This is a genomic window from Microcoleus sp. S28C3, from assembly GCF_036700785.1.
GTDB lineage: Bacteria > Cyanobacteriota > Cyanobacteriia > Cyanobacteriales > Microcoleaceae > Microcoleus > Microcoleus asticus.
Genome location: NZ_JAUBPO010000007.1, coordinates 55,972 through 105,125, shown reverse-complemented (window position 1 = coordinate 105,125; position 49,154 = coordinate 55,972). Strand labels below are relative to the sequence as shown.

Genomic DNA, 49,154 nt, shown 5'->3' with positions numbered 1-49,154 from the left:
TGATTTTAAATCACCCTAACCTTCCTTCAGTCTTGTCTTATGGTACTCTGGCTGCTTAAAAACTGTCCGAACTATTGATTTGAGAGGAGATATTTAAATTGAGAATCAATAGTATTTTGCCAAAAACAGGCTACAATAACTAAAGAGTTTGAGGAATGTCATCGGAAAATAAACTGCCAAGGAAGTATTGATTTAACAGCAGATGAGTTAACAATAATTATGTCGCATCGCCGTGATATAACTAATATTAATTGTTAAAAGTTATACCACAGTAGTTAGGGCCGATCAAATATAATCCCATCCGGTTATAGATGAAGAGTGTTTCTGTTCAAACTTCGGCTGTTCTGGATTTGTGGTGGTGGAAACGGTAGTGTGAGCGTCTGGCTCAAGCGGGCTTTCCTCCCCGCATTACAAGAATTTTTATTATTGTTATCACCTCAAGTTAAGTATTAATTTAAGTTAGTCTCTCATCTCCAAATCTTTGAGTTTCCCAAGCTTTTTAGCTGCGGCTGTTTCTTTCGACTGATTGAGGGTTGCTATAGTGAGTCTAGATTGTTAAAAATATCTCAGCGAGAGAAAGGTTAAGGACACCTAGTGATGATAATGAGTGTGAGTGGAGGCAACGGCGGGCTAAGTGGGGAAATAGTTACGGGTAGGATTTTGCGGTGGCGGCAGTTGAAAGCACACAAGCTAACCGCCAGTTCGATCGGGGGAATTGTTGCTGGCTTACTGAGTTTTGCCCTGCCAGTGCAAGCTTTGCAGGTAGTTGTAACACCGGCAAATCCCGAACTTGGAGATACCCTGTCAGTCATGATTCAGGTTGACGGTAACGGCGGGGAAACTCCCAAAGTGTCTCTACAGCAAAAAAACTACCCCGCATTTCCCATTGGCAACGGACGCTTTCGGGCCCTGCTGCCGACGACGCCTGCTGAGAAACCCGGTGCCCGCCTTGTTCAAGTCGCAGGTGACGGACAAGTGCAGAAGTTAAGCGTGCAAGTGCGCGATCGAGATTTTCCCACTCAATCCATCTGGCTACCGCCTGGGAAAGATGAGGAAGGTACAGATGCGGAGTTCGATCGCGTAGACGCATTTAAAGCACTCGTGACACCCGAAAAATTTTGGGACGGCAAATTGTTGCGCCCCAACTCCGGCGAAATTACTACTATTTACGGAGTTCGCCGATACTATAATGGGGTATTTGCTCAGGACTACTACCACCGCGGCGTCGATTACGCAGGTGCTTACGGTTCGCCTGTAGTCGCACCAGCAGCAGGTCGGGTGTCTCTAGTGGGACGCGAATCTCAAGGGTTCAAAATCCACGGGAATGTCGTTGGTCTCGACCACGGTCAGGGGGTAGCAAGTATTTTGATGCACCTCAGCCGGATTGATGTCAAGGAAGGCGATGTCGTGAAAGCCGGTCAAGTAATTGGTGCTCTGGGGTCAACGGGGGCTTCCACAGGCCCTCACCTGCATTGGGGACTTTACGTGCACGGGCAGTCCGTCGATCCCGTACCTTGGCGGCTTCAGGGAATTGAGTAGGAATTTTTACGGGTTTGGACGAATAAAGCCGTCAATTATGGGGTAAGTTTGTGGCTAGGGTGTGCAGATAACTGTTATGGGTTATCAGTATTGAGTTAGGATTTGTATAAAAATTCTCAACTCAACTCTCAAAACTCGAATCTCAAGACGCTAACAATCGCGTCTTCACAAAACTTTATTGATGATGCCGTTGAGCGGGGACGCATATATGAGTATTGAAAAAATTGTTGAACAAGCTTTGCAGGATGGCTATTTAACGCCCTCTATGGAAGCTGAGGTCGGACGGATCTGCAATACGGCTTCGGAATTGTCCATCGAAGAGTACATGGCTCTCGATCGTCTGATGGGCTCTTTGTTGACTGGCGAAGTTGTGGTTCTGCCACGCAAACAGTTCATCAACGTGATGGAAGAGTTGGTGCTCAGCGATGCGATCGCTAGGGTGGCCGAAATTGAGGCAACGAGCGACCTGAGTCTGGATGTGGGAGATATTGCAGCTTATGCTTTAAATAGGCTGCCGCCTCTGTACGCTACGACGGAAGAGGGAGCTCACTTTCAAAGGGCTAGGGCTAAAGAGCAACTTCACGATTTGATTTCCAAAGAAGTCAACGCAGCGATCGCCCGCAACTTAGACAGGCCCGACACCCCAAACCCCACAGCTTTGGGCAAGTCTTCGGGAAACGAAGTTCTTTCACAGCTAAGCACTTGGCTGCAAGCTAACGCCACTAATTTTGAGCCGCAGCCTTAGTACCACCCCAAAAGCTCTATTTTAGTTAAGTCGATCCCGCTCAATTCAGAAAGCGGGATTTCTAGTTTCTGAGCAACCAACATCTCAAGGCACAAGACCGAAGCCAGAATTCAAGAAAAAAATTAAAATTTAAGAGTTTTTATTTGATGTAAAAAATAAAAAACTCCCTCTTCCTTCTTCCTTGTTCCTGACATCCGTTACATCCGTTATAAAATCCGTTGCCGAACTTCCTTCTTCTTTCAAACAATTAATTGTTGCTGTCAGAAGAGTCACCCAAGGGGCCGACGGTAACTTTTGTCTCTCGTTTTTCGCGTTTTTTTCGTTCCGCTTGGATGACATCTTGAAGCACTATTCGCGCTTGGGCCATTTTTTCCAAATTGCTGCGGTACAAATCTAAATCTTTGCTAACTTTGTCTTCTGGGAGGTGCAATGCCGCACAGACTTTGGCGATCGCGCCGTTTCGCGTTTCTTGATCTTTTACTAAGTTAGGGTCAGCTTTTTCTAACAGCGAGAACAAACCGATCGCGAACAAGCGGCTGTACTTAAATTGAGGGTTGCTGGCGATCGCCCCTAAAGATGCTTGCAAATCCGCTGTATCTTCAAAGCTGGTCGAGCGATCTAGCCACGAGAGCAACTCTTGCCCGGAAAGTCGCTCCGCCAAGCTTTCCAATCTCTGAGCGTCTTGTTTGTAGCGATCGGGATCGTCTTCTAGGGACTTGCACAAAGCGTTAAAAATCGAAACTCTGTCTGCTTCTGGGGCGTACCCGAGCATGAATCGATCGAAAGCTGTCACCACACCCAAAGCATAAATCGGGTCGTATTGAAAATCGGCATTTGCCGAAAGCAAGTGCATTTCTACCATCAACTCTTCCACCACTCGACGGTAAATTGAGTTGATCGGTCGAGTGTGAATCGTATAGAAACTTCGCTTAGTATCTGAAACAGTACGGTTATTGTTCACCTGAGTCTTATAGATAAATAATTTTGCCGTAGCGGGCGTGCCAGCGCGGCGTGAGTAAAGTCGGGGGAGTCTTTGTGCGATCTGGCTGACAAAAATTGCCAGTTTTTTAAGCGTTGCCGCCTCCTTGCGAGACAAAATTTTATCAAAAAGATTTTACGCCCGATCGGCAGCAACAATTAATCTGTCGCACTACGAGAGCCAAACCCCAGTATCTTTACAATCATAGCTCTTCTGGGATCGCTCATAAATCTAATCTTCTGACTTGCCCAGCCCAGGTTTCGCAACCTATATCACAATAAGTTTTTTCTGTCAAGCCATGAACCTGAAAAATCAAACAAACATGACAATTTCTCCTGAATTAAGAGCTTTAGCCCAGTACATGGCGGGCGAATTTGACAACCGGGAACAAGCGCTAGCAGACCCGGCTTGGTACGTCCACCTTCGTTTGTGGCAAAGACCCGTACCCGTTCCTCTTTTTTCCGAACCCAGCATTACTCTGTTTGCCGAACAAGCCAACATTCTGGAATTAGACAAGCCATACCGCCCCCGCATCGTGCAACTGAGGCACTCACAGGTAGCGCCGGGACTTATAGAAGCTCAGTATTATATGTTCCACGACATTGAAGCCGTCAAAGGAGCCGGTTGCAACCCCGACTTGCTTGGAAAGCTAACGAAGGAGCAAATCCAACTCCTCCCCGGCTGCACCCTCTCGGTTGCGGTGCAAAATTTAGCCTCAAACGGCTATCGGTTTCGGGCATCTTTGCCGGAGGGTACTCGCTGCGGCTTTGCCTACGGGGGGCAAAAGTACCAAGTAGACTTGGGGTTTGAAGCTGCAGGCGAGGAATTTCTCAGCTACGACAAAGGAATCAGCCCCACGACAGGCAAGGCTATCTGGGGAGCCTTAATGGGCCCTTTTAGATTTGTCAAGTGTCAGGATTTTGCTGCTGATATATTGGGTTGAACCACAAAGCAACAAGAAAGAAGGAAGAAAGATTTAGTTATCTAGGAGAGAAGGCAAGACTTTACCTTGACATATTCTTCTACTTTAGTGTTTTGGTGAATGTTTCAACCTTTCAAGAAAGGAATAAGGCAGAAGGAAGCAGGCAAAAATTTACCTGCTTCCTGTTCTTCTGCTGGGTTTCTGCGCGCTTCTGAGTCTCAAGCTTAAATTACCCGCGACACTGCAACCGATGCCAGCAGGAGTGCTCAACTTGCGCGCGGCACCCCCTCTAGAGCTTCTTCTTCCGTTTCAAAGATTTCAAACACAGAATCCATCATGGTGACTTCAAACACCAGTTTGGCTTCTGGATGAACATTGCAAATGCGGAAACTTCCCTTAACTTTATCCGCATCCCGCATACCTGCTACAAGTGAGGTCAGGCCAGAACTATCGATAAAGTTAACCTGACCAAGATTCACTACGACATGGCGGCTGAGTTTGGAAATACACTCTTGCAACTTGAGGCGGAATTGCCAAGCTGTAGTGATGTCCAACCGTCCTGTCGGTGCTAAGACGATAACTGTTGTACCGTCTTGAAGCGTGTGGGTTTTTTGATCAATATGAATCACTGACCCTTCCCTCAAATTTATTATCTATCGCGGTGGTTACTGTCCCAGTAGTTTAACTCAGGTCGGTGACTGCTGAGGTATCCAATTCGCCCAATCTTGCGGTTTTAAGAACTTGGAGTAGAGTTCGGCTTCTGGAGAGTTGGGTTCTGGCTCATAGCAGTATTCCCAGCGTACCAAAGGCGGCAGGGACATCAGAATCGATTCGGTGCGTCCGTTGGTTTGCAAGCCAAAGGTCGTGCCTCGATCGTACACTAAGTTAAATTCAACGTAACGGCCGCGGCGGTAAAGTTGGAAATTACGCTCGCGATCGCCGTATTCTTTCGATCGGTGCTTTTCAATTATGGGGGTGTAAGCCGGCAAAAATGCCCGGCCGCAGTCCTGTACAAAAGCGAACAGCGACTCCCAACTCCTAGGTTCCGGCACCCCTATGTTGTTGCTGCACTCAGCAGCCTTCCCTTTGACATTATGGTCGCGGTAAAGCGCGCCTTGAGCGCTTTGGTAGTCAAAAAACAGGCCGCCCACGCCGCGGGTTTCTTGGCGGTGGGGGAGGTAGAAATATTCGTCGCACCAGAGTTTAAAGGTCGGATAATATCCGGGATGGTGGCGATCGCAAGCTGCTTTCAATGTTTTGTGAAAATGAGCTGCATCCTCAGCCAACGGGTAATAAGGAGTCAAATCGACACCGCCGCCAAACCACCAAATCGGCCCAGCCTCAAAATAGCGGTAATTCAGGTGAACCGTAGGCAAGTAGGGATTGCGGGGGTGCAGCACCATCGAAGTGCCAGTTGCATAGAAATCGTGACCGGCAGCTTCTGGGTGCTTTGCCAGAATCAAAGCCGGCAAACTTTCGCCCCAGACTTGGGAAAAATTGACTCCCCCCTGTTCAAAAACATTGCCTTCCCGCATGACGCGAGAACGTCCGCCGCCGCCTTCAGAGCGTTCCCAAGAGTCCTCCTTAAATTTGCCAACGCCATCGACCTGTTCGAGGGATTGACAAATTTCGTCTTGTAGGCTTTTCATAAATTGGCTGACTCTAGCTCTAGAGTCAGCGGGCGGCAAAAACGGGGAAGTGGCGGTTTTAAGTGTGGTAGAAACTGTCATCCGATTTTAGATTTTAGATTTTAGATTTTAGATTTTAGATTTGCGACCACGGCTCAATTCGCCTATTGTGACAAAATTGCTTTCGGTCGTAGAAATTCTTGCCGATCGCATTTGAGTTTGAGATTGACCGTGAGTCCCAAATCCTGTCGTCATGTAATTATGCCACCGCAGGTCTGCAAATGATCGCTATGAAGTTACATTAAAAAATAGCAATAAAAATATACTTAAACCTGCGATCGAAAATTCGCTAACCCAATTGCAGAGCTATGGTGGAGAACACAATGCCCAATACACTCGATGTTAGTTCAGTCTTAGAAATCCTGCGACCCGTGCAAGACCCCGAACTTCAAAAGAGTTTGGTGGAATTGAACATGATTCGTAACATCAAAATTGACGGCGGTGTCGTCAGCTTTACTTTAGTGCTGACAACGCCTGCTTGCCCGCTGCGAGAATTTATTGTCGAAGATTGCCAAAAAGCGGTCAAACAGTTGCCAGGAGTCGAAAAAGTGGCGGTGGAGGTGACAGCCGAGACGCCGCAGCAAAAGGGAGTGGTCGATCGCCAAGGCATTGAAGGAGTGAAAAATATTATCGCAATTTCCAGCGGCAAAGGCGGCGTCGGCAAAAGCACGGTGGCGGTAAATGTGGCAGTAGCACTGGCACAAACAGGTGCTAGGGTGGGTTTGCTGGATGCGGATATCTATGGGCCCAACGACCCCAATATGTTGGGTTTGGGGGACGCAAAAGTGATGGTTAGGGACGGAAAAAGCGGGGAAAGCTTGGAACCCGCTTTCAACTACGGCGTCAAATTGGTGTCGATGGCGTTTTTAATTGACAAAGACCAGCCCGTGATTTGGCGCGGCCCGATGTTGAACGGGATCATTCGGCAGTTCCTCTATCAGGTGAATTGGGGCGATTTAGACTATTTGATTGTCGATATGCCTCCCGGTACTGGAGACGCGCAGTTGACAATGGCGCAAGCGGTGCCGATGGCTGGTGTTGTGATCGTGACGACGCCGCAGACAGTGGCTTTGTTGGACTCCCGCAAGGGTTTAAAGATGTTCCAGCAGTTGGGTGTGTCGGTGTTGGGAATTGTGGAAAACATGAGCTATTTTGTGCCGCCGGATATGCCCGACAAGCAATACGATATTTTCGGTTCCGGCGGCGGGGAAAAGACTGCTGCTGAGTTGGGAGTGCCGCTGTTAGGCCGCATTCCGCTGGAAATTCCGTTGCGGGAAGGTGGCGATTCTGGGGTGCCGATCGTGGTGGGGCAACCGGGTTCTGCTTCAGCTAGGGAGTTGCGGGCGATCGCGGGTCGCATTGCCGGTAAAGTTTCCGTAGCAGCCTTAGCCTAACAAACTCTCGTTTCAGGGCTTTGCCTCGCGTCTTCCTGTTGACGAAGATTTGCCTAGTTCTCAGGCTCTGCTTGGGAACTAGAAACGAGAAACGGTAAGCTATAAAGAGCCAACTTAACATTCCAAGAATTATGATTTTTCCAGGTTCGGCAGTTCGAGTTAAAGATAAGGGTGAGATTTACTACACCTTTCAAGGACAAGTCCAGCGAGTTAGCGACGGGAAAGTTGCGGTACTGTTTGAAGGCGGGAATTGGGACAAGCTGATTACGTTCCGCCTATCGCAGTTGGAACTTGTCGATGCTACGGCTGGTCGCGCGAAATAGTCAGTTGGTTGTTGACAGTTGACAGTTGACAGTTGTCAGTTGTAATTAGTTATTAGTTATTGTTTATTAGTACCCACTTACAAATAATAACCAACTGCCAACTGCCAATAACCAACTGCCAACTGCCAATAACCAACAACCAACTGCCAACTGACTAATATGCGTTTACCTTTACCCCAATTTGCTACAAAAGAGCGCCATCCCGATCGCATTGCTGAGGTGATCGAGACGGCAACTTCTGAGTTTTTGGCTCAATGTTTGGAACCGGAAGACTTAAGCTTTCCCGTGATGCCGCCTTTTGGGAGTTGGGTGAAGGCCGAGGATGAAGAGTCGAAAAATCAAATCTACGGCGTGGTTTATTACGCTACGACTAGCCCGATCGACTCGGTGCACAGAGCTCGCGCTTTGGGTTTGTCGCTGGAAGAGTTGCGGGAGGAACAACCGCAGATTTTTGCGATGCTAAAAACCGAGTTTCGAGTGGCGATTGTCGGGTTTGAGGCTGCGCCGGAAAGGTTGAACGGTCACGGCCCATCGAGGGGTAAAATTTATCAGTATTTGCCGCCGCGCCCGCCGCAAATTCACCAGGCGGTTTATCGCTGCGAACCGGATGAGGTGATTGATTTTACGGTGCAGTTGGATTTTTTGAGGACGCTGCTGGGGGTGACTAATGCGCCGGTGGATGCGCTGACGGCGGCGGCGATTCGTGAGATTTATCAGTTGCGGATGCGCGATCGATCTTGGTTGGTGGAAGCGGGGAGGAGTTTGAGTGTTTTGCTGAAGGATGATTACGACAGGTTGCGGGTGATTTTGAGTCAGATTCATCCGTAGGGTAAAGGTTAAGAATCAGAATAATAAACAGTGACATATCCGTCGATCCAGTGGTCTTTATCCAAGGGATAACAGCTTATATCAAAGCCTTCTGGAGCATCAATAAAACCGGGTTGGGAGAGCATTCTTGCCTTAGCAGCTTCGGCTAATGTTTTAGTCGAATAAATACCGATAATTTTTACGTCTTCGCGGTCGTCTCCGAATTCATGAACGTGCTGAAGAATAAAGACATTAACCATATTCTTAAAATTATTCAAGCATTGCTCTCAAGCATAACTGGCACGGGAGACAATCGCCCGATCGCCCATATTATTACTCTTCGAGTTTTTCCTCCAAATCATCTAAATACAAACGAATGAAATCTGCTGATGCCTGCGGATTAATTTGCGATAGTGCTTTCCGAATGTCCAACACTGCCTCTGCTACAGGATCTCTACTTTCATTGACCCACCGGTGAATGTTGGAACGTCCTACCCCCATTGTCACAGCCAAGCGATTTTGGCTGATGTCGTAAGTTTCCAGCACTTGCTTGAGTGCTTTGCCTGCTTTTCCCATGCCTCAGATTGTCTCAGAGGCCGATCGTTTCGTAAATGTTGCCTATAGGTAACATTCAGGATAGAATGATTTTGTTGCCTATAGGTAACATCAACCGCAAAAACACAAAACGCTGATGCCGAAAAACTTCCTTGCCAATCCCCCAGCAACCGATACTGCTACAGCGACAGTACCTGTAGCAGAGCCTCCGCCACCCGATCGAGAACCCGTCAAAATCCTGCTGATAGGTTCTCCCAAAGCGGTGAGGAGCATCATTCACATCCTTTACTGTTTGGGTTTTGCCTCTGTCAGCGAGTGGAGCCCGCTGCAACCTGCTCAAAAGCCCGGTGAAGTTATGAGCATTCTCATGCGTTACCTGCGGCTGTAGGGGTGATATAACATTCTTTGCGGGCGTGAATTACCGCCAACAGCTTGTACAGTCTATTCAGACTTTAAGAGGTGTTGGCGTTAGAATTAGACCGCGATCGCTCGTTGTTCACTATGCCTTTCGGGCGATCGCCCATTAGTTTGCAATCATTTATTTAAACCGAGAAAGATTATATGTGGGTAGAGATAACAGGGCTGAATCAAGTTCCCGAATGGGATATTTTGAAGGTAAAAGTTGAGGGTAATTCGCTGATTTTGAATCGTCAAGGCATGAATGTTACTTGTTACCGTAATGCTTGCACTCATTTAGAATATCCGATCGACATGGGTAAGGTAAGCGGCGGTATCATTACCTGTCCGTTCCATAAGTATCAGTACAAGTTAGATAGCGGTAAATGTTTGAATGCACCCGCCGATTCCCTGGAATCTTATCCGGTAAAGATTGAGGGCGAGCGCGTTTTTGTGGAGATAGATGAGTCATGATTCATCAGTCATTTACTCGTTACCAAGCTGGAAGCTGTAAGTTAAAATTCTGAAAGATAGCGGTAAATATAGATTGTACGCGATCGTCTGTAGGGACACGGCAATGCCGTGTCCGGCCCGGGGATCTGCGACTTTTAATACTTTCAACCTACCGCTTTCGCGCGCCGCTGGCGGAGGAAAACCGCCAAAAGCCCGATCGCGCCTACCACCAACAGCAGCCATTCTTCCGGTTCAGGAACCCCCGAAACATTCAGAGGATTATTCGGCTTAGTTAACTCCTCTTTACCCGATTCTACTTCTCTGTCAAATCGATCGTTCTTAGCTTCCGCTGCTTTTAGCTGCTGCCTTTGCGCGTCATTAACTAACACAATCATCGAAGAATACGGCGTCACCACTTTGAAATTTTTAGCTACTGCGTGCATCGCATCCAGTTGCGTCAATTGATTGGAACTTTTCTGCTTGCTAAGTGCAGTTATCAACTGCCGCGCAGCTATCGGTTTAAAGCCTTCATTTTCGGCATTTTTTGACTCTGCAACTGCCGCCGATTTGGCGGTTTTTTTCGACTGCGAGGTTTTGGCATAACTCCAAACATAGCCGTCAACAACGCTAACTGTAGATTTGCCTGACGCGGCTGTCGTCGCCACTCGCTGCATCGCCTCTTTCATATCCGTAGCAACTCCGCCGCCACTATCTTGAATAGCCTTTAAAGTTGCGTCGTCGTAGCCGGGGGGCAAACCTCCCAAATGCACTGTCCACAGCGGTGCAGAGATGGAAAGTTTAGGTTTGCGATCGTCTGACAATTCGTAACTGTGGCGATCGCTCACCACAAATACAGTATCGTAACTTTTATCGCCACGCAACTGTGCAAATTGTTGCAGCATATCTTTGAGCTGGATTGTACCGTAAAACGTCACCTTTGCCGCATCGAAATTGCGTACATCTTCCACCAACTTAGGCTGCATTCCCGCAGCGCTGGCGACATACAAATCAACAGCATTTTTGCCTGCTGCATTAGCTTTCAACCATTCAAAAGTATCTTTTACTTCATTATTTTCCGCCGCCATGCTGCGGGAAGTATCGAGAATCACTGCAAACTTTTTGCCTTGCGGTAGCGAGTAATTTGCATCAGTCAGCGGCTTAGCAGAAATGATATTTCCTCCCGGTAGAATCGCCTGCTGCGCTGTTAGCGGTTGCTGTGCGGCTGCGGGCAAAAAGGGTGGCAGCCAAGTTTCTCTTGCTTCTTTCCCGCTGTATTTGACCTCTTTTCCGGCGATCGTGCGGCGAGTATTTTGGTTCCAAAAAATGTTGCGTTTTTCAGCCAAAACAGGCATAGCCCAACCCTGCGGCTGTCGCATGACTTTATAAGTAAGCCACAGGTTCATCTCCGTTGGCGCGTCAGTTTGTGTTCCCGAAAACTCTCGTTTAACCGGAATTGGAAAAGCCCGCAAGCGGTATTGTTTCGGGCCAATTTGTTCTAGCAAAGCCGGATCTACCCTTTCCACTACTTGCTGGTTGTAAATTTGCTGGGCGGCACCGCGAGGCGATACAGTAAATGCAAAACGCTTTTTCAAATCCCCAGTATCTCCCAGCCAAATTCCTGTCACTGAGGCGCTTTCCGGCAAGGAAAAGTAGTAGAATACTTCTTGCAAGTTTGTTGTTTGATTTTTGTAAACTTCGTAGAGTTGAACATCAGCCCAATCGCCGTTTTCTTTGACTGTAACTTCTTGCGACTGCAACCATACTTTTTCCTCATTGACATTCAGCAAACCAGCTTTAGCTTCTTCTCGGTTAAATGTTGACTGCACCGCGTGTTTTACTGCTTCTGTGTCGCCTTTTTGAAGTTCCGTATCGAAGAATTCGCCGTAGAGTTTTTCAGCTTTTTTAACATCTGCACTAGAACCTTTATACAAAAACGGCGACATTAAAAAATTATAGCTATTCTGCACTGTCTGAGCGGCTGCGTCAGGAAAATTCAAAGTATTTTTGTATATCTCATAAATGTGGTTGTTTTCTCCCACAGTGCTGAGGTAGCGGTAAGGGGACAAATAAGCATTGACTAAGCCCGATCGAATCATATCAGACTTGGCTAATAAAGTTTGGCGAACCGTGTCATTGGCGGGCGGAGTCGCCAGCATTTTCAGTGCAGCAACTTGCGGCTGCTGCTGCAAAGCGGCGAAAATAGCCAGCCAAGCTGCTATGACTCCCAAACTTCCGATTATCGCCTGATTTTTCCCGTATTGTGCAGCAAAACTCTGCCATATTTTCCGCCCGGAATGAATGTAGAGAAAGCCGTACAGCGAAGGCATGACAACAAACAAGCTACAGGTTAAACCAAAAAAGATAAAGGATAGCGGTATCCAAATTAAAGCCGATGCCCACGCCCCGTATTTAAACATCTCCAGAAATGGTGATACCCATGTAAATTTGAAAAATTCAATGACTAAAGTGAAAAATCCCGCAACTGTAAATAATCCTACTGGTAGAGCGTAAAACATCAGCAAGGTTGCCGCCCAAATACCAACTACTAGCATTAAACTGTGGCAGCCTAGTTGCAGCCATACACTTCGCTTTTCTCCAATTAAGCTTAAAAAACGAGGCTGTTTATTTTGGGAAGTTTGGGAATCTGAAATGTTTTGAACATTTTCTATTTTCCCTAGATATCCGTACAGCATTTCCACTAAAAATGCTGCAATGCACAAAGCAAGAGTAGCGATGATTTGAGAACTAGCTGGGGTGAGTTCTCGCAGCAGAAACAACCGAAGTAAGCAAAGCAAAAATAAGGGCGTTTCTACTCCGTAAAACAATCGCATTAGCTGCAATGGTTGCTTCCTAAAAGTCCTGAATCCGATTGCGGTAGATATTGTCGGTATTGCTATCAGTGCTGTTAGGGTTAAGAAAAACTCAAGGGGAATAATTCCATCTATTGTGGCTTGAATTAATGGAATTCCTACATAGGGCAAAATTCCGAGATAAACGATTGATAAAAATGTCAGGTTCCACAGCCAAAAAATTGACTGAAAAATTATATTAAATACCAGTTTTAATCTTTTCATTTTTGCCTCTTTTTAAGCTATCATTTACGGCATTGTGTACAGTATTAGCGAAGTTTTGTATTTCAGAATTTGCGGGATTTACAGAACTATCAAATAGAATAGAAACTAGCACCCAAGTATGATTTTTATGGGTAATGTCGCTGCCGATGCGCGACAAGAAGTTATCGGTAGTTTGCTGCGCCGATTGCAGCCAGTAGGCAGCAGATAGTTGGTTGTCTTTGAGAGAGAGCCAGCGCGCAGTTACGGCAGGAGTTAGCTGTTTTTTTTCTATTCGATTGACGGGAATCCCGCTGGCTATAAAACACAGCTCTGGTGCGTGATAAGTTTGCCAAGATGTGCTCGCTACTGTGAGCATGGAACCGCGCAAGTTGCCTGAGACAAATCTCTTTTTTTCTGTTTGGGTGCCTGGGTAATTGCCAAAGAATTTTTGTTCGCTGGCATTCAGCGGGATTGATTCGGATACAATTTGTTCGGGAAATTTCAGGGGGGCGATCGCTAATTTTTCACTTTCTACATGATACAATTGAGAAATTGCACCCAAAACCGCCACCGCCACAATTAGTCCGAGCTTAGCCAGAGGTTGATTTTTGAGTATTTGTAAATCTCGTTGCGAGTTAAAATCAATTTCTTTTGTTTCTTGAAATTTCGGAACTTTTTGCAGCATCAACCAACTTAAGAAGCAAGCGCAGATTAAACCCACAATTCCCAGGGGGACGTGCAGAATTTCTGCATAAGTTTGCTGTTGGAAAACTTGGGCAACCAGCACGAGCACGGCAACCCGTAAAGCGTTAGCAGACACTAACATTAAGAAATTAGCAGCGCATACTGCCAGCCATTTTAAACTCAATTGCCGGCATTCTAACCAGGTAGCAGTTAGCAAAAAGAGCGTACCCACTAAGAGTGTTTTAATGCCGCTGCAAGGCACGTCAACGTGAGCGATGCCGTTTTCCAAAACGATGATATCGTAAGAAGAAATAGCCCCAACGTGCAGCATTGAGAGCAATTGTTCTACTACCTGAGCAGTCAGCACTCGCGCCGGCAAACCTAATCCGTTATTCAACTGAGTGTTGAACGGTAAAATACAAGCCAGCAAGCCCGCAACTGGCAAGTTTTTTCGCCAAAAGTTCGGCTCCACCAATAAGCCGCACAGCCCGTAAGTTCCGAGGATAAATAGCAGGACAGTAATTTGTTTGATATCAATTATGCACTGAAGGGCGATCGAGCAAATACCCGCACCCAACATCAACAGCAGCGGATATCGCCTCAAAACGAAATTTGGCGAAAATCCCGGCGGGCGATCCTCTTCGAGGGCTGCGCTAACGGAGTTCCCAGTCGATCGCACTACTAATGCTACAATCAAAAAAGCAATTACTATCTTGTACAGTGTGGGTATCTCAACAAGCGAGGATAACAGCCACTTAACTGCCGAGATATTAGCCCAAAACCAAGCAAGCGCTAACAAAAAAGGAGCCAGCCAAACCAAATTAACCCCTGAATTGGGACTGACAGCATCTGGAAGGTCAGAATTGGGAATATTGGTGCGCTGCATGATACCGCTTGACATTCACGTTGGTGACATCTTAGCTCAGCAAAATTGGTAATGCCTAGACCGATTATTTAAGTTTTGTCAAGTTTCGATTTTCTCTACAGAGGAGCTAGCGTTATAATAATTAATTTTAGCGGAGGTAAAAATGAGCGAAAAAAGCCCAGGATACAAAATTGTTAGCGATAACCGACAAGCGCGCCATCTATATGAAATTATAGAGACATATCAGGTAGGCATCGAGTTGAAGGGAACCGAAGTCAAATCAATTCGGGAAGGAAAAGCTAATTTGCGGGACGGATATGGCTTAGTTCGGAATGGCGAACTGTGGCTGATCAACGTTCACATTTCGCCCTGGAGAAGTGCTAGCAACTATTTTAATCACGAGCCTCGCCGCACCCGTAAATTGCTGATGCACAAGCAGGAAATCCGCAAATTAATCGGCAAAGTCGAAGAAAAAGGTTTGACTTTAGTGCCGTTAAAAATGTATTTGAAAGGCGGCTGGGTAAAACTTGATATCGGTTTGGGAAAAGGGAAAAAACTGTACGACAAGCGCGAAGATTTGAAGAAACGCGAAGACAAGCGGGATATGGAAAGAGCCATGAAGCAATTTTAGTCATTAGTCATTACTCATTAGACATCTCCGGAAAAGAAACTAAAACCTTTGCTACTATAAGGTTTTAGTTTTATTTTTGGAGATGTTTATTAGTCAGGAGTCATTAGTGATTAATGATTGGTGATTGCTGATTAGTGATTGATTATTTTAAATCGAGTTCGGTTAATTACTCATCATAAAATTGTTCGATATCCCCGTTGAGAATTTTGAGGACTTCCGTCGTCACTATCAACTTAATTAGAGTTATTTCACCGAAGTCCATCTTACAGCAGATTGCAAGTTGATGAAATACACCCCCATCGAGCAATCCCTCTAGGATCAAAGTATTGCCGTGTCACTACTGTACTTCATAAACCTGCGTGCTGTATCTCCTAATACAGTCGCATACTGTCGATCGACAGACCGCTGCCTAAGTATTATTACTTAGGAAAGGGGAACAGTTCTACCTTCTTCCTGCTTCCCCCTGCTTTTTTTCTGAAAATATCCGGATAGCTTGTGGAGCATCATGAAAGATTAACCTATGCTCGAATACATCTAGGTAGTGGGAGCATTACCCAAGCATTCGGCTGTGGACTTGCAAACTCTTATGAGAAATGGGCTCAAGCCTGAGTCCTTTCCTAAGATTATGATGCCATTAGGGTGGCAATTAAATCTGGCAAACAAAATATAGCCCAACTCTCAGGTTAAAATATGCTAAAAATGAGACCATTAGCTAACATTTTCAATGTTATGAAAGAGCCAGCAAAAAAGCATCACACCTCGAAGTGGGGAGCCTTCTTGGTGATGCTAGCAGTAGGCTTTGGTGGCTGGCAAATTGGGTTGCCCGAATTGGCATCATTTTTTAATAATATTGCCTTTGAAAACTACAAAGCCAATCGATTGGCTGATACTCAACAAGCCTATGAGTTAGCACTTTCTGTAGATCCCAAAAGCCGCACAGCTCTTTACAATTTGGGATGGCTTTGCGAAGAAGTGCAAGATTTACAGTGCGCTCGAGGAAAATATTTGCAAGCTGCAAAACTCGGTCTGCCAGCAGCTTACAGCAATCTAGCTCGCTTGTATATAATCGATCAAAAAAACTCTGCTGCTGCCGTTCACTTGCTGTGGCAAGGTTTGAAATTAGCTGAGGACGATCAAGTTAAATATTCTTTACTCAAAAACTTGGGATGGGCGCGCCTCGAACAGGGTCGATATTCAGAGGCATTGCAACATCTGGATGCAGCGATTAAACTTGATACTGAAAGACCAGCAACTTACTGCTTAAAAGCGCAAGTCCTAGAAAAGATGAAAAACACGAAGGAAGCGCTACCGCAGTGGAAAATTTGTCTAAAGTATGCGGATTCTCAAGAATTCGATGAGGATATATGGATAGGAATGGCACGTCAACGATTAAACGAGGAAAAAACAAATAAATGAAACGCACAGTTTTGTTTTCATCAACCATACTGGCAATTATAACGGTACTGGAGCTAAGTCAAGCCTCAACAGCACTGCCAACTCCTTCGACTGTTAAAATTACAGTTAATGAATCAGTCGAAACGCCGTTCGACTTCAATCAATCGACGTGGCGGCGGTGCAGAGATAGAGATGGTGGAAAGTATCCGTGCCCAAGATTCGTCATGCCTTCGGATAGCGCAGAATAAGAGTTATTTTCAATAAATTTTGTAGAGTGTACCCTGAGCGCTTTACAGCAACAGGTATGTAGTATGTAGTAGTATGGACGGTGCGCAGTGCGCACCTGATAGCATTTGAGATTTGAGATTAAATAATTGAAGAATTGGAAACAACTTAATGACTATAATGGTTTGCAGCTTGCATAAAGCTGCATTCTTTTTTTGAACTGGTATAACTATTAATAATTGCTGTGTCCGCTGTTGCTGGAATCCGCACCGGGCGGGGAGAAAACCCCGCCAGCAATTCTATCTACTCGCCCTCCGTCAAAACTGAATCAGGCTGCTGCTGCGAGTTGCTGTAAAAACTAGCAATAATCGCCACCATCAACCACCAAAGCATATTAACTTCCGGTCGGTACCAAACTGTATCGACAAAACCGTGGGCCATCATGCCTGCTAAAGTTGCGATCGCCCCAATCAACCAAAACCCCTGACTCGATTTTAGATTTTGGATTTTAGATTTTGGATTTCGGGATTCTTCCTCTAAATTAGAAATCTTAAATTGTGAATCCCGCAGATTTTTTATCTGCAACAAACCTTGATTGACGGTGACTGTCATCAGCCAAAGGAAAGATATTAAACCGATAAAACCGGTTTCTACTGCAATTTCCAGCAGCACGGAATAAGCGCTCAAAGCAGTAAATCTTGGCTTCATATAAAGCGGATAAACTTTATTAAAAGCAGTGTTTCCCGGGCCAATTCCGAGAATCGGTCGATCGCGAATCATGTCAATTACTGCCGTCCAAACATTAATCCGAAAATTGTTGCTGCTGTCACCTCGGCCGATAAACATACTCGAAACTCGATCGCGCAGCGGCTCCACTACAGCCACTCCCAAAATCAAGGCCCCAGCCAAACCTCCTAACCCTAACGGCAGGGCCCAAGTTCGCCAGAACCGAGGCATCAAAGGACTGTACCAATACCAAAGCAGCACTAAAAATACCACAAGCAGAGCCACAAAACCGATCCAAGCACCCCGGCTGTCTGTGTAGCGCAAACACGCGCAATTCACCACCAGCATAGTCAGCGCTAAAAATTTTGTTCCCCATCCTTTCCACACAAAAAGTGCGGCAGCGCTCAATGCAATGGCCGGCAGCAAATAGGAACCCAGCAAGTTTGGATTGCCCAAAAAGCTGTAAACTCGCGTGACATCGGCTTGAGTAGAAGTCGGATCGTTCCAAGTAGCTAATGGCGGCACTTTGTCAATCCACTGCCGCACGCCGTAGAAACTGACAACTAGAGCGACGTTCAAAAATACGGCAATTAACCACGATCGCCAACGGGGCGATCGCAATATCCGAGCCATCAGCGCAAAAAACAGCAAATACAGCGTTAGCTTGCTCCAACCCGTAAAAGCGGCAGCTTTCACTGGCGACATCGCGGTTGCGACGGTGGCAATGCCCCAGTACAGCAGAACCAGCAAGTGAATGGGCGTCAAGGCGATCGCGCGATCGTCGGAAACAGTCAGCAGCACCCAAAATGCAGCGCCAGCCGCCATCAACACTCCCACCAAGGCATTGTTCACAAATGGCCCCAAACCGAAAGTCAAGGCCAGCAAAACAAAACCCAGCGGTTCTGCCCACTGCATCAGCCAGCTACTCTGGCGCCAACTGCGCAAAGAGCCGATCGCTAAATTTAATAAATAACTTCCACTTTGCCACTGAGAGAGCGGCAAATTTGCCAGAGTTAACTGTTGCCAAACTGAATTCATTGCTATTGTAGATTTGTACTTGGTAATCGGTAATTGGTAATTGGGAATCGGTAATTGGGAATTGGTAATCGGGAATTGGTAATCGGGAATTGGTAATTGAAAAAAGTTGAGTTATTTTTCTTCCTTCTTTCAGCAGTTACGTCCTGTACACTGCCTCTTCCTTCTTCCTTCTTCCCTCTTCCTTCTTCCTTCTTCCTTCTTCCTTCTTCCTTCTTTAGCCTTCCAACAATTCCGTAGCATTGGTGCAGGGGAGCCAGAGCACGTAGCGATATCCAGATTCCGGGGCCCCTTGAATCGAGAGTTGACCGCCTTGAATTTCCACCAATTGGCAGCAAAGCAGCAGCCCCAAGCGTTCCCTGGCCCCGTAACCAGCTAACACCGGTGCGGTATCCTCGGCATTCTGGGCCACCAAACCCGCCAACTCAGAAAACGCCAGCGTTAATCGCTGCGAACCCTGTGTCGGGAGTTGCGGTTCTCCGGGGGAGTCAGTTTCGGAGTTCGACGGCGAACCGCTACCCGATCCGACCTTCAACAAGTAGTCGGTGTAGAGTTTAGCATGGGGCAAACTTTCTCCCAACCAAGGATGAAAAACCCAAACTCCGATGTTGATACCGTCTTCTTTCCGAGAAACGTGGACTCGAATCACGCTGCCTGCCCCAGCAGATTGAATAATGCTAAAAATTAAGTGGTGCAGCATTTGCTGAACCTTATCTTTATCGACCAACCAGATGCGCGGCCCGGGCCCCATCGACAAATTAATTTCTTGCTCTCGCCTACTTGCCGCAGGCAACAAGATTGTCACAACCTGCTGGCACAAAGTTTCTATATCGACTGCGGTTCGCTTCAACGTGAAAGCGGAATCATCTAGTTCTGCCAGTTCCAAAATTTCTTCAACTAGCGATCGCAAAGATCGGCTGCTGTCTTGGATCACATCAATATATTCTTTTTGCTTGCTCGTTAAGGGGCCATAAATTTCTTGTTTCAACACGCTTGCCATGCCGAGAACAGAAGTGAGCGGCGTGAGCAATTCCTGCGCTAAATAATTCAGCAGTTTTACCTTAATTGAGTTAGTAGACAAATCGATAGGTTGGTTAGTCATTGGTATTTTTTATTGGTTCATTGTCGAGCGAGCGTTGGCGGTTCATTAGACCTATTCCAAAAGTCTATAACAATGTGTTTACACTTCACAAAAGAAAAAGGTAGGAAAGAAAAATATATATTCCTTGTTCCCTCGAACCTCTTCCTTCTTCCCTTGAACATCTTCCCGATCGGACTAATTAAGATTTAATCATTCTTTCTAAAGCTGATTGCAAGTCTTGAGTGAGTTCTGCCACTGCTAACCTGCGGCTGGTTTGATATCCCTCCCAGCGATCGCCCACTGATATCGGTTCGCCCACGGTCATTTGTACTTGCTGTTTGCCCAACTTCGGTCGGCCGAAAGGATTTCCCCCTTTGATGCGAGCCAGTACGTCCCACAGCAGTAAAGTTGTTTCTGCCAAACGTTCTGCTGTCAGCTTTTCTTCGACGTACCTGCCCGTGACGGACACGAAACTTTCTACAAGTCTCATGTGCCACATCCGAAGACTTGCTTCTTCAGCGAGGCGATCTGCTAATCCTCTTTCTAAGGGAGAAAGTGCTGCAATATTTTTGATATCTTCTCGATAAATATAGTCCCAGCCTGCTTGTTCCAGACGGCGGCAGCGGTCTATTAAACTGCCTTTTGGCTTTAAATTAAAATATTCTTCTGCTACTTGCAAAGCCACGTCTAACAGTGCTTTCAGTCGAGCGATCATTACTTCATTGCCCGAATCGTTTGCAGTTTTTTCTGGGAGCGATAACGATGTTAAAATAGATGTTTGTGGCTGTAATGTTTTATGATAAAAACGGCTGTAAAACTCTTCCATCACTGCTAGCAAATGACCGCCCAGTCGGATAAGGCGCAGATATTGGAATTTGTGATTAGGGTTTTCGGAATCGGGATTGGCGGTCTCTAAGTTGGCGATCTCGGTGCGATCTAAGGGTGGCAGTCCGCAATCAATTTCTAATTGAGTTAAAAGTTTTTCTAGGGGTTGCCAAGGTGGGTTGACATAGCGGTATTGAATGCCGATCGGCACAATTAAAACTTTTTCAGTGCGCCCGGCTTTTAGCAAATCTTCAACGCACCAGAAGCCCATTTGAGCAATTCCCGGTTCGAGGGGGCTAACTATCTCATTGTGACCGTTGGTGGCGCCTTCTGGGGCGGCGGCGATCGGGAATTGGCTGTTGGCAAATAAATTGCGGCCAGATCGCAATCCGAGGCGATCGATTTTTCCGCGAACAATCGGAGTGCCGCCGAGGTGGGAATACAACCAGCCGACGCCCGCACCGGCCCACAGGGGAATGCCGCGATCGTAGATAAAGTGGGAATGTACCGGGAATTTTAGGGGAATGCCTTTTGCCCGCGCCGCCTGGGGAACGAGTTTCCAAATTAGTTGTCCCAAACAGTACGGATCGTCTGAGTTGGGGTGGCGGAAGGCTAGCAAGAAGCGAACTTTCTGATTTTGAAATTGGTGGAATAGTTCGGCGAGGGTTTCGACGTTTTCGGCTTGGATGTGGCTGATATTCGTCCGAAATCGCAGCCACCAGGGGAGTATTTGCTTACAACCTTGCATCACTAGCGGGTTGTAGGCTGGGGGTATGAATTCCAGCGGCGGCTGAACTTGGCTAATTGAATTGGGCATTTTGCGATTTTAAATTTTAAATTTTAGATTTTAGATTACTAGGCTGCGGTAAAAACTTCCAATTTTTACAATGCTGAAGTTTTTTTTATTAACCGCAGAGCACGCAAAGGAAACACAGGAAGAGAGGAGATAACAAAGCGTGTCAACTTAACGTCAAAAGTATTACCCGTCTTGGATTAGATATCATGTCCAATCGATCGACCACAATATTTTGGTCGGGGCGGGTTTACGGGATTTCTGGCTGATATTACAGATCGGGGGTGAACCCGCCCTGACAAGAATTACGATTATTTTACAGGACTAGATATGAACCCATCATCTTTTTTACCCCCTGCCCTTGACAAGGGGGATGCGAGGGGGTCAATCGATTTTAGATTTTGGATTTTAGATTTTAGATTAAAGAATTGAAGCATTGACCCCACGGATAAATTCGGGGGGCAAGTTTCATCGGATACAGGTTTTTTATTTCTGGACGGATGAATCCGGGGGCTTGTATCCTGGATGCTTTCGGTCAGAAACTCGACTAAAAACGAGATTTATCCTCAGTTTCAGCCTTCAACGCAGATTTTTGCAGTCTAAAATCTCAAATCTCAAATCCTATTGTGCAGCTTCAAAGATCATTTCTTGGAAGTTAATGACATCCGATCGCGGATCGCAGTGAGTGACTTTGACTTCTAGCCGATCGCCTATGGCGACCGATCGACCAAATCGCATTGCCAATTCTAAACCCAACTCTTCCAATAAAATCAATCCGAGATTGCTGTCTTCCCTCAACCAGCGCAGCATTAAAGCTTCCCAAACTTCGTCTGGGTTGCGCCGCAAATATTCCAATCCCCAATAGCGGTTAGTTTGGCGTTCGACAGTGGATGCTTCTTTAACTGCGGTGCCGAGACACATCACAATGTCCTGTATTTCTTCAGCCGTAAAAGGTAGGGGTTCGCCGCGCAGGTGGGCTTTGATTTGGAAGTGAGTCAGCAAGTCGGTATAGCGGCGGATCGGAGAAGTAACTTGAGTGTATAATTCCAAACCCAAGCCGGCGTGGCGTCCGGGGGTGAGGCCCATTTCGCTGCGGGGCATACAGCGGCGCACGGCGCAAGCGCGGGCGGGGCCAGCAGGCACGGCCAGCAGTTCTTCATCGGGAGGGAGTTCGGGCTGTGGCTGATAGCGGTATGGTATGGGCAGGCTGTGAGCTTGACCGTAGCGGGCGGCTAGTTCGCCGGCTAAAATCATCATTTCGGCTACTAGCATCCGGGCTGTGGAGTCGTCGATGACGTGGATTTTGATGTCGTCGCCGTTGACTTTGATGACGGATTCGGGCATGAAAATGCTGATTGCGCCTTGGGCTTCCCGCCATTTTTGCCGCAGTTTTGCCGCTTGTGCGATCGCTGCTATTTCGGGTTCTGCTTCGATTCCCAACTCCAGCATTTCGTCTACGTCATCGTAGGTCAAGCGGTAGGTGGGTTTTATGGTGCTGATGTGGATGCTGTAATCTTGAGCCGCGCCGATTTCGTCTAAGGTGACGCTGAAGCTGAGCGCGCTGCACTCTTTACCTTGAATTAAACTCATCGGCCCGGTTGCCAAAGCTGGGGGAAACATGGGAATCATTCCCGTGGGCAGATAAACTGTAGTGGTGCGCTTTCTGGCTTCGAGGTCTAGTTCGTCTCCGGGGGAAAGCAAGCGGGTGGGATCGGCGATGTGTATCCAGAGTCGCTGCTGACCGTTTTCGAGGAATTCTAAGCTGAGGCCGTCGTCGATTTCGGTGGTGCTTTCGTCGTCGATCGTGTAAACCTTGAGGTGAGTTAAATCGAGACGATTTGTGTCGGAGTCGGTTGGGGGATTTTCTAGGCAGCGTTGGGCCACTTCTAATACCTTTGCGGAGAATTGTAGGGGAATTTGGCTGCGCCGCAAAAACAGGTTTTCGTGGGTACTCCAGAGGCCGAGATCGACTAGGAGCCCAAAGGCTGCTTCGGAGTTTTCGGAGCGTTCTAAGCTGGCTAAAGTTTCTAAAGCCGGGGTGCGGTGCGTTGCTTCTTCTCCGAGGAGGGCAAAGCGTTCCAGGGCGTCGAGGCGAGTTCGATCGCTGTGTTCCCAATCTACATTTTTTCCTGCCAGCCGCTGTTTGACTCGATCCCAAAATCCTTGGGATTCTTGGTGTCGCTGCTGTTCTACTTCTTGCTGGTGTTTGATTTCGGCTACTTGGGCGGCCGGTCGCGGTTCGTAGCGATCGCCCTTTTGTTTGAAATACAATTTATCTGTTGATAGCAAACAGTAAGCCGCGTAACACTGGGCCGCACTGCGTTCGGAAAATAACAGCATTGCCAGGGATTCGGGATCTGTCGTTTCTCCGTCGCCGACTAGGAGTTCCCAAGCTACTTCCAAACTCGACGGATCTGAGTAGGCTTCTACTTCTTTGAGAAATTTGGGAATGTCGGAGGGTTTGTAAGTTTCTCCGACTGCTTCGTAGCTAATTTGTTTGGGCGGTATGCTGTGCGGTTGACCGTTTTCGTCTACCACGATCCAGTTTTTCTTGCCGTCGGGGCGATCGGCAACTGCCAGACGGCGGTCGCCGTGCACTCTAAATTCTACTAAGGTTCCCTTCTCCACTTGCCAGCTTTATATTTGAGATTTTGGATTTTTACAGTAGCCACTTATCGAGTTTCGAGCTTGCGATTTTAGATTTTGGATCTTGGCAATTTTTATGGTCAATTGTGACAGTTAAAATCTAATAAAAAGTTGTTCTTTTTCTTTCTTATTTTTTAACTTTTGACTTTGGATTAAGACTTGCGCTGCGGCGACTCTCAACCCTATTTCGCGATTACTTCGCTGCATTCTTGCTGCCCTCTTAATAGCAGAAAGACGTTGTTTTCGCGCAAGTCTTATTCCCAGTCCAAAATCTAAAACCCAAAATCCCAAATCCTGTTAACCTTCTTGGTTTACGAAGGGCATCAAAGCTACAATTCTTGCTCTTTTGATGCTTCTGGTCAGGTCTCGCTGCTGTTTTGCCGTCAAACCGGTAATCCGGCGGGGCAAAATTTTACCGCGTTCTGTGACGTATTTTTTGAGCAAATCGACATCTTTGTAGTCGATCGGGTCTCCTGGTTTGATGGGCGAAACGCGCCGGCGAAAGTAAGTCATGGTTTGTTGTTTGTTGACTGTTGACTGTTGACTGTTGACTGTTAGTTTTTAGTTATTAGCCGTTAGTTGCTAGCCGTCAGTAAAGCATTTGTTAGTTATCTGCTTTTCGCGGGTGAGTCGATTTTAGATTTTAGATTTTAGATTGACTCCACAAATGAATCTGGGAGCTTGAACCTTCGTCTAAAATTTTGCGCTCTCCACTCAGGATTGTCGGGGGCTTTTACCCGTTTTTGGGCGGGTTCAATATCAATTGCCAACAACTGATGACTGATGACTGATGACTAAGGACTAATGACTAATCACTACTTGATCTCTTTGTGGGCAGTGTGCCTGTTGCAATGGGGGCAGAACTTTTTGAGTTCCAGCCGCGCCGTCGTGTTGCGGCGGTTCTTTGTGGTGGTGTACCGAGACACGCCTTTTGAGCGTTTGCTTACGTTTGTACGGCACTCAGTACACTCTAGAGTAATTATGATGCGGACGCCTTTAGCCATAATTCTAAATAAATTTCGACTAATTTAAACACAATTTATTATCTTCTCACATTGCTCTGCACTTGGTCAAGCAATCTTCTAACTTTGATGTCTAGGGAGTAGCCGCGGCGGGTTCCGACGACGATCGTCCCCCCGATGCGATCGTGGAAAGCTTGGGGAAACCTTTCGGCGGAGGTGAGGGCAACGCTACAGTCGATCGCCAGGGGCAGCATCAGCAGCAAGACGGCGGCGTTGGTAGATGTGAGCCCAGCTATACCTGCGAAGGCTAAGCCAGCGCAAATGCCCAGCAATGCCTCGCGCTTGCACAGTTCTTGCACTCCGGGAGTCCGTTGGAATCGGGTATCGGCAATTTTCATGTCTAAAGCCCAGCGCCCGAGACTTTGACCTTTGTTTTTCCTGACGATGGCTACCCGCATTATCAGCCACAGCAGGACAAAAAATATGGTTTGGACGATCGCATTAGTGCCCAGAAGCAAACTGGGCAGCCAAACAGCGATTCCGTCGATGCAGAGGGCCGCGGCGCGGCGGCCGACGGATACTTTGGGAAGGAGAGGAACTAGGTCGGAACTCATAGGCAAAAAGGTCGATCGCCACTAGCAACTTTTTTATCTTAAGCTGTGGAATAATCGATCGGCATCTATGGTGCGTAAACCAACGTCAAAGCCAACCGCTAATTATTCAAGCTGAAAATGGATTTTCGCCAATTCCCAACTGCGTTTTCGACTTTTCCACCTGTTCCCACAGTGTTTGGATCTGAGTAAATGCCTGTTCCACAGAGATTTTACCGTTAGATGTCAAGGAGCTGATGTAACCCACCCGCTGAGAAAACTCTTGTAAATTCGCATTAAATACCACATTCTCTGGCTTTACTTCACCGTAATAGCGATTTTGAGGATATAAAAAATTTGAATTTGCTACCATTGCTTTAACCTCGGATGAAAACTTGTTTCCTGAACTTATCAAGATTATTATAAACCGCGCTTCCCTTCTAAAGTTGTGCTGTAAGTAGCAAAAATCATGTGATATTTTGGGAGCTTTTTTGTGATGGCAATTACACCGAGAGATGTGGGCGACAAAAACCTAAGTAACTTCACGTCGTATAAAACTTACCCATACGGGGTCAAGAATCAGGTTTCTGGGTTAAAGCTTATAACTTCCGATTAGGCGTCAAAACGTTGCTTTTTTTCGTCCAGGACTGACTTATTAAAATAAGTGACAAAAACTCCGAAAGTGGATATGATTATTGCCGACATAAATAGTTCTACTTTTAGACGGAAACTGCGTAGTGTCTCCCAATGCGCGATCGCCTCATGCCACACCCCGGCTAAGGTCAGTGTTAATCAGACTTGCGATCGCCGTAATTGCTGCTGCTGTTATCGCCTTCAACATTCCTCACTCCTTAATTCCCGTGTTTAAAGAATCCGTATCCGAAGCAACGCCGCCGCCAGAAATCCAGAAGGTTCTCGCCGGCCGGCGCAAAATTGTGACAGTGGGCGACAGCATCACCGAGGCAGGAAAATACCCCGGAGGTTACGTTGTCTGTGAGTGCTAAGTTTGAATAGTAACACCTGCTTTTGGTCAAGCAGGGAGTGCTGGAATCCCTAAGCTTTTAGCTACTACGAAGTAGTATAGCATTGACAATCAAAATCAGCCACATTTTTTAAGTGGTAAGTGATTTAGTCCTTAACTCTCTGCTAGATTGCTTTTAGCTCTTAATAAGAGCATGGTAGTGGTTGAGAACTTAACTTTTATTTGCGGTTTGCTTTCCACCCTGTCCACTTTACGTCAAGTTTCTCGGCTCAATATCAAGGTTAAAAATACAACGACACAATGCACTAACAAGGCATTGGACATTAATTCGCAGGAGGTTTTATGGCAATGGTTGACTACTCGGTTTTCACATTGAAGCTTTTCTCGGCACTAGGCTGCGGGCTGATTGCTGGAGTCTTCTTCGCCTTCTCGACATTTGTGATGAAAGCCCTTGCCCGACTCCAACCAGCACAGGGTATTGCCGCCATGCAAGCCATCAATATAACGGCGATTAATCCGTTGTTTATGACGGCGCTATTCGCAACGGCTGTTGCTTGCATCTTTCTTGCTATCTCCTCGCTGTTAAAGTGGCACCAACCCGGTGCCGCTTACTTACTCCTTGGCAGCCTACTCTATCTTGTGGGTACTGTAGGAGTGACGATCGCGTTCAATGTGCCGCTAAATGATGCGCTGGCGACTGTCGAGCCAAGCAGCACTGACGGTGCGGGCCTATGGGCTAGATACCTTACCGAATGGACGTTCTGGAATCATGTTCGGACGGCTGCGGCGCTGGCGGCATCGGCTTTGCTTACCATTGCGCTCAGTTATCGAGCGGTACAATTTTAATTTGACATTTTGAATTTTGAGCGATCGCGCGATAGATGCGATCGCAAAAACGAAATTTATTGAGGAGGGTAATTATAATACGGTTGTGCTGCTGGAGGGTCATCTTATCGAACTGTGCTAAGAAAAACATACGCGATCGCCAAAAAAGCAGAGCGCCACAATTTGGCAAAACTAATAACCTGTGCGGTTATATTACTGCCTGCAAACCTCGCTTTTTCTGCTCCTACTTACTTGGGTAGCGAAACAATTGCTGAGGCTGACAGCGCTAAATTTACTCAAAAGGTTAACATCATCCTGGCTCAAGAAAGCACCCAGGTGCCGCTGAGCATTCGGTATGGTGGGACAGAAGCTAGGGGAGGCTTTGTCCTCATGCAACTTACTGCACCCAATCGAGATACAACTCAACCGGCTTACGGTGGCAAGCTTCGTTTCTACGATGTTCATCTTGCCAAAATGTTTGAAACTTCCCATTTTTTGTGCCAGCAGTTTAGAGGCGTTTCCGGTTATGAATGGGTTTATTCAGCAGGTAATGGAAGTATTCGCATGGGAAACTTTAGAATTCCCTGTAGTTTAGCTAGCGAAATGGCTTCAACCTACGGCTTAGGTAAGCCAGAACGCACAAGCATTGCCAAAGATACTGAGGGCGGCCCTCCTGAATCAGATGTCTATTCTATTCCGATTTTAGACATCACCGGTTCTAAGGTTCAGCGGTGGATGAACTTTGTGCAAAACCTTAAACCGACTAGCAGGGATATGTAGCGACCTGCAATACTAAACACTCAAACCTGCAATAAACGTCATTCCTCAGCGTTCGACCGATCGCAAATCGACCGATCTCGCCGAACGTCTCACGCCGAAGTCCAGGATTGTTTGCAACTATAGCGAAATTGATGGCTCACTCTCAGAAGACTCAGGCTAAAATCTACGATTAAAGTGAGGACACGCATCAAATAGGCTCTTTTTTATTCTTCCTTCTTCCTTATGTCTGCAAATGCCCGATCGCCCCGTCCCAAATCCCGGCTGAGGCAAGTTTTAATCAGACTTGCCTCAGCCCTAATTGCTGCTATTATTGCTTTCAACATTCCTAACTCTTTAATTCCAGTGTTTAAAGAATCCGTATCCGAAGCAACGCCGCCGCCAGAAATCCAAAACGTGCTGGCGGGCCGGCGCAAAATTGTGACAGTGGGCGACAGCATCACCGAGGCCGGAAAATACCCCGGAGGTTACGTTTGGCTGCTGCAACGGTATCTGAATGCCCTTTATCCCGATCGCAAAATTGAAATCGTCAACGCCGGAATCTCCGGTAACAAGGCGACGGATATGCAAGCGCGCTTCCAGAAAGATGCGATCGACCAAAAGCCAGATTTAGTGATGATTAATGTCGGAGTCAACGACGTTTGGCACGCTTTTTTTGACTTCCAAAACCTGCGGTTTTATCCGCAAGGCAAGTTGCCCACGGGAGTGCCACTGGCACAATATCGGGAGAAAATAACTCAAATGGTGCTGGCGGCAAAAGCTGCAGGAATTCGAGTTGTACTGCTTTCTCCTACTCCGATCGGCGAAATTCTCGACTGCCCAGAAAATCGCAGGTTGCAAGACTACATTGCCGCGATGCGAGAAATTGCGTTGCAGAATCAGTGCTTATTTATCGATTTGAATGCACCGTTTCGGGAAGTTATCGGCACGTATCAAAAGCACGCGGGTAAAACTTTGAATTTGTTAGCTGCAGATGGAGTTCATCCCAATCCGTCGGGATATCGAATTATTGCTTTTACTATCTTGCGAGGTTTGGGCGTACCCGCAAAGGATATTGAGAATTTGGAAGTCAAACATTAAATCTTTGAATTTAGTTAAGTGTTGACTATTGGCTGTTGGCTGTTGATGGTTAATTGAAAGTATCGAGGTACAAGCCCCCTGATTTATTTCTGGGGTAAATTCTTCAAATCTAAAATCATTCACTTGGCGGATGATACCGCTTCAACCAACAGCTACCAATAATAACTAAGGCCACCACAACTATAATTTCTGTCCAAAAAAACGAAAGGAAATCGCTGGCAGTGCCCACGGGCGGCACCCCCGGTTGAGCATTGCGAATAGCGGGAAAAGCAAACAGCATCACAGCAGTCCAACTCAGCATTCCCACTTCCGGCAACTTCCCAGATTGCATCACTTTTAATGCTAGCAAAAGTGCCATAGTTGACAGCACCCACATGATCACAATAATCACTAAGGCAAAGAATTTCACTGGCAGCGAGCGAGTTGCAGAAACATCGATATAAATAAAGATAGATGAATTCTCTTCCATCGGCTTATAACTGATGTCGAAACCGGGAACATCGGCATTAAACTTAAATTCCAACGGCACGGGATTCAGTTCAAAAGGAGCAAACTTTTTACCAATCGAAGGTAGCGGGTCGATCGAGATAGCTACTTTAGCAATGTGCTTGTCAAACGGATAATTGTTAATTTTTCCCTTGACTAAGTTAAATTTTAATGCAGGGACAATCATCGGTTTGCCTTCTTTAAAGGTAATTTCCGAATCCTGTACATTTGCGCCGTTAACTGTCATTAACAAGTCTTGAGCCGGGTAAGTTGGCCCTTTTTTATAAATACCTTTGAGTTCAAACTGCAAGCGGGTTTCTAATTCGTTTTTAATGGGATCAACTGCAATTACCGCCATTTTGACTTCTACCAAGCCTTTGAGGGGCGCAGCGGTATCTTGAGACGGTCTGTAAGGCTCTTGGGCGTTAGCATTGTGAGAGTAAATAAATAAGATAATTGCCCAACTTACGGCGAGGCTGCAAATTAAAATAAGTATTTTTTTGAGCTTAAATTTGTTGACAGTTTGCATTTATTATGGATATTTTACATTTTGATTTGTTGTTAGTATTTCCCGCAGTCTGCCAGTCCGCCAGTCCGTCAGGGGTTAAAACTTGTGTCTCATAGCTAAAATCGGTGAAAACTGACATCTTGCCCCATTTTCAGGAACAGGTTTTCCGGCCTGTCGCACTAAGAGTGAATTTCTTGTGGCGTGGGCCCCAGAGCCCGCTCGTAAAAGGCTTATTGAGAATGGTGCAAAATCTCAGTTTTAACTGAGATTTTGCACCATTTTCAGGAACAGGCTTTCCGGCCTGTTCCACAAGAGTTCAATTTTCCTTCTTGTGGGGTGGGCAGGAGAGCCCGCCCATAGTAGCGCAACTACGAACCGATAGGAAGCAGTACATTGGGTGTAAAACTGCCGTGCAAACCGTAGGGAATGTGCTGTTTTAAATGCAAGCGCGCTAGGGGCCCTTTGGTGATGTCGCGAGCATCTAAAATCACTAAGGTCGATCGATGATGAGCTGCATCATACATTAAAAGCAGCAGCCAGCCGTCATCCTCAGCAACAGCATCGGGACGGGTAACAAACACCGGTTCCCCCGCAAAACCGCGCGGCGCCGCACTCCAAATTTGCCTTTCACCAGTCACGAAATCAATTTTGAGGATAGCTTGCAAAGGAGCATTTCCCGTGGGAGAATCCGCAGCACCGATATAAAGATATCGGTAAGGTTGTCCGACATTATTAGGATGCAAAGTTGGAAACTCGCAGCACCGAGTTTCAACAACTTGATGCTGCACGGTTTTGTGTTGCAAATTTAACTTAAAGCGCCACAATTCGCCCGCTGGAACGCTATCAAAATCAATCTCGCGAAAATCGCCGTCTGCTTCTACAGTTGGAAATGATTCGTAACAAACTGAATCTACAAAAACTTCGCCTCCTTCTTCCCATGCGTTGCAGTGATGGAAGACAAAACAAGGTTCCGTTTCTAATATCTTCACCTCATCAGTGCCGTTGCGGGGAATTAAAATTGCTTGCGTTGGCTTGTTTGGCGAAAATTGAATGCACTGGGAGGCACTCCGAAATCCTAACAAGAAAAGCAGCGGATTGAAGCTGACGGGATTTTGGAAGAATATGCAGTAATTGGGGGTAATTACCATGTCGTGCAGGAAGGCAAAACCCGGTATTGCATGGGCGTGACGCTGCAAAAGTTTACCGCTTTCGTCGAGTTCGTAAATTGTGATGGTACTCGACAAACCGGGCTTGACGGAAAAGTTGACTAATCTGTCTCCTTTGCCATTTTTCCCTTTTTCAATTCTCGGGTGGGCGGCGAAGGCTTCACCGGGTTCCAAGATGCCGTCTAGGGTATCTAAGCCGAGTGTTTCTAGGCTGCGGGGGTCTAGTCTGTAGGGCTGTGCTGCTTCCCAAAGTGCTAGCAGTTTGTCGCCCCAAAAAATGATGTTGGTGTTGGCAATGTTTTTGATTTTGACATCAAAGATGTTGGCTAGCCAGCCGCCCGGTTTCTGTGTGCCGAAAACGCCTCGGTGGAGGATTTTTCCGGCTTTTTGTTCGGCGAGATAGCCTTCTGTGTGTATGAATCGGTTGCGGAAATGGGCGCGGCCTTCGGATATTGCGATCGCACAAACCATCCCGTCGCCGTCAAACGGGTGGTGGATGCGCTGGCCGTTGACATCTAATAATCCGGGCCCGTTGCGAAAGAATGTGCCTTGCAAGCCGGCGGGGATTTCGCCTTCTATGTCGTCAATCCAGTAATCGGACTCGTTGGGTTGGGATTCGTAGCCGCGCTGCCAGTCTGTGCGATCGTAGGATGATTTTTTGGCGGCTGTTTGAGGTTGGGAACTCTGTAATTTTTGCATGGGTCTAATAAGCTTTTATTGATTTAACCGCAGAGAACACAGAGAGTGCAGAGAGGGTGAAAGTCGAAGAATTGGGAAACACAGTTAAATTCAGCCGTATATCCGTGTCAAAAGCCGTATATGCCTGCCTTTATTTGCTATCTGCGGTGCGGCTTTGTGACCTTACTGTCGGTACTAAGTCGGGAAAGTATTCGGGAATGAAATGCTGTCCGCCTGGTTTGGAAGTGCCCAGTTCGGGTTCTAATACGGGAAGAGACTTTTGAGAGTTTGGATCGTTGCTTTCTGTACTCTCGGCGGGCAGCCAATTTAAGAACAGTAGGGGCAGAAGTGTGGACAGGTTTGTGATGATGACTAGCAGCCAGAGGTTATCGAAATTGCGATCGGTAATTCCTAGCAAGTGGGTCAAAAGTGCACCGCCTTCGTGGGACAAAAGTCCTGCTAAATTTATGATTGACATCAGCAGCGCAAATAAAGTTGCTTCGACGCCTGGGGGACACAAGCGGGCGGAGAGTATCAGCACCGGCATATAAGCAATTTGTCCGATTACTGTCAGGATCAGGCTGTCTCCGATGCTGAACCATCGATCGTCAATTCCTAAAGCTCGGTTCGCATGAGTTACTAATAATAAAGTAGTCATGCCCAAAACAGTCGCCATGACCGTTGACCAGCCAAAAATTACTCGAAATGGAACTGTTTTGAGGAAGCGCTGAAACAGCCAGACGCCGGCGAGGGCGGCAATGCTGGTAACGAGACGCACTCGGCCGAGAAATTCTGGTTGAAAGCCTAATTCGTTGGTGGTGAAAAAGAAGAAGGCCGAGTCTGAACTTGGGGTGGCTTGCAAGACGAAGAGAAAGGCGGTTGGCAGCCAAATTGATTTTTGGGTAACAGCTTGCCGCAGTTTTTTTAATTGGTCTTTGACACTTTCAAAGTCGGTTATTTTGTTGGTTTTTTCTTCGGTAATTAACCAAGCTGTTGCTGAGACAATGAGCGGGAAAGATGCGGTGATTAGAAATATGGTGTGGGTGCTGAAGTGTTGCAGCAGGAAACCGCTGAGGTAGGCGGTAATTAGTCCGCCGAGGGCTGAAGCGCCCCAAGACAAGGATTGCAGGGAACCGGCGTCGGTAACGGATTCTTTTCTGGCCCTTTCGACTACCAGGGAGTCGGCGATTACGTCGCTGACGGCGAGGGAGAGGGAACTCAGGGCGATCGCGCCTGTAGCGGCAAGCGGTGTGTGTACAATTGTGGCGAGGCTCACCCATGCTGACGTTCCCAGCAGCCCGGAGATGACGATGTAAGGGCGTCTGCGGTAGCCGAATATCGGCAAGCCATCGGACATGAAGCCGAACACGGGTTTGATAATCCAAGGCAGGGCGACGACGCCCAGCATTGCCGAGACTTCTGCCGGACTCATGCCGAGTTCGTCTTTGAGAAAGAAGCTGACGGCTAAGCGGGCGAGTCCGAGAATGCCTTGGACGAAGTAAATCAGTAAGATGGCTATGAGTTCGGGGGTTGGCTCATTCCCAAAGAATACTTTTTCTTTTAAAGATTCTTTGAGTTTGCTGACGCCGGAGGGGGAAACGAACATTTGAGCAATATTTCTTAATGAATCTCAATATTTATAACACATTCTTAATGAGTTGGGGGAACTGTCGGAGGTGGGAGGCGAAAGTGGCGGGGAGCTGGTAAGTGCTATAAAATTGTATTTATCTTGAATTTAAGCGTGTTTTGTAATAATAAAAACAGAAAAACGAACCGCGAAGGAAGAGAAAAAAGAGAAAATTTACAACTGCTGTCAGGTCTGTTATATGATTGTCCATCCTGAAAATGTGCCGGAAATTACGGGTTCCAAGTACCCTCAGCAATTCAAATCTGCTGTGGCGGGGAGAGTAAAAAAACGCTTGGGCGATGCTGCCGGATTGCAGAATTTTGGGGTAAATTTGGTGAGACTTGCACCGGGAAGTTGTTCTGCTCTCAGGCACTGGCATTCCCGTCAAGATGAGTTTATCTATGTTCTGGAAGGGGAAGTTACTCTGATTGTAAATTCGGGAGAGCAAGTGCTGAAACCGGGTATGGCGGCGGGTTTTCCGGCTGGGGATGCTGACGGACACCATTTAGTCAACCGCACGAATTCAGATGTTGTTTATCTGGAAATTGGCGATCGCACTGCTGGTGATTCGGCTAATTATCCAGATGATGACTTAATCGCGAAGGCTAGCGACAACGGTTGGATTTTTACGCGCAAAAACGGCGAGATTTATGAGGATTAAAAAAATCAGAATCGCACCCGTAAGTATTCTCCAGCCTGTTCACACTACGAAATCTCGGTTAGAGGAGGCAATTCATGAAGATTTTAGTCATTGGAGGCACTGCGTTTATTGGTCGTTATGTTACTCAGCAATTACTTAAAAAGGGGCATGAAGTCAGCGTATTCAATCGAGGAGTAACACTCGCGAATTTACCACTAGAAGTTAATCATATTCGGGGCGATCGCCAGAATCTAACCGATTATCGGCAAACCTTTGAGCAACTTGCTCCCGATGTAGTCGTGGATATGATTGCGCTGACTGAGGCTGATGCCCAAAGCACAATGGATACATTTAAGGAAGTCGCTCAACGGGTTGTGGCAATTAGCAGCCAAGATATTTACCGTGCTCGCGACATTCTTTGGGGGCGAGAAACAGGCACGATCGATACAGTTCCACTGACTGAAGATGCACCGTTACGATCGCAATTATATCCTTATCGGGATGCTGGAATGCAACCACAAGTCCCGCCAGACTACGACAAAATTCTAGTTGAACGAGTCATGATGAGCTACCCAAGCTTACCGGGTACCGTGCTGCGATTGCCGATGGTGTACGGAGTGGGAGATTATCAACATCGCTTCTACCCTTTCATCAAGCGGATGGACGATCGCCGTCCTGTAATTGTGTTAGAAGAGGGCTATGCTCATTGGCACGGAAGCTACGGCTATGTTGAGAATGTCGCAGCAGCGATTGTGCTTGCGGTAACTGATGAACGTGCAACAAATCGCATCTATAACGTTGCAGAATCATCTGCATTATCTCCAGCAGAGTTAATTAGGACGATCGGACAAATTGTGGGCTGGCACGGTGAGGTTGTCATTGTATCAAAATCTCGCTTGCCTCAAGAGAGTCGCCTCGCTCTAAATATTGAGCAGGAGTGGCTGATCGACTCGACTCGGATTCGCGAGGAACTAGGCTATACTGAGCCGATTGACCGGGATGAAGCGTTGAGGCGAACGCTGACTTGGGAACGAGCAAATCCACCGGAAGTATTTTCAGCAATAGGGCTTCTAGACTATGCAACGGAAGATGCTGTTTTAGCCTCACGCTTAAACAGTTGATAGTTGACAGTTGACAGTTGACAGCGAGGTTTTTTCTATGGGGATTTACATCCCAACCTAAAAACATTCCGCCTTTGGGCGGGGGTTTAAAACCCCTGAATTTTGATAACAATGTTCTGGAAAGTACAGATTCCAATTATGAGGATTAAAAAATAATGAGTCAAGTGAATCTTTGGACTTCTGCGGAACACGCTTTGTGGTATCTTGCTAAAGCTGATGGAATTCCTCACCGCACTGAAGGTGAAGCGGTTTTGTTGGAGGAAGTGCCGAAAAATGTTAAGCGAATTCTGGATGTGGGCACGGGAGACGGGCGCTTGTTGGGTCTGCTTAAGTGCGATCGACCAAATGTTGAATGTGTGGCGATCGACTTTTCGCCGACAATGCTGGAAAAAGCCAGAATTCGCTTTGCTGATGACAAGAATGTCACGGTAATCGAGCACAATTTTGATGAATCGCTACCGGATTTGGGCAAGTTTGATGCAGTTGTTTCTAGTTTTGCGATTCATCACGTAATAGACGATCGCAAACGTTCGCTTTACACTGAGATTTTCGAGCTTTTGGAGCCCGGAGGCATCTTTTGCAATTTGGAACACGTAGCGTCAGCAACTCCGGCTTTGCATCAGAAATTTCGAGAGGCGCTGGGTATTAGCGATTCGCCAGACGATCCGTCTAATAAATTGCTCGATATGGAAACGCAATTGCGGTGGTTTAGAGAAATTGGTTTTACCGATGCAGACTGTTATTGGAAGTGGCGGGAACTCGCTTTGTTAGTTGGTGTCAAACCTGTTTAGCTGCGGGTAAAGACTGCATTGTCGTGTTATTTTAAAATTGGAAATAGTCACAATTAATAAGGTGCGTCAGATTTTTAAACCCTCAATAATCGTTCTAGAAATTCACCTGACGCACCCTACAGCTTGATTTTAGTATGCCAGTTGCCTAAGTCCTGAATATAAGAGGTTGCTGTCGTAGTAGAAGTCGATCGCGAACAGTTCTGGTTATTTTCAAATAACCAACAGAGTATTGAGGAGAGAACAGGCGAACTCTTAACCCAAACGATACAGAAAGCAACCGTTTTTTGGAGTAGCAAGCAAATTGAACCTCCAATTTACACTTTTAGTTAGTTGGGATGGAAGATATTGTCCGGTCGCTCGCACATTGGGATCTTACCCAGTTAGAGGGCTGTTTTAAGAGTTATTAACCAAACGATCGAATTAACAACAAACAAAAAGGTATAAAAAATATAGATTGATGGAGCGCAGATAGCTCGACCTAAAGAAGGCATTTTAATTGTTTTTAATGAACCGAGCGGGTGAACAAGGCCTTCCGGAATTGAGCGAGTATTAAAACTTTCATCTAAGGCGCTTTCATCATTCAAGAATTGGGTAATTGCATGGACTCTTTGTATGTAATACAATTGCACCTTCCAGTAGGTAGCTTCTAAAAACCAGAAACCAAAAATTATAACGTATCCTAGGGGAACCAACGCATCTATTTTGCTTGTAAAAACCCAACCAACTAACGCTACCCAAATGGTAATTGCAGTAGTTTTTAATTGCATCATAATTGTTGTGAAATTAGCTATTTTTGTCTCTAGTTCCTCTGCTCCTTGTTGCAGCATTGCTAGCTGAAATTCAAATCTATCCATGTTTGATTCCGCGAACGTTTATATTAGAGTTATCGAAAAAATTATAATCTTCTTTTCTTTCGGTGTCGTTAGAGAACTTCGCCTGACGCACCCTACAAGTCGATTTTATATTATACAGTAAGGTGCGTCAGCTCCCGAAATTCCCGATCGCCGTTAGAGAACTTCGCCTGACGCACCCTACAAGTCGATTGTTGTGTGACCGTTGCGTCCAGGACTATTAAAGTCACGCACCTTACAGAATTAAATTAAATCCGGTACTTTAGGTTTGATTCGGCGCTCGTACCAGTTCATTAACGGGGTCGAAGTAATGCCGTGCAAAATCACAGAAATCACGATTGTTGTAAAGGTAATCCAGGCAATTCTTTCGGCTATTTCCCCTTCCAAACCGTTACCGAAAGCATAGGTAAGATAATAGATAGAACCGACACCACGAATGCCGAACCAACCGCACAGCCAGCGGCTGACGGGATGTAAAGGACTGCCGAGCGTACTGATCCAAGCTCCCACAGGCCGAATCAAAAAAATTAACAATCCAGCTACTAATAGGGAGTATCCTCCATAGGCCAACATAGGCTCTAGGCGCAAAAGCGAACCTAATAGTAAAATAGTTGCTATTTCCATTAACTTTTCAATGCGCTCGGTAAAGTGGAGTTGGGAAAGCGGTTTTTCTGGGTTGCGGTAACTCCGCTGCATCACAATTCCTGCTACAAAAACTGCGAGAAATCCGTAGCCGTTGACTACTTCGGTGAGGGAATATGTGAGCAGAATTGTGCTGAGAGCAATGAAATCTTCCATTAGTTGATCGGCCGGTCGATAGCGTTGGAGTTGGCGATCGATCCAGGTGACTGCTTTAGCTACTACAATTCCCATAACGATACCTGTGGCGATCGCCCAAATCAAGTCAACTGCTACCCACTGCGAAAACCAGTTCGGCCAGTTATTATCTTTTAGTGCATGAAGGCCGAAATAAACGAAGGGAAAAGCTAAAGCATCATTCAAACCGCCTTCGGAGGTTAAACCAAAGCGCAATTCATCGCGATCGTCTATATTTGCTAACTGAACTTCTGAGGCTAAAACAGGATCGGTGGGAGCGAGAATTGCTCCCAATAAAATTGCCGCCCCCCAATCTAATTTCACCAACCAATGACCGACGGCAGCCACTGCAAAAATAGAAATTGGCATTAAAAAACCGATCAGCCGCGCGGTAGAATTCCAAGCCCAAAATTGTAGCGGGCGATTCATTTTTAAGCCGCAACTGAACAGAGAAACAATAACTACAAATTCTGAAAGTCTTTCTAAAAATCGAGCATCGGGACGCAAGTCAATCAGCTTGACGCCATAGGGCCCCAATCCGATACCGACAATTAGATAAATTAAGGCATAAGACACCGGCAATCCTGAAATCCATCCGGAACCCAAGGTAACGGTCAGCAGGAGGATGCCAATAACTAGCAAGTTGAGAATGTAATCATCCACCATAGCGATCGCACTTTTAATCAGGTTTACCAAATGCGATTTTTACAGATAAAAGCTTCTGGGACATCTACCGCCCGCTAGATTCAGATATCCTCCGAAAGTTGCAGTTGTTATACCAAATTTTTGATGCTTCTAGCCTGCTGCTGCGGGCTTTGTCTTGTTGCGCCGTAAACTCCGTGACTGACAATCGACCGGAATTGTTTATTTTATACATCTGACTAATAACTAATGATTAATGACTAATGGCTGATGACTAATAATTAATTAGAAAGACCACTTTTTTCGGTAGCGATGATGTGCAAATCTACGTGTTTGAGCGATCGCACTAACTGTTGAGTCAAAGAACCCCGCAGCAGCAATCTCCAGCGGGATTGCTGGCTTTCGCCGATCACAATTTGAGTAATCCGATACTGTTTAGCTACCTCCGAAATCGCTTTAGCTATATTAGTGCCGTTTACCCGCAAAAATTGCCCCTTAAATTCTTGACAGAGTTTCTCACAAGTTTCAACGTGCAAGATTTCTGCTTTTGTTAAAAATCGGTCTGGATCGTTGACAAACACAGCATAAAATGGGGCATTCATGTAGCTAGCAATCCTCCCGCCCCGCCGCAGCAGTTGCAAGGAATTGGGATAAGTCGAGATGCACACTAAAACTCGTTCGTGAATGTTGCAAGATTGACCTTTTAAAGTTGCTGCATCGTCTTCCACATTGTCTGCGACTTCTCGCAGGGCGAGTTCTCGCAAAGCAATTAAATGACGGCGCTGGAAAAAGTTTTCTAAAGATTGTTCAATTTTTTCGGGAGCATAAATTTTGCCTTCTAGCAACCTTTCTTCTAAAGTTTCCGGCGTGACATCCACAACGACTATTTCGTCAGCATCTTCGAGAACGCGATCGGGTACTCGCTCTCGCACTACAACTCCGGTAATTCGAGCTACTAAATCGTTGAGACTTTCTATGTGCTGAATGTTGAGAGTGGAGAAAACATCAATTCCAGCATTCAGAATTTCTTCGACATCTTGATATCGTTTTTCTCGCAGAGAACCAGGAATGTTTGTATGAGCCAGTTCGTCTATTAATGCTAATTGGGGGCGGCGTTCGATGACAGCTTCACTATCCATTTCGGTTAGCACTTTTCCGCCACGCAGCATTTGTTTTCTGGGCACTACTTCCAGTCCTTCGCCTTTAGCTGCTGTCTCTTTCCGTCCATGAGTTTCTAACAGTCCCATTACCACATCAATGCCTTCAGATTTGAGCCTGTGCCCTTCTTCTAGCATTCGGAAAGTTTTGCCGACACCGGGGGCCATGCCGATAAATATTTTGTGCTTTCCCCGGCGGGGAGTGCGATCGTAAGTGCGGTTCGGTTGGGCGTAAACCGCGTCTGGATTGTTGGTAAGTTCGCTAGAGTGAATCATAGCTAAGTAGTGGGTAGTTAGTCAATTTCCAGTCATCAGTCAGTTTATGACCGATGACTGCCGACTGTTGTAAACTATTGTAAAGCGTCGAGAGCCAAATTAAGTTTGAGGACGTTAACTCCCGGTTCGCCGAAAATGCCGAGAAATCTGCCATCCGTATTTTTAGCTACCAACATTTCTACTTGATTGAAATTGAGCGATCGCACCGTTGCTATCCGCTGAATTTGCGATCGAGCTGCCTCTAAGCTAATGTGCGGATCGAGGCTAGAACCAGAGGTATAGACTAAATCAGCAGTCGGTTTGATACCAGCTTTGTTGAGACGATCTAATTCAACTTGGACGCCCTGAAAACCATCTTTCTCATTACCTCGCTTCAGCAAATCCGAGTTACTGGGGGCAAGGTTGCTAGCTCCCGAAATACCTGTTGTTTGACTTAAATTTTCTGCCTTTGTGGGATCGTAATCTTCGGTTGCAAAGCTGCTGTAATTTGTGGTGCTGGGGCGGCTCCAAAAATATTGATCCGAGCTGAAAGGCTGACCGATTAAGGACGAACCCACGACAACTCCTTGCTTAGTAATTAAGCTGCCGTTTGCCTGGGAGTTGAAGGCAATTTGACCAATTACTAGCAAGGTTAAAGGGTAAATAAGGGCTGTAATTCCCCACAAAACCAGGGTAAGGCGAATGGCTCTAATTATTTCTCTCATAAATTACCTCGCTCTGTTATTTGCTAAGGGTTAATTATTGACTAAAATCTTTCCGGCTGAAAGATGACTACAAACAGGTAAATAGAAAGGGCGATAATCACCAAACCCAGGAGACTTAAACCCCAGACAGCTTTTCGGGTCAAATCTTCACCCCCAACCGCGTAAACAGCGGGGGCAATTATCGCATTGAAACACATTGCCAGAAATAGCTGCACCGGGATTGGGTGGCGCTGCCAAAGCATTTGCGCTAACTCAATAATTTCTTGGAAATCTCTGGGAAAAATATCATTCAGCAAATCATTCCGTTTCATAAATTCTCCTTATTTTGGGAATAAACATCTGTCTTTCTATTGGATGATTTTTTGGGGAAAATCGAGGCAAATCCTCTGGAACTGGGTTCCCCGGCAAAGCCGGGGAACGGGATTAATCCGTGTATCCGTGTCACAATCCGTGTCGTGCTTTCCCGAGCTATGCTAGCCCAACGGCGGCAATCAAAACATCAATAACTTTGATAGCAATAAACGGCGCGACTGCTCCTCCCAATCCGTAGATTAAAATATTCCGCTGCAACAGTTGATTGGCGCTCAACGGTCTAAACTTTACACCAGTTAATGCTAGTGGAATCAAAGCAGGAATAATCAAAGCATTGTAAATTAATGCAGACAAAACTGCCGATTGACCGCTGGCTAAACCCATGACGTTTAAAGCGCCGACGGGGGCAAACATGGCGGGAATAATTGCAAAATATTTAGCAATATCGTTGGCTAGGGAAAAGGTGGTCAGCGCGCCGCGAGTAATCAGCAATTGTTTGCCGATTGTAACTAAATCAATTAGTTTTGTGGGGTCAGAATCCAAGTCCACCATGTTCGCAGCTTCCTTCGCTGCTTGGGTTCCAGAATTCATCGCGAGTCCTACATTTGCTTGCGCTAGTGCGGGTGCGTCGTTGGTTCCGTCTCCAGTCATTGCGACTAATTTGCCCTCGGCTTGTTGTTTGCGAATTACGTCGATTTTGTCCTCGGGAGTTGCTTCGGCAATGAAGTCGTCAACCCCTGCTTCATCGGCAATTACTGATGCTGTAATTCGGTTATCTCCGGTGAGCATAATGGTGCGAATTCCCATTTTTCGCAGTTGGTCAAACCGATCGCGAATTCCCGGTTTGATGACATCTTTTAAATAGATAATGCCGTAGGTGTCGCTGCCTTGACAAACAGCTAAAGGTGTGCCTCCAAGCCGGGAAACTCGCTCGTAAGCTGCATCGAGATCCGGCCCGAAATTGCCGCCGCGCGATCGCACAAAACCCTTCACCGCATCCACCGCGCCCTTGCGAACCTCCGTCCCATCGGGCAAATCCGTGCCAGACATCCGCGTTTTTGCGGAAAAATCAAGGCCGGTGGCGTTGGTGCGATCGAAATCCACCTGTGCGCCCAAATTCTGAGCCAAACGGACGATCGACTTTCCCTCTGGAGTATCGTCAAACAGGCTAGCAGCAAGCGCTACACTCGCAACCTCCTCCAGCGAGTGACCGTTTACCGGAATGAATTCCTCGGCTAAACGGTTCCCCAGCGTGATCGTCCCCGTTTTGTCCAAAATCAGCGTATTCACGTCGCCGCAAGCCTCCACGGCGCGTCCAGAGGTCGCTATCACGTTAAACTGAGCGACGCGATCCATCCCCGCAATGCCGATCGCGCTCAGCAAACCTCCAATGGTAGTTGGAATCAGCGCCACCAGCAGCGAAATCAGCGTCACTACGCCCACAGGGGTTTTCACGTAATTTCCCACGGGCGGAATGGTCGATACCACAATCAAAAACACCAGCGTCAGCACCGCCAGCAGCACTGTTAGCGCGATCTCGTTCGGCGTTTTCGATCGTTCGGCCCCCTCCACCAGCGCGATCATCCTGTCCAAAAACCCCTTGCCCGGGTCGGCCATCACCCGCAGCGTCAATTCGTCGGAAAGGATGCGCGTCCCGCCGGTGACGGAACTGGCGATGTCCGAACCCGGTTCCTTGAGCACCGGGGCCGATTCGCCAGTGATCGCAGATTCGTCTACAGATGCCACACCTGCGATCACTTCGCCGTCGGAAGGAATGACATCGCCTGCGATCACTTTAATTTGGTCGCCGCGTCTCAGGGATGTCGAACTAACTTCTTGAATTGAACCGTCTGGTAGGAGTTTGCGGGCTGTTGTGTCGGCTTTGGTCGATCGCAGCGCATCTGCTTGCGCTTTTCCGCGCCCTTCGGCCACCGCTTCGGCAAAATTAGCAAATACCAAAGTGAAGAACAAAATGAAGGTGACTAAACCGTTGAAAATCACCTGATTATTGCCGGGAACCGGGCCGAACAGCGTCGGGTCGATCGTTAATAATGCAGTCACAATTGTGCCAACCCACACCACAAACATCACCGGATTTTTCAGCATCACCCGCGGGTTTAGCTTGACAAAAGCTTCTTTAAAAGCTCTTTGATAAAGACCTTTAGTATTTGCTTTCGGCGTGTGCTTGCGAGACTGGCGAGAGCCTCTAGCAGGTTTTTTTGGGGAATCTGGAGTATGGGAAAAGGTCATGTCGATTGGGGATTTTTAATGAACGACAGAGAACACAGAGAACACAGAGAAAGAGAAGAGTGAGGGTGAGGATTTTCGCTACAGAGGTGGAGGAGTTGGTGTTGCTAAAGGTGTTGTGGGTGCAGTTATCGATGCAGGTTCAAACTTGCCGCTGCTAATTTCATATCCTTCGGCAATTGGCCCTAAAGCTAAAACTGGGAAAAATGTCAGCGCGCCCAAAATTATGATTACTCCTGCGGTTACGCTGGTGAACAAAACTGAATCTGTTCTGAGAGTGCCTGTTGTTTCGGGAACCAGTTGTTTGTTCGTCATGCTGTCAGCTAAAAGCAGCAGGGCAATAATTGGAACGTAGCGCCCCAACAGCAAGCTAAAACAGGTGCTTAAATTCCACCAAAGTCCTGTCGGCGCGGGTTGAGAGTCAGCCAATCCTTCAAAACCAGAACCGTTGTTAGCCGCCGCCGAAGCGTATTCGTACATAACCTGGGAAATTCCGTGAAATCCCGGGTTGCTGATGCCGCTCAAACTGTCGGTAAAGGCGAGGGTAATTGCACCGGGGATTAAAACTGCGATCGGGTGAATCAATAAAACAACGCTGGCTAAAACTATTTCCCGTTTCTCAATTTTGCGTCCCAAAAATTCCGGCGTTCTCCCCACCATCAATCCGGTGAGAAATACGCTCAAAATTGAGTAAATAAATAAGTAAGCAGTTCCCGTTCCCTGTCCGCCCCAAACGATTTGCAGAAACAAATTAAACAGAGTAGCAAAACCACCTGGAGGCATTAAAGAATCGTGCATTCCGTTGACAGCCCCGCACATTGTCCCAGTTGTAGTGACAGCCCAAAGTGCAGTCTCTGCCCAGCCAAACCTAACTTCTTTGCCTTCTAAATTAGGCTGCTGCGAACCCAGCAAATTATTGATTTGAGGATTGCCTTGAAACTCACCGACTGCTGCAATACCAATCAAGACAACGTAAATGCCAAAAACCATCCAAAAAATCAGCCATCCCTGCTTTTTGTTGTTGGCAAATCGGCCGTAGGTGTGAATCATAGCTGCTGGTATAGAAACCATTGCTAGTGTTTCTAGCAAGTTAGTAAAAGGGCTAGGATTTTCAAAGGGGTGAGCCGAGTTCATGGCAAAAAATCCGCCGCCATTTTCTCCGAGTTGTTTGATACTTTCAAAGTGAGCAACTGGGCCCCGAGCAATTACTTGCGTGCCACCTTCTAAGGTACGGGCAACTGCCGGCCCTGCGAGAGTTTCCGGCACTCCTGAAATTAGCAAAACTAAGCTTATTATCAAAGAAAGGGGCAGCAGAATACGGGTGATTGATTGAATTAAATCGATGTAAAAGTTGCCCAGCGGGCGGCCGGTCAATCCCCGGATAAAGGCAATACCTACTGCTAAACCTGTAGCGGCTGAGGTAAACATTAAAAAACCCAGAGTTAACTGGGATAGATAACTGAATGTTGTCTCGCCGGAGTAATGCTGTTGATCGGTATTTGTGAGGAATGAAATAGTTGTATGCAGCGCAGTGTCCCAGGTTGGGACACTGAGGCTGGTAGGATTTAAAGGCAGCACTCCCTGAAGCATGAAAATTAAGAAAACAAATATGCCCATTGCTGCATTGCTGTAGAGTAGCGAGCGGGCATATTGCCAACCTGTCATGGAATCTACAGACCGGATGTTGCTGGCTTTATAAATGAGTTGTTCTAGGGGTTTAATAGCTGGGTCGAGAATGGTTTCTTGTCCCATGTACACCCGCGCCATGTAGTTGCCAAAGACAGGCGCGATTGCTATTAAAATGATTAGGGTTAATGCGACTTGAAGTAATCCTTGCTGCATAACTGAGCCAATCTTTTATCGTTGGATAAATGGGTTTTGCCGATCGCGAAATGGGTTCGGTGGGAAGTTCCAAAAACCGGGCGAGCTTTTTTTGAAGGTCACTTTCAGTTTGGGGGCGATCGCCGAATTCAATGCTGCTAAGATGCAATCTCCCCAGCCGGAGGGATTAACGCCACCAGCGGGTTTTCACTGGCGATAATTCCTCGTTTTTCTTTTGCTAATCCCGTGCTTTGACAGCCATCGAGCAGTTGTATAGCATTTAAGACCGCGCCACAATAACTAGGGTTAATTTGGATAAAACTGAAATCGCTTTGATTAGACAAAGTTGATCTGTCACTTCTGTTAGCCCAAAAAGGCTCTCTACTTGTACTGATTACTATAGTCATTTTTAGAAAATTGGGTAATCAGCTTTCAGGTATAATTTGCTGTTTGCACGTTAGGCTTGTTCGCTCTATATTTGTCAAAATAGATGAATGTTTAGCTATATTTAAGTGTCTATACATTGAGATATAGATGTTCGCTAAACGCGAGGCTTTTGTGCGAAGATAGGTAAAAAAAATTAAAAAAAATAACTATGCTAAGGTAGTAGGCAAAAAACTGTGAACGTAAAATATAAAATGGATTGATTGAGGATGTTTAAAAGTTTATCGGCTATACCAAAAAACCTGGCTATTCAAGAGAAGTATTTGCGGGGGAGGTGGTCGATCGCAATTTTATTTGCGATTGTTGCACTGCTGGAATTTACTACGCCGTCGGAGTATCTGTTTGGGTATTTGTATACGGGCCCGATTTTACTGGCCAATTCGCGATTGAGTCGGTTGGGTAAGTTACAAATTACGCTGCTATCGGCAGCTTTGACGCTGTTAAATTTGTTTATTCCTCCTGGAGAAGCGATCGCCCTAGCCACTGTCGCAAATAGATCGATCGCAGTCATGGCTTTAGGGGTGACGGGATATTTGAGCGATCGCAACCAGCAGTACCAAGAAGCGATCGCGATCGCTAAAGCTGAGTTGCAGTCGCAGCAGCAGCTAGCAAGCATCCGAGAAGATTTTGTCTCTACTTTGAGTCACGACTTGAAAACGCCGATGCTGGGGGCGATCGAAACAATTAAAGCTTTTCAGTCAGCAAAATTTGGGAATGTCACCGCCACTCAGCAAAAAGTTCTCGAAACAATGGCGCGATCGCACAAAATGTCACTACAATTAGTAGAAACGCTGCTGGATGTTTACCGCAACGATGCCGAAGGTTTAAAACTGCAACTTGCTCCCGTAAATTTAGTAGGTTTGGCAGAAGAAGTAATCGCAACACTCATCCATTTGTCGGCGGCGCGCCGGGTTTACATTAATATGAGTTACGGGGACTCAGATTTCCGTCGCTCTTTGTGGGTAAATGGCGATGCTGTGCAACTCCAGCGCGTTTTTGTTAATTTGCTAACAAACGGCATCAATCATTCTCCTCGCGGTGGCAAAGTAGAAATAGTCATGGAATCTTATTCGAGTTATCAGGTTGTGAAAGTTATCGATAGCGGTTTGGGAATTACCGCCGATGAACTGCCCCACTTGTTCGAGCGTTTTTATCAAGGACACAGCGATCGGCAAGCCAAAGGATCGGGATTGGGGTTATACTTATCTCGCCAAATTATTGACGCCCACGGAGGTATAATTTGGGCAGAAAATAAATTGCCTCTAGGCGCTTTATTTGGATTTAGACTCCCTGCTATCCCAGAGAAATGAAACCAGTTTATCCCTTGCGAATTCTCTTAGTTGAAGACGACGAACTGTTTCGGTTGGGGCTGCAAACGCGGTTGCAGCAAGAAAGTTGCTTGCAAGTAATTGCTGAAGCGGAAGATGGCGAAACGGCGGTAGAATTGACTCAGGAACACTTGCCCGATGTGGTAGTTCTCGATGTCGGTTTGCCGGGAATTGGGGGTATTGAAGCGTGCCGCCAAATTAAACAGCGACATCCAGCAATTCCAGTTTTAATCTTAACTTCTCATTCGCAAAAATCCTTAATTGAGAGATTGATTGGCGCGGGTGCTCAGGGCTATTGTCTAAAAGGAATTGCGGCGGAAACTTTGGTTTTGGCAATTCGATCGGTAGCGGCGGGCGCTTCGTGGTGGGATCAGGCCGCGACTTCGGAAATTCGGGCGGTTTTTGCTAATCCCGAACCTTTGAAAAATGGTTTGAAATCGGAACTTTTAGAGAATCCGCTGACGAAGCGAGAACAGGAAATATTAGCTTTAGTTGCGGGAGGAAAAAGCAATCAGGAAATTGCTCAAATATTGTACATTGCTCCCGGTACAGTGCGAGTTCACGTGCACGCAATTTTGCAAAAGTTAGAAGTGCGCGATCGCACTCAAGCTGCTGTACTCGCAATTCAGAAAGGATTGGTAGCAGAAGAACTGTTAGCTATCGAACCGTAAAAGGGCAACTTTTGTAGTGGAATTGTCGCTTTTTGAAATGAATTACTTGCTAAACGCGCCTCTACAAGATGAATCTGTTGCAGCTTCACGGAAAATTAATATCAGTCTTGATTGTTAATTTTCTTGATGACATTTAATGTGTGAATTTGCTAAGGTCGGCACATCTTAATTTTCCTACGGTCATCTAACCAGAGGTGTATTGTGCCAAATTTTATCGGTTCAGTTTTTAGTTCGATCGCCTTTCTCGACTCTGCCCTTCCCGATCGCCAAACTCTCCGCAACGGCATCGCAGCGGGGACAGAAGTTATTACCCTCGATGCGGCGCGGGATGGAGTAGAACAAATCACGGCAGCACTAGCGAGTCGCAGCAATATTAAAAGTATTCATATCATCTCCCACGGTCGCCCCGCGAGTTTGCTGCTAGGCGCGATCGATCTAAACTTGACAAATTTAAAAACTTATGCCAAACAATTGCAGCGTTGGTCGCGATCGCTGGCAGAGAGTGGAGAGATTTTGCTTTATGGGTGCGATGTAGCGGCGGGGGAGAAGGGCGCTAACTTTGTGCAGCAACTGAGTCAGCTAACCCAGGCAAAAATTGCTGCTTCTAGATCGCCGATCGGCAGTTCTGCTATGGGCGGAGACTGGCAGCTAGATTATACAACGGGAGCCGTGTCATCTGGGTTGGCGATCGACCCAGCCACAATGGCCACTTATCCATTTGTGTTCGGCTTTACCCTCTACGACGGCACAAGTAACTTTCCACCGCCGGCTGGAACACCCGGTATCGGGTTATCAGGGACTACTCAATTAGCTTACGGGCAGATACCTCTAACTCCCCCACTTGGTTCTGGTGTCCAAGCTACTGGTGCGTACTCGCCCAACACAGGCATTAATACTGCTAGCGTCACCGCCGCGAATAACAATACAGGCTATGCAGGCTACACCAACTATAGATATAGTCCCTTTCCTTTCCCAGCAGGAACATTTAGTCTACTCAACCCAAGTTTCCCCACACTTGACCGCACCAACGGTTACAGCGTTTCTTTTCGAGTTGCAGTAACGGCTGAAAACAGTAATAGTAACGATCGGTCAGGTTTCAGCATCATCGCCATTAGCAGCGACGCTCAAAATGGCATTGAACTGGGTTTCACCAACCGCAACCTCGGCGCCAACGGAGGTCTCTTTGCTCAAAACGGTGGCGCATCCCCAACTCTGTTTACTCGCGGGGAAAATGCAGCTTTTAACATCAGCAATGCTACTGACTATAAACTGGTAGTTCAAGGCAGCACTTACAGCCTGTTTGCTGGGGGCGCAGCAATACCAGGCCTGACAAATCAACCGCTACGCAACTACACGGCTTTTGATGAAAAAGCCAGTCAGCCACCTTTACCCTACGATCCCTACAGCCAGGCAAACTTCCTATTTTTCGGCGACGAAACCGATCAAGCAAGTTCCACTTTTACTCTCGGCCCCATCTCGGTTAATAATTTCCCGGTAGCCGTCGATGACCCCTACAGCGTCCTGCACGACAAAGTGCTCAGCCAATTTCCGGGAGTCTTAAGCAACGACACCGACGCCAACAGCGACCCGCTGAGTGCAAATTTAGTCACAGGCCCGACCAAGGGTACGATTGTTTTTAACCCCGACGGTAACTTCACTTACACTCCTAGCCCTGGCTTTGTCGGTACAGATACCTTCACCTACAGCGTTAGCGACGGGGCTGCGACTGTTCCCGCTACGGTGAATATCAACGTTATCAATCAGCAGCCACAGCCACAACCTGATAGCTACATCACCCAGCACGACAAAGTTCTCAACGCCTTTCCATCTGTCTTAAGCAACGACAGCGACGGCGACTTCTTGGACAAGTTGACCCCCGCTTTGGTCACAGG

The 49,154-nt window shown here is 46.7% G+C and carries 46 protein-coding genes; 21 read left to right on the top strand and 25 right to left on the bottom strand.

What is annotated here, in order from left to right; translation table 11 throughout:
* Positions 1-597 precede the first annotated feature (597 nt).
* Together QUA13_RS04195 and QUA13_RS04190 are read left to right on the top strand one after the other, a co-directional pair.
* Entirely contained in the window at positions 598-1,539 is a 942-nt protein-coding gene (locus tag QUA13_RS04195) for a M23 family metallopeptidase (protein ID WP_333196862.1), read from the top strand.
* A 208-nt stretch (positions 1,540-1,747) separates the two neighbouring features.
* On the top strand, positions 1,748-2,284 hold the full coding sequence (locus QUA13_RS04190) for a late competence development ComFB family protein (RefSeq protein WP_006631395.1): 537 nt from the start codon (positions 1,748-1,750) through the stop codon (positions 2,282-2,284).
* Positions 2,285-2,531: 247 nt separating this feature from the next.
* Here QUA13_RS04190 and psb29 read toward each other — a convergent pair whose 3' ends face one another.
* Positions 2,532-3,245, bottom strand: coding sequence for a photosystem II biogenesis protein Psp29 (gene psb29 / locus QUA13_RS04185; RefSeq protein WP_333196861.1), 714 nt, complete (start codon positions 3,243-3,245; stop codon positions 2,532-2,534).
* A gap of 340 nt (positions 3,246-3,585) precedes the next feature.
* Here psb29 and QUA13_RS04180 point away from each other — a divergent pair, with 340 nt between their 5' ends.
* Positions 3,586-4,206, top strand: coding sequence for a chromophore lyase CpcT/CpeT (locus tag QUA13_RS04180; protein ID WP_333196855.1), 621 nt, complete (start codon positions 3,586-3,588; stop codon positions 4,204-4,206).
* Between the two features lie 245 nt (positions 4,207-4,451).
* On the opposite strand, the gene QUA13_RS04175 is transcribed toward QUA13_RS04180, so the two are convergent.
* Both QUA13_RS04175 and hemF read right to left on the bottom strand, forming a co-directional pair.
* Positions 4,452-4,814: an STAS domain-containing protein gene (locus tag QUA13_RS04175; protein ID WP_006631392.1), complete on the bottom strand. Its 363-nt coding sequence runs from the start codon at positions 4,812-4,814 to the stop codon at positions 4,452-4,454.
* A 57-nt stretch (positions 4,815-4,871) separates the two neighbouring features.
* Complete coding sequence (gene hemF / locus QUA13_RS04170; protein ID WP_333196853.1) at positions 4,872-5,915, bottom strand: oxygen-dependent coproporphyrinogen oxidase; 1,044 nt, start codon at positions 5,913-5,915, stop codon at positions 4,872-4,874.
* Between the two features lie 281 nt (positions 5,916-6,196).
* On the opposite strand from hemF, the gene QUA13_RS04165 reads away from it, so the two are divergent.
* From QUA13_RS04165 to QUA13_RS04155, 3 genes are all read left to right on the top strand, one after another.
* Positions 6,197-7,267 (top strand): Mrp/NBP35 family ATP-binding protein, encoded by a 1,071-nt coding sequence (locus QUA13_RS04165; protein ID WP_172186736.1) that lies wholly within the window; start codon positions 6,197-6,199, stop codon positions 7,265-7,267.
* Between the two features lie 131 nt (positions 7,268-7,398).
* A complete protein-coding gene (locus QUA13_RS04160) occupies positions 7,399-7,590 on the top strand; it encodes an NAD(P)H dehydrogenase subunit NdhS (protein ID WP_172186737.1) in 192 nt (63 codons plus the stop codon).
* A 159-nt stretch (positions 7,591-7,749) separates the two neighbouring features.
* On the top strand, positions 7,750-8,418 hold the full coding sequence (locus tag QUA13_RS04155) for an HAS-barrel domain-containing protein (protein ID WP_333196850.1): 669 nt from the start codon (positions 7,750-7,752) through the stop codon (positions 8,416-8,418).
* Positions 8,419-8,426: 8 nt separating this feature from the next.
* Here QUA13_RS04155 and QUA13_RS04150 read toward each other — a convergent pair whose 3' ends face one another.
* Positions 8,427-8,657, bottom strand: coding sequence for a DUF7336 domain-containing protein (locus QUA13_RS04150; protein WP_333196849.1), 231 nt, complete (start codon positions 8,655-8,657; stop codon positions 8,427-8,429).
* Between the two features lie 73 nt (positions 8,658-8,730).
* Positions 8,731-8,973, bottom strand: coding sequence for a helix-turn-helix transcriptional regulator (locus QUA13_RS04145; RefSeq protein WP_333196847.1), 243 nt, complete (start codon positions 8,971-8,973; stop codon positions 8,731-8,733).
* Positions 8,974-9,088: 115 nt separating this feature from the next.
* On the opposite strand from QUA13_RS04145, the gene QUA13_RS04140 reads away from it, so the two are divergent.
* Both QUA13_RS04140 and QUA13_RS04135 read left to right on the top strand, forming a co-directional pair.
* Positions 9,089-9,340, top strand: coding sequence for a peptide ABC transporter substrate-binding protein (locus tag QUA13_RS04140; protein ID WP_333196846.1), 252 nt, complete (start codon positions 9,089-9,091; stop codon positions 9,338-9,340).
* A 173-nt stretch (positions 9,341-9,513) separates the two neighbouring features.
* The gene (locus tag QUA13_RS04135) at positions 9,514-9,822 is read left to right on the top strand and encodes a Rieske (2Fe-2S) protein (RefSeq protein ID WP_333196845.1); all 309 of its coding nucleotides are present in this window, start codon (positions 9,514-9,516) and stop codon (positions 9,820-9,822) included.
* 143 nt (positions 9,823-9,965) lie between these two features.
* On the opposite strand, the gene QUA13_RS04130 is transcribed toward QUA13_RS04135, so the two are convergent.
* Both QUA13_RS04130 and xrtO read right to left on the bottom strand, forming a co-directional pair.
* Positions 9,966-12,875 (bottom strand): TIGR02921 family PEP-CTERM protein, encoded by a 2,910-nt coding sequence (locus QUA13_RS04130; protein ID WP_333196843.1) that lies wholly within the window; start codon positions 12,873-12,875, stop codon positions 9,966-9,968.
* The gene (xrtO, locus tag QUA13_RS04125; protein ID WP_333196841.1) at positions 12,850-14,439 is read right to left on the bottom strand and encodes an exosortase O; all 1,590 of its coding nucleotides are present in this window, start codon (positions 14,437-14,439) and stop codon (positions 12,850-12,852) included. The genes QUA13_RS04130 and xrtO overlap by 26 nt, the downstream gene beginning before the upstream one ends.
* A 127-nt stretch (positions 14,440-14,566) precedes the next feature.
* On the opposite strand from xrtO, the gene smpB reads away from it, so the two are divergent.
* The 3 genes from smpB (at position 14,567) to QUA13_RS04110 (ending at position 16,677) form a co-directional block, all read left to right on the top strand.
* Positions 14,567-15,034, top strand: a complete 468-nt coding sequence (gene smpB, locus QUA13_RS04120; RefSeq protein ID WP_006631384.1) for an SsrA-binding protein SmpB — start codon at positions 14,567-14,569, stop codon at positions 15,032-15,034.
* Between the two features lie 729 nt (positions 15,035-15,763).
* Complete coding sequence (locus QUA13_RS04115; RefSeq protein WP_246276699.1) at positions 15,764-16,450, top strand: tetratricopeptide repeat protein; 687 nt, start codon at positions 15,764-15,766, stop codon at positions 16,448-16,450.
* On the top strand, positions 16,447-16,677 hold the full coding sequence (locus tag QUA13_RS04110; RefSeq protein ID WP_246276700.1) for an Osc7112_2153 family protein: 231 nt from the start codon (positions 16,447-16,449) through the stop codon (positions 16,675-16,677). Before QUA13_RS04115 ends, QUA13_RS04110 begins: the two co-directional genes overlap by 4 nt.
* 280 nt (positions 16,678-16,957) lie before the next feature.
* Here QUA13_RS04110 and QUA13_RS04105 read toward each other — a convergent pair whose 3' ends face one another.
* From QUA13_RS04105 to QUA13_RS04070, 8 genes are all read right to left on the bottom strand, one after another.
* Positions 16,958-18,418, bottom strand: a complete 1,461-nt coding sequence (locus QUA13_RS04105; protein WP_333196839.1) for an IctB family putative bicarbonate transporter — start codon at positions 18,416-18,418, stop codon at positions 16,958-16,960.
* Between the two features lie 214 nt (positions 18,419-18,632).
* Positions 18,633-19,517, bottom strand: coding sequence for a sensor histidine kinase (locus tag QUA13_RS04100; RefSeq protein WP_172186747.1), 885 nt, complete (start codon positions 19,515-19,517; stop codon positions 18,633-18,635).
* Between the two features lie 178 nt (positions 19,518-19,695).
* Complete coding sequence (locus QUA13_RS04095) at positions 19,696-21,138, bottom strand: 1-acyl-sn-glycerol-3-phosphate acyltransferase (protein ID WP_333196836.1); 1,443 nt, start codon at positions 21,136-21,138, stop codon at positions 19,696-19,698.
* A gap of 597 nt (positions 21,139-21,735) precedes the next feature.
* On the bottom strand, positions 21,736-23,742 hold the full coding sequence (locus QUA13_RS04090) for a ribonuclease R family protein (RefSeq protein ID WP_333196834.1): 2,007 nt from the start codon (positions 23,740-23,742) through the stop codon (positions 21,736-21,738).
* Between the two features lie 315 nt (positions 23,743-24,057).
* Complete coding sequence (gene rpsR / locus QUA13_RS04085) at positions 24,058-24,273, bottom strand: 30S ribosomal protein S18 (protein WP_006631377.1); 216 nt, start codon at positions 24,271-24,273, stop codon at positions 24,058-24,060.
* Between the two features lie 302 nt (positions 24,274-24,575).
* On the bottom strand, positions 24,576-24,764 hold the full coding sequence (gene rpmG, locus QUA13_RS04080) for a 50S ribosomal protein L33 (protein WP_172186750.1): 189 nt from the start codon (positions 24,762-24,764) through the stop codon (positions 24,576-24,578).
* Between the two features lie 38 nt (positions 24,765-24,802).
* Positions 24,803-25,336 (bottom strand): RDD family protein, encoded by a 534-nt coding sequence (locus QUA13_RS04075; RefSeq protein ID WP_333190659.1) that lies wholly within the window; start codon positions 25,334-25,336, stop codon positions 24,803-24,805.
* A gap of 106 nt (positions 25,337-25,442) precedes the next feature.
* Positions 25,443-25,685 (bottom strand): DUF7219 family protein, encoded by a 243-nt coding sequence (locus tag QUA13_RS04070; protein ID WP_172186752.1) that lies wholly within the window; start codon positions 25,683-25,685, stop codon positions 25,443-25,445.
* A 412-nt stretch (positions 25,686-26,097) separates the two neighbouring features.
* On the opposite strand from QUA13_RS04070, the gene QUA13_RS04065 reads away from it, so the two are divergent.
* The 4 genes from QUA13_RS04065 (at position 26,098) to QUA13_RS04050 (ending at position 28,976) form a co-directional block, all read left to right on the top strand.
* Entirely contained in the window at positions 26,098-26,316 is a 219-nt protein-coding gene (locus QUA13_RS04065) for a hypothetical protein (RefSeq protein WP_333196831.1), read from the top strand.
* Positions 26,317-26,636: 320 nt separating this feature from the next.
* Positions 26,637-27,140 carry an anthrone oxygenase family protein gene (locus QUA13_RS04060; RefSeq protein WP_333196830.1) on the top strand — a complete coding sequence of 168 codons (504 nt, stop codon included), beginning with the start codon at positions 26,637-26,639 and terminating at the stop codon, positions 27,138-27,140.
* A gap of 114 nt (positions 27,141-27,254) precedes the next feature.
* Positions 27,255-27,899, top strand: coding sequence for a hypothetical protein (locus QUA13_RS04055; protein ID WP_333196827.1), 645 nt, complete (start codon positions 27,255-27,257; stop codon positions 27,897-27,899).
* 342 nt (positions 27,900-28,241) lie between these two features.
* Positions 28,242-28,976, top strand: a complete 735-nt coding sequence (locus QUA13_RS04050) for an SGNH/GDSL hydrolase family protein (protein ID WP_333196825.1) — start codon at positions 28,242-28,244, stop codon at positions 28,974-28,976.
* A 115-nt stretch (positions 28,977-29,091) separates the two neighbouring features.
* Here QUA13_RS04050 and QUA13_RS04045 read toward each other — a convergent pair whose 3' ends face one another.
* The 3 genes from QUA13_RS04045 to QUA13_RS04035 all read right to left on the bottom strand — a co-directional run bounded on the left by QUA13_RS04045 (position 29,092) and on the right by QUA13_RS04035 (position 33,420).
* Positions 29,092-29,991 (bottom strand): DUF4436 family protein, encoded by a 900-nt coding sequence (locus QUA13_RS04045; RefSeq protein ID WP_333196823.1) that lies wholly within the window; start codon positions 29,989-29,991, stop codon positions 29,092-29,094.
* 347 nt (positions 29,992-30,338) lie between these two features.
* The gene (locus QUA13_RS04040; protein ID WP_333196822.1) at positions 30,339-31,835 is read right to left on the bottom strand and encodes a carotenoid oxygenase family protein; all 1,497 of its coding nucleotides are present in this window, start codon (positions 31,833-31,835) and stop codon (positions 30,339-30,341) included.
* A gap of 130 nt (positions 31,836-31,965) precedes the next feature.
* On the bottom strand, positions 31,966-33,420 hold the full coding sequence (locus tag QUA13_RS04035; RefSeq protein ID WP_333196819.1) for a folate/biopterin family MFS transporter: 1,455 nt from the start codon (positions 33,418-33,420) through the stop codon (positions 31,966-31,968).
* Between the two features lie 220 nt (positions 33,421-33,640).
* Here QUA13_RS04035 and QUA13_RS04030 point away from each other — a divergent pair, with 220 nt between their 5' ends.
* The 3 genes from QUA13_RS04030 to QUA13_RS04020 all read left to right on the top strand — a co-directional run bounded on the left by QUA13_RS04030 (position 33,641) and on the right by QUA13_RS04020 (position 35,993).
* A complete protein-coding gene (locus QUA13_RS04030) occupies positions 33,641-34,102 on the top strand; it encodes a cupin domain-containing protein (protein ID WP_333196818.1) in 462 nt (153 codons plus the stop codon).
* A gap of 74 nt (positions 34,103-34,176) precedes the next feature.
* On the top strand, positions 34,177-35,202 hold the full coding sequence (locus tag QUA13_RS04025) for an NAD-dependent epimerase/dehydratase family protein (RefSeq protein WP_333196816.1): 1,026 nt from the start codon (positions 34,177-34,179) through the stop codon (positions 35,200-35,202).
* A 155-nt stretch (positions 35,203-35,357) separates the two neighbouring features.
* Positions 35,358-35,993 (top strand): class I SAM-dependent methyltransferase, encoded by a 636-nt coding sequence (locus QUA13_RS04020; protein ID WP_333196814.1) that lies wholly within the window; start codon positions 35,358-35,360, stop codon positions 35,991-35,993.
* Between the two features lie 380 nt (positions 35,994-36,373).
* On the opposite strand, the gene QUA13_RS04015 is transcribed toward QUA13_RS04020, so the two are convergent.
* The 7 genes from QUA13_RS04015 to kdpA form a co-directional block, all read right to left on the bottom strand.
* Entirely contained in the window at positions 36,374-36,847 is a 474-nt protein-coding gene (locus tag QUA13_RS04015; RefSeq protein ID WP_333196812.1) for a hypothetical protein, read from the bottom strand.
* 240 nt (positions 36,848-37,087) lie between these two features.
* On the bottom strand, positions 37,088-38,356 hold the full coding sequence (locus QUA13_RS04010) for a sodium:proton antiporter (protein ID WP_333196811.1): 1,269 nt from the start codon (positions 38,354-38,356) through the stop codon (positions 37,088-37,090).
* A gap of 227 nt (positions 38,357-38,583) precedes the next feature.
* Positions 38,584-39,735 carry a universal stress protein gene (locus tag QUA13_RS04005; protein WP_172186764.1) on the bottom strand — a complete coding sequence of 384 codons (1,152 nt, stop codon included), beginning with the start codon at positions 39,733-39,735 and terminating at the stop codon, positions 38,584-38,586.
* A gap of 74 nt (positions 39,736-39,809) precedes the next feature.
* Complete coding sequence (kdpC, locus tag QUA13_RS04000) at positions 39,810-40,439, bottom strand: K(+)-transporting ATPase subunit C (RefSeq protein ID WP_333196809.1); 630 nt, start codon at positions 40,437-40,439, stop codon at positions 39,810-39,812.
* 41 nt (positions 40,440-40,480) lie between these two features.
* Entirely contained in the window at positions 40,481-40,750 is a 270-nt protein-coding gene (gene kdpF / locus QUA13_RS03995) for a K(+)-transporting ATPase subunit F (RefSeq protein WP_333196806.1), read from the bottom strand.
* Positions 40,751-40,907: 157 nt separating this feature from the next.
* The gene (gene kdpB / locus QUA13_RS03990) at positions 40,908-43,001 is read right to left on the bottom strand and encodes a potassium-transporting ATPase subunit KdpB (protein ID WP_333196804.1); all 2,094 of its coding nucleotides are present in this window, start codon (positions 42,999-43,001) and stop codon (positions 40,908-40,910) included.
* Positions 43,002-43,079: 78 nt separating this feature from the next.
* Positions 43,080-44,840 carry a potassium-transporting ATPase subunit KdpA gene (gene kdpA, locus QUA13_RS03985; RefSeq protein WP_333196803.1) on the bottom strand — a complete coding sequence of 587 codons (1,761 nt, stop codon included), beginning with the start codon at positions 44,838-44,840 and terminating at the stop codon, positions 43,080-43,082.
* A gap of 632 nt (positions 44,841-45,472) precedes the next feature.
* Here kdpA and QUA13_RS03980 point away from each other — a divergent pair.
* The 3 genes from QUA13_RS03980 to QUA13_RS03970 all read left to right on the top strand — a co-directional run.
* Positions 45,473-46,573 (top strand): HAMP domain-containing sensor histidine kinase, encoded by a 1,101-nt coding sequence (locus tag QUA13_RS03980; protein ID WP_333196801.1) that lies wholly within the window; start codon positions 45,473-45,475, stop codon positions 46,571-46,573.
* Positions 46,570-47,262, top strand: coding sequence for a response regulator transcription factor (locus QUA13_RS03975; RefSeq protein ID WP_333196800.1), 693 nt, complete (start codon positions 46,570-46,572; stop codon positions 47,260-47,262). The genes QUA13_RS03980 and QUA13_RS03975 overlap by 4 nt, the downstream gene beginning before the upstream one ends.
* 201 nt (positions 47,263-47,463) lie before the next feature.
* On the top strand, positions 47,464-49,154 hold a 1,691-nt coding region (locus QUA13_RS03970; protein WP_333196797.1), incomplete at its 3' end, for a DUF4347 domain-containing protein.

What these genes read in the sequence shown, in the direction of transcription:
- QUA13_RS04195 (WP_333196862.1), top strand. Translation starts at nt 598, where the DNA reads ATGATAATGAGTGTGAGTGGAGGCAACGGCGGGCTAAGTGGGGAAATA.
- QUA13_RS04190 (WP_006631395.1), top strand. Translation starts at nt 1,748, where the DNA reads ATGAGTATTGAAAAAATTGTTGAACAAGCTTTGCAGGATGGCTATTTA.
- QUA13_RS04180 (WP_333196855.1), top strand. Translation starts at nt 3,586, where the DNA reads ATGACAATTTCTCCTGAATTAAGAGCTTTAGCCCAGTACATGGCGGGC.
- hemF (WP_333196853.1), bottom strand. Translation starts at nt 5,915, where the DNA reads ATGACAGTTTCTACCACACTTAAAACCGCCACTTCCCCGTTTTTGCCG.
- QUA13_RS04165 (WP_172186736.1), top strand. Translation starts at nt 6,197, where the DNA reads ATGCCCAATACACTCGATGTTAGTTCAGTCTTAGAAATCCTGCGACCC.
- QUA13_RS04160 (WP_172186737.1), top strand. Translation starts at nt 7,399, where the DNA reads ATGATTTTTCCAGGTTCGGCAGTTCGAGTTAAAGATAAGGGTGAGATT.
- QUA13_RS04155 (WP_333196850.1), top strand. Translation starts at nt 7,750, where the DNA reads ATGCGTTTACCTTTACCCCAATTTGCTACAAAAGAGCGCCATCCCGAT.
- QUA13_RS04150 (WP_333196849.1), bottom strand. Translation starts at nt 8,657, where the DNA reads ATGGTTAATGTCTTTATTCTTCAGCACGTTCATGAATTCGGAGACGAC.
- QUA13_RS04145 (WP_333196847.1), bottom strand. Translation starts at nt 8,973, where the DNA reads ATGGGAAAAGCAGGCAAAGCACTCAAGCAAGTGCTGGAAACTTACGAC.
- QUA13_RS04140 (WP_333196846.1), top strand. Translation starts at nt 9,089, where the DNA reads ATGCCGAAAAACTTCCTTGCCAATCCCCCAGCAACCGATACTGCTACA.
- QUA13_RS04135 (WP_333196845.1), top strand. Translation starts at nt 9,514, where the DNA reads ATGTGGGTAGAGATAACAGGGCTGAATCAAGTTCCCGAATGGGATATT.
- QUA13_RS04130 (WP_333196843.1), bottom strand. Translation starts at nt 12,875, where the DNA reads ATGAAAAGATTAAAACTGGTATTTAATATAATTTTTCAGTCAATTTTT.
- xrtO (WP_333196841.1), bottom strand. Translation starts at nt 14,439, where the DNA reads ATGTCAAGCGGTATCATGCAGCGCACCAATATTCCCAATTCTGACCTT.
- smpB (WP_006631384.1), top strand. Translation starts at nt 14,567, where the DNA reads ATGAGCGAAAAAAGCCCAGGATACAAAATTGTTAGCGATAACCGACAA.
- QUA13_RS04115 (WP_246276699.1), top strand. Translation starts at nt 15,764, where the DNA reads ATGAAAGAGCCAGCAAAAAAGCATCACACCTCGAAGTGGGGAGCCTTC.
- QUA13_RS04110 (WP_246276700.1), top strand. Translation starts at nt 16,447, where the DNA reads ATGAAACGCACAGTTTTGTTTTCATCAACCATACTGGCAATTATAACG.
- QUA13_RS04105 (WP_333196839.1), bottom strand. Translation starts at nt 18,418, where the DNA reads ATGAATTCAGTTTGGCAACAGTTAACTCTGGCAAATTTGCCGCTCTCT.
- QUA13_RS04100 (WP_172186747.1), bottom strand. Translation starts at nt 19,517, where the DNA reads ATGACTAACCAACCTATCGATTTGTCTACTAACTCAATTAAGGTAAAA.
- QUA13_RS04095 (WP_333196836.1), bottom strand. Translation starts at nt 21,138, where the DNA reads ATGCCCAATTCAATTAGCCAAGTTCAGCCGCCGCTGGAATTCATACCC.
- rpsR (WP_006631377.1), bottom strand. Translation starts at nt 24,273, where the DNA reads ATGACTTACTTTCGCCGGCGCGTTTCGCCCATCAAACCAGGAGACCCG.
- rpmG (WP_172186750.1), bottom strand. Translation starts at nt 24,764, where the DNA reads ATGGCTAAAGGCGTCCGCATCATAATTACTCTAGAGTGTACTGAGTGC.
- QUA13_RS04075 (WP_333190659.1), bottom strand. Translation starts at nt 25,336, where the DNA reads ATGAGTTCCGACCTAGTTCCTCTCCTTCCCAAAGTATCCGTCGGCCGC.
- QUA13_RS04070 (WP_172186752.1), bottom strand. Translation starts at nt 25,685, where the DNA reads ATGGTAGCAAATTCAAATTTTTTATATCCTCAAAATCGCTATTACGGT.
- QUA13_RS04060 (WP_333196830.1), top strand. Translation starts at nt 26,637, where the DNA reads ATGGCAATGGTTGACTACTCGGTTTTCACATTGAAGCTTTTCTCGGCA.
- QUA13_RS04045 (WP_333196823.1), bottom strand. Translation starts at nt 29,991, where the DNA reads ATGCAAACTGTCAACAAATTTAAGCTCAAAAAAATACTTATTTTAATT.
- QUA13_RS04040 (WP_333196822.1), bottom strand. Translation starts at nt 31,835, where the DNA reads ATGCAAAAATTACAGAGTTCCCAACCTCAAACAGCCGCCAAAAAATCA.
- QUA13_RS04035 (WP_333196819.1), bottom strand. Translation starts at nt 33,420, where the DNA reads ATGTTCGTTTCCCCCTCCGGCGTCAGCAAACTCAAAGAATCTTTAAAA.
- QUA13_RS04030 (WP_333196818.1), top strand. Translation starts at nt 33,641, where the DNA reads ATGATTGTCCATCCTGAAAATGTGCCGGAAATTACGGGTTCCAAGTAC.
- QUA13_RS04025 (WP_333196816.1), top strand. Translation starts at nt 34,177, where the DNA reads ATGAAGATTTTAGTCATTGGAGGCACTGCGTTTATTGGTCGTTATGTT.
- QUA13_RS04020 (WP_333196814.1), top strand. Translation starts at nt 35,358, where the DNA reads ATGAGTCAAGTGAATCTTTGGACTTCTGCGGAACACGCTTTGTGGTAT.
- QUA13_RS04015 (WP_333196812.1), bottom strand. Translation starts at nt 36,847, where the DNA reads ATGGATAGATTTGAATTTCAGCTAGCAATGCTGCAACAAGGAGCAGAG.
- QUA13_RS04005 (WP_172186764.1), bottom strand. Translation starts at nt 39,735, where the DNA reads ATGATTCACTCTAGCGAACTTACCAACAATCCAGACGCGGTTTACGCC.
- kdpC (WP_333196809.1), bottom strand. Translation starts at nt 40,439, where the DNA reads ATGAGAGAAATAATTAGAGCCATTCGCCTTACCCTGGTTTTGTGGGGA.
- kdpF (WP_333196806.1), bottom strand. Translation starts at nt 40,750, where the DNA reads ATGAAACGGAATGATTTGCTGAATGATATTTTTCCCAGAGATTTCCAA.
- kdpB (WP_333196804.1), bottom strand. Translation starts at nt 43,001, where the DNA reads ATGACCTTTTCCCATACTCCAGATTCCCCAAAAAAACCTGCTAGAGGC.
- kdpA (WP_333196803.1), bottom strand. Translation starts at nt 44,840, where the DNA reads ATGCAGCAAGGATTACTTCAAGTCGCATTAACCCTAATCATTTTAATA.
- QUA13_RS03980 (WP_333196801.1), top strand. Translation starts at nt 45,473, where the DNA reads ATGTTTAAAAGTTTATCGGCTATACCAAAAAACCTGGCTATTCAAGAG.
- QUA13_RS03975 (WP_333196800.1), top strand. Translation starts at nt 46,570, where the DNA reads ATGAAACCAGTTTATCCCTTGCGAATTCTCTTAGTTGAAGACGACGAA.